At 38.8% G+C, this 45016-nt stretch carries 35 protein-coding genes (1 of these 35 running past the window's edge); 21 read left to right on the top strand and 14 right to left on the bottom strand.

The window, feature by feature from the left end:
• The first annotated feature begins 595 nt into the window (after positions 1-595).
• A complete protein-coding gene (locus ABJE44_RS03955; RefSeq protein ID WP_348110089.1) occupies positions 596-841 on the top strand; it encodes a hypothetical protein in 246 nt (81 codons plus the stop codon).
• Between the two features lie 159 nt (positions 842-1000).
• On the opposite strand, the gene ABJE44_RS03950 is transcribed toward ABJE44_RS03955, so the two are convergent.
• The 5 genes from ABJE44_RS03950 to ABJE44_RS03930 all read right to left on the bottom strand — a co-directional run bounded on the left by ABJE44_RS03950 (position 1001) and on the right by ABJE44_RS03930 (position 5384).
• On the bottom strand, positions 1001-2113 hold the full coding sequence (locus ABJE44_RS03950; protein ID WP_348110088.1) for a PQQ-dependent sugar dehydrogenase: 1113 nt from the start codon (positions 2111-2113) through the stop codon (positions 1001-1003).
• 210 nt (positions 2114-2323) lie between these two features.
• Entirely contained in the window at positions 2324-2953 is a 630-nt protein-coding gene (locus ABJE44_RS03945; protein WP_348110087.1) for an OmpA family protein, read from the bottom strand.
• A 256-nt stretch (positions 2954-3209) separates the two neighbouring features.
• Positions 3210-4148 carry a 2-dehydropantoate 2-reductase gene (locus tag ABJE44_RS03940; protein WP_348110086.1) on the bottom strand — a complete coding sequence of 313 codons (939 nt, stop codon included), beginning with the start codon at positions 4146-4148 and terminating at the stop codon, positions 3210-3212.
• Positions 4115-4816 (bottom strand): TIGR01621 family pseudouridine synthase, encoded by a 702-nt coding sequence (locus ABJE44_RS03935; protein WP_348110085.1) that lies wholly within the window; start codon positions 4814-4816, stop codon positions 4115-4117. The genes ABJE44_RS03940 and ABJE44_RS03935 overlap by 34 nt, the downstream gene beginning before the upstream one ends.
• 22 nt (positions 4817-4838) lie before the next feature.
• Positions 4839-5384 (bottom strand): Hpt domain-containing protein, encoded by a 546-nt coding sequence (locus tag ABJE44_RS03930; protein ID WP_348110084.1) that lies wholly within the window; start codon positions 5382-5384, stop codon positions 4839-4841.
• A gap of 365 nt (positions 5385-5749) precedes the next feature.
• Here ABJE44_RS03930 and gshA point away from each other — a divergent pair, with 365 nt between their 5' ends.
• The 4 genes from gshA to ABJE44_RS03910 all read left to right on the top strand — a co-directional run bounded on the left by gshA (position 5750) and on the right by ABJE44_RS03910 (position 10420).
• A complete protein-coding gene (gshA, locus tag ABJE44_RS03925) occupies positions 5750-7333 on the top strand; it encodes a glutamate--cysteine ligase (RefSeq protein WP_348110083.1) in 1584 nt (527 codons plus the stop codon).
• Between the two features lie 92 nt (positions 7334-7425).
• Complete coding sequence (locus ABJE44_RS03920) at positions 7426-8070, top strand: hypothetical protein (protein WP_348110082.1); 645 nt, start codon at positions 7426-7428, stop codon at positions 8068-8070.
• Between the two features lie 293 nt (positions 8071-8363).
• The gene (locus ABJE44_RS03915; RefSeq protein ID WP_348110081.1) at positions 8364-8906 is read left to right on the top strand and encodes a heme NO-binding domain-containing protein; all 543 of its coding nucleotides are present in this window, start codon (positions 8364-8366) and stop codon (positions 8904-8906) included.
• The gene (locus ABJE44_RS03910) at positions 8903-10420 is read left to right on the top strand and encodes an ATP-binding protein (protein WP_348110080.1); all 1518 of its coding nucleotides are present in this window, start codon (positions 8903-8905) and stop codon (positions 10418-10420) included. The genes ABJE44_RS03915 and ABJE44_RS03910 overlap by 4 nt, the downstream gene beginning before the upstream one ends.
• Here ABJE44_RS03910 and ABJE44_RS03905 read toward each other — a convergent pair.
• Genes ABJE44_RS03905 through ABJE44_RS03890 form a run of 4 tightly spaced genes read right to left on the bottom strand, consistent with a single transcriptional unit; the run spans position 10401 to position 14789 of the window.
• Positions 10401-11708, bottom strand: a complete 1308-nt coding sequence (locus tag ABJE44_RS03905) for a response regulator (protein ID WP_348110079.1) — start codon at positions 11706-11708, stop codon at positions 10401-10403. The two genes, ABJE44_RS03910 and ABJE44_RS03905, sit on opposite strands and share 20 nt — an antisense overlap.
• A complete protein-coding gene (locus tag ABJE44_RS03900) occupies positions 11698-13362 on the bottom strand; it encodes an ATP-binding protein (protein WP_348110078.1) in 1665 nt (554 codons plus the stop codon). The genes ABJE44_RS03905 and ABJE44_RS03900 overlap by 11 nt, the downstream gene beginning before the upstream one ends.
• An 11-nt stretch (positions 13363-13373) precedes the next feature.
• Positions 13374-14201, bottom strand: coding sequence for a phosphate/phosphite/phosphonate ABC transporter substrate-binding protein (locus tag ABJE44_RS03895; protein ID WP_348110077.1), 828 nt, complete (start codon positions 14199-14201; stop codon positions 13374-13376).
• Positions 14202-14225: 24 nt separating this feature from the next.
• Positions 14226-14789 carry a response regulator gene (locus ABJE44_RS03890; protein ID WP_348110076.1) on the bottom strand — a complete coding sequence of 188 codons (564 nt, stop codon included), beginning with the start codon at positions 14787-14789 and terminating at the stop codon, positions 14226-14228.
• 153 nt (positions 14790-14942) lie between these two features.
• On the opposite strand from ABJE44_RS03890, the gene ABJE44_RS03885 reads away from it, so the two are divergent.
• Together ABJE44_RS03885 and ABJE44_RS03880 are read left to right on the top strand one after the other, a co-directional pair.
• Positions 14943-15974, top strand: coding sequence for a hypothetical protein (locus ABJE44_RS03885; protein WP_348110075.1), 1032 nt, complete (start codon positions 14943-14945; stop codon positions 15972-15974).
• A 24-nt stretch (positions 15975-15998) separates the two neighbouring features.
• Positions 15999-17753: an EAL domain-containing protein gene (locus tag ABJE44_RS03880; protein ID WP_348110074.1), complete on the top strand. Its 1755-nt coding sequence runs from the start codon at positions 15999-16001 to the stop codon at positions 17751-17753.
• 20 nt (positions 17754-17773) lie between these two features.
• Here the strand turns inward: ABJE44_RS03880 and ABJE44_RS03875 are convergent, their stop codons facing one another.
• Both ABJE44_RS03875 and ABJE44_RS03870 read right to left on the bottom strand, forming a co-directional pair.
• Complete coding sequence (locus ABJE44_RS03875) at positions 17774-17935, bottom strand: DUF2986 domain-containing protein (protein ID WP_348110073.1); 162 nt, start codon at positions 17933-17935, stop codon at positions 17774-17776.
• 40 nt (positions 17936-17975) lie between these two features.
• A complete protein-coding gene (locus ABJE44_RS03870; protein WP_348110072.1) occupies positions 17976-18482 on the bottom strand; it encodes a DUF3087 domain-containing protein in 507 nt (168 codons plus the stop codon).
• 237 nt (positions 18483-18719) lie between these two features.
• Between ABJE44_RS03870 and ABJE44_RS03865 the strand changes: the two genes are divergently transcribed.
• A complete protein-coding gene (locus ABJE44_RS03865; RefSeq protein WP_348110071.1) occupies positions 18720-19616 on the top strand; it encodes a sterol desaturase family protein in 897 nt (298 codons plus the stop codon).
• On the opposite strand, the gene pelA is transcribed toward ABJE44_RS03865, so the two are convergent.
• Positions 19613-20749 (bottom strand): pectate lyase, encoded by a 1137-nt coding sequence (gene pelA / locus ABJE44_RS03860; RefSeq protein ID WP_348110070.1) that lies wholly within the window; start codon positions 20747-20749, stop codon positions 19613-19615. The genes ABJE44_RS03865 and pelA overlap by 4 nt on opposite strands.
• Before the next feature lie 434 nt (positions 20750-21183).
• On the opposite strand from pelA, the gene ABJE44_RS03855 reads away from it, so the two are divergent.
• From ABJE44_RS03855 to ABJE44_RS03810, 10 genes are all read left to right on the top strand, one after another.
• A complete protein-coding gene (locus ABJE44_RS03855) occupies positions 21184-23457 on the top strand; it encodes a CehA/McbA family metallohydrolase (RefSeq protein WP_348110069.1) in 2274 nt (757 codons plus the stop codon).
• Positions 23458-23794: 337 nt separating this feature from the next.
• Positions 23795-26161 carry a TonB-dependent receptor gene (locus tag ABJE44_RS03850; protein WP_348110068.1) on the top strand — a complete coding sequence of 789 codons (2367 nt, stop codon included), beginning with the start codon at positions 23795-23797 and terminating at the stop codon, positions 26159-26161.
• A 609-nt stretch (positions 26162-26770) separates the two neighbouring features.
• Positions 26771-26908 (top strand): hypothetical protein, encoded by a 138-nt coding sequence (locus ABJE44_RS03845; RefSeq protein WP_348110067.1) that lies wholly within the window; start codon positions 26771-26773, stop codon positions 26906-26908.
• Positions 26909-26973: 65 nt separating this feature from the next.
• A complete protein-coding gene (gene betI, locus ABJE44_RS03840) occupies positions 26974-27564 on the top strand; it encodes a transcriptional regulator BetI (RefSeq protein WP_348110066.1) in 591 nt (196 codons plus the stop codon).
• Position 27565: 1 nt separating this feature from the next.
• The gene (betB, locus tag ABJE44_RS03835; RefSeq protein ID WP_348110065.1) at positions 27566-29029 is read left to right on the top strand and encodes a betaine-aldehyde dehydrogenase; all 1464 of its coding nucleotides are present in this window, start codon (positions 27566-27568) and stop codon (positions 29027-29029) included.
• Positions 29029-30699, top strand: a complete 1671-nt coding sequence (gene betA / locus ABJE44_RS03830; RefSeq protein ID WP_348110064.1) for a choline dehydrogenase — start codon at positions 29029-29031, stop codon at positions 30697-30699. Before betB ends, betA begins: the two co-directional genes overlap by 1 nt.
• 137 nt (positions 30700-30836) lie before the next feature.
• Positions 30837-32054, top strand: a complete 1218-nt coding sequence (locus tag ABJE44_RS03825) for a BCCT family transporter (protein WP_348110063.1) — start codon at positions 30837-30839, stop codon at positions 32052-32054.
• 435 nt (positions 32055-32489) lie between these two features.
• Complete coding sequence (gene pnp / locus ABJE44_RS03820; protein ID WP_348110062.1) at positions 32490-34604, top strand: polyribonucleotide nucleotidyltransferase; 2115 nt, start codon at positions 32490-32492, stop codon at positions 34602-34604.
• A 346-nt stretch (positions 34605-34950) separates the two neighbouring features.
• Entirely contained in the window at positions 34951-35706 is a 756-nt protein-coding gene (locus tag ABJE44_RS03815; protein WP_348110092.1) for a hypothetical protein, read from the top strand.
• Positions 35707-35893: 187 nt separating this feature from the next.
• On the top strand, positions 35894-36682 hold the full coding sequence (locus ABJE44_RS03810) for an enoyl-CoA hydratase (RefSeq protein ID WP_348110061.1): 789 nt from the start codon (positions 35894-35896) through the stop codon (positions 36680-36682).
• Between the two features lie 99 nt (positions 36683-36781).
• Here ABJE44_RS03810 and ABJE44_RS03805 read toward each other — a convergent pair whose 3' ends face one another.
• Together ABJE44_RS03805 and gap are read right to left on the bottom strand one after the other, a co-directional pair.
• Complete coding sequence (locus ABJE44_RS03805; RefSeq protein WP_348110060.1) at positions 36782-37621, bottom strand: D-hexose-6-phosphate mutarotase; 840 nt, start codon at positions 37619-37621, stop codon at positions 36782-36784.
• Between the two features lie 96 nt (positions 37622-37717).
• A complete protein-coding gene (gene gap, locus ABJE44_RS03800; RefSeq protein WP_348110059.1) occupies positions 37718-38713 on the bottom strand; it encodes a type I glyceraldehyde-3-phosphate dehydrogenase in 996 nt (331 codons plus the stop codon).
• Positions 38714-38956: 243 nt separating this feature from the next.
• On the opposite strand from gap, the gene malQ reads away from it, so the two are divergent.
• The 3 genes in view from malQ to glgX are tightly spaced (at most 56 nt apart) and all read left to right on the top strand, a layout consistent with a single transcriptional unit that may run on beyond the window.
• Complete coding sequence (gene malQ / locus ABJE44_RS03795; protein WP_348110058.1) at positions 38957-41152, top strand: 4-alpha-glucanotransferase; 2196 nt, start codon at positions 38957-38959, stop codon at positions 41150-41152.
• A 56-nt stretch (positions 41153-41208) separates the two neighbouring features.
• The gene (glgB, locus tag ABJE44_RS03790) at positions 41209-43401 is read left to right on the top strand and encodes a 1,4-alpha-glucan branching protein GlgB (RefSeq protein ID WP_348110057.1); all 2193 of its coding nucleotides are present in this window, start codon (positions 41209-41211) and stop codon (positions 43399-43401) included.
• A gap of 3 nt (positions 43402-43404) precedes the next feature.
• On the top strand, positions 43405-45016 hold the 5' portion of the coding sequence (glgX, locus tag ABJE44_RS03785; RefSeq protein WP_348110056.1) for a glycogen debranching protein GlgX. It continues 461 nt past the right edge of the window; only the first 1612 of its 2073 coding nucleotides appear in the window; its start codon is at positions 43405-43407; the stop codon falls past the right edge of the window.

The following is a 45016-nucleotide window of genomic DNA, read 5'->3' as shown; positions in this document are numbered from 1 at the left end:
TTGATACATAATATCGAGAAACTGAAGAATTACGGCCAGTTAGCGGCATAAGCTAAAACCACACTACCTCAAATTGCCCCCTTTCATCCCGCTAAACTCAGGCCTCAATGGCGCCAAATACATCGAAAAGAAAATTATCCTCAAAACGCACCAATGAATTGAAAAATACAGATGTTCAAGGCAAAATAGTGAAAGATAAAAATTAAAAAGAGCAGTAGAAAGTGCAAAGTCAAAACAGTCTTTTTCTACAGGCTCGTTAGCATGCCAAAGCTTATTCTCAGTTGGTTATCTACAAGTGGTGTGCAAGGCGGTTAGCTTTTTAGTTCTTCACTGTCTATGAAAGTAGTTCACGTAACCAACAAGTTCTGGCAATATTAATCATCAACAACTGGCAAGTTTAAGGCAACGGATAATGCAATTACACAATTCAAACAAGGCAGTCACAGTTTGTTAGGTCATCAATCAAATCAAACAGCAGCACGCAATGCGGCAGCTAACAAAAAGCTCAATCAGAAAACCACTCGCTGGCCTTCGGCCAAAGCGCGTTGTGTTTTCTGTTTAGCTTAAGCGTTATGTGTTTTTTTAGTAGGACGAAATGAAGACAAAATTTTTAACTTGTTATGACTATGGTCAAGGTGGAATTTGGCGTTTTGTCTTCGCCGAAAGTAAAGAACAGTTATCTCAACTATATCCAGAATTACATATCGTAAACGAACAGCCGCCTTGGATGGAAAAAGATGATCTTGATCGAATGGAAAAGCTAAGTATCGATATCGAGGAAACAGGCGCTCAGTTCTTTAAAGCAATAATTTCAGAACGCAGGAGCCTCTCTGATGAGTAACGCACATAACAAACCAAGTCATCGGAAAACCACTCACTGGCTGCGCCAAAACGTTCGCGTTTTCCGCTGCTTGGGGCGTTAAATACACCACACTGTCGCTGCTGTGATTAAAATGGTTTTGAAAATACTGTAGGTCGATAGAACGACTTAGCATATTCTTTATGGGACGACTTGATAGATAATACCTTTACTAAAGCCTGCCACATAAAGCTCTCCTTGATTATCTAGAGCAAACGTTGAGATATTACCTTGATCGGATAACAACTTAGTGGAAGAGGTTAGGGCTGGGTACTTAGCAGCCCAGATGCTGCCAGATACAAAATCAGCATATATATAATGATTTTTGAGTTTTGTGTTTATATCGCCCTGGTATACATAGCCACCGGTTATTGATTGGCCTTCTGAGCGTCCGTATTCAAGTTTAGGTAAGATTAGTTGCTCGGTGTTACATTGAATTTTAGGCTTATAACAGTGGCTTGCTTCCATTGTATTCCATCCATAGTTTTGTCCTTTGTCTATTATAGAAATTTCTTCGTATTTATATTGACCTACGTCGGCAACAATTAAGACGTCTTTCGCAAAAGAATAGCGCCATGGATTTCTTAAGCCATAGGCCCAAATCTCAGGTTTAAAGTTTGAATCGTTAACAAAAGGATTGTCTTTAGGAATAGCATAGGGAACATCATTTGATGTGTTTATATCAATCCGTAACATACTACCTAATAAGGTTTGAGTATTTTGACCATGCCCTTGAGGGTCGCCAGCAGAGCCGCCGTCACCCATTCCGATATATAAGAAGCCATCTGGGCCAAACGCAATTTGGCCTCCGTTATGATTACTGTATGGTTGCTTTATTTCTAGAACGATTTTTTCGTTTAGTAACTGATAGCCTTGGCTAGTTTGGCTTAGTGAAAAGCGAGAAATTCTTGTTCTACGCTCTCCTTTTTTAGGGAAGTAATTAACAAATAAATAATTATTTTTATCATCACTCACTTTATTGGTGAGATCAGAATAATCTGGATGAAAAGCCAAACCCAATAACCCCATTTCAGAGCCACTTTTTACATTAAACTCATGCACCGTATAGTTTTTATTTTGTTGTAGGTGAATATATGTCAGCTTGCCTTTCTTACCTGCTATTAATAACTCGTTGTTTGAATAAGGTAAAAACTTTACATCTACAGGCTGTTCGAGATTAGTTACAATTTTTTTTAATTGGGTAGCTTGGCTCGTAAAGGAGATAATTAGTATAAAAAGCAGTGTTATTTTCATGGAAGAGGGATGAGTATTAAAAAGAGTAATTATAATCTTACTCTTTGAACTGTCTATTTCAAGGGGCTTTTGGGGGCTAATCACATTTGGTAATGTGTCGACTAGGACGTTTCTTTTTCCTTAGTCTCAGTAACGGTAGTGTGTGATCCATAGACATCCAGTCACTTTGTAATAGAGCTATGGATCACATATATGTGAGCTTATCTGGGGTTAACTTTGTAGTGGAATTACACGAAGTTCTACTCGTCTATTTTGTTGACGACCTTGAGCGGTATCATTACTTGCTAAAGGTTGACTCTCTCCCATGCCCAGTGTCTGTAAACGATTCGTCGCCACCCCCGTACCTTGTAAATAGTTAGCAACACTATTCGCTCTTTGTATAGATAACTGTGTATTGTAGTTGGCATCTCCTACTGAGTCTGTGTGGCCTTCGATGCTTAACTTGGTTTTCTCATAGCGATTAAGTACCTTTGCAACGTCTTCTAGCACAGGATAGAAGCTAGTTACAATGGCTGCACTGCCCGTGGAAAAGGTAATATTGCCGGGTATAGATAATCTAATGTTGTCACCTTCTCGGTACACTTCTACGCCACTGCCAGCGAGCTCTTCACGAAATGCTTCTTCTTGGTTATCCATGTAATTACCAATGGCACCACCTGCTAATGCTCCTAAGGCGGCTCCCCATACATAACGACTTTTATCATTATCGCCAGTGCCTTTACCGGCTAAAGCGCCAATTACTGCGCCTATACCCGCTCCTTTTTGACTATTATTAGCATTCGATGCACAACCCGAAATAATTAAACTCGATAGTGCCACTGCGATGATTGTCTTTTTCATGTTTACTCCTGAATAACATTTAATAAATTTACTTGTAAGAGATAGCACAAACTATTCCAGAAAAACCAATCTCAAGGGTATTAAATATTTGATTGAAATCAATTGGTTAGGTTTTAATAAGGTCAGGGTGGTTAAAGAGAGCAGCAGTATTTACACATTATGTGTAATCTTTACTAAAGGTGTGAAATTTCTTATTGGTGTGAGGGCTGGGCTAGTACCAGTTGGTAATGAGCATAGTTTTAAAAAAGTGGGGGTTCTAATACGTTTCTAACGCTTTAATTTTCGCAACAAGCCGCTGATTTTTTGGAGTTGTGATGTTTAGCTCTTGACTCTTTTTAACTACATAGCCGTTTATAAATTCTATTTCACTCTTACGTTTAAAGCTTATGTCCTGATGCATAGATGAGTAATTATTAGCGGTAGCCTTAATGACTTTCATTACCTTTTGCTGCAGCGCTTCACTGCTGGTAGTGTAACCAACTGCATTCATTACCAGAGCGACTTCAGAGCAAATAGCTTGGAAATCTTGCTGATATTTCTTGTCTGCTAACTCGCCATTTTTTATATCGTTGATGGCTGTGAGTGGGTTTATCACTGAGTTGATGGTGAGTTTGTTCCATAACGCTAGCCGAATATCTTGATGCCAAGTACTTGGCGGGAGTAACTTAGACACGGTTGATTCTATTAAGCTGGCATTGTCATCAGGTTTTGTAATCCAACCAAGGTGGGTTTCACCTAAGCCTGTTGCTTTTACACTTGTTTCAGTGGGCTTATATGCACCATAACTGGTGGTGCCAGCAATGATAGGGTTGATAGGGTAGAGTGCTTTTACTTGTTCAATTGTGCCCATGCCGTTATGCAATAAAACTAAGGTGTGTTTAGGTGTAATTATTTTTCTAAGTTGTTGTAGCGCACCGAGCACTTGGTACGCCTTTATAGGTAAAACTACTACGTCAAAGTCTGATGCGCTTTTTATATCCGAGGTATGCGGATTGATAAGCGTTTTGTCTCCGTTAATAGTTTCAATATCTAGGGTGATAGCTTTTGAGGTTTTTAACAGAAGTTGGTAATCAAGTTTTTGCTGGTGGCATGAATAAGCTATTAGGCTGCCTATTGCTCCTTTGCCTAAAATCGCTATTTTTAGTGTTGCGGTAATCACTATTAACTTAAGGCGTTCATTGCAGACTTTGGCCAATTCAATGACCAAGGTTGTTGGTGGGTTTCTATTATAATTTGGGTTTCGACCTGCGTGAAATTTTCACCTTCTGATGGTGGGCATATTATCGATATAGGTGCCCCCTGATACACAAATTGAATCCCATAAGCGTGTAGATAAGTTCTATCTGAAATCTGTCCACCATAGAGCTTATCTCCTAAAATAGGAGCTCCTAGGCTTTTTAATGCGACTCTTATTTGATGAGTTTTTCCGGTGAGAGGTTTAATTAAGTACAAGCGTAGACTAGGTGACACAGAAAAACTGAAAAATTGGGTGGCAGCTTGTTGAGTTATACTGTTGTCAAGGATCCACTTGCCATCTCTAACTTTTTTCATGCCGCCTTTTATTGTGCCTTGTTTCTTTTTAGGCTTTTTAGTGGCTAAAGCTAGGTAGTATTTCGCGATTTTTTTCTGCTCGAAAAGTGTTCCAAATATAGCCGCTGCTTTAGCCGTTTTTGCCAGCATCAGAATACCAGAGGTAACTTTATCTAAACGATGAACTAGCCATAGTTTTTCAATATTAAGTTGCTTACATATGATTGGCAAAATACCTTGTTGAGATATTTCGTTTTGAACCGCTAAATGGGGCGGTTTGTTTACCACGATAAAGTCAAAGTGGTCATATAAAAGTTGAATATTGGCGGGCACGGCGCACACTCTTTTCTATTTGTTATTGAAGCAGCTGCAATGCGCGACCGTAGTCAAAATCATCAATTGAATTTTTTAGTGCGTTTTTTACATCTGGCGCTAAATCTAGTTCTTCCATAAATTTTTGCATTTTGACGTCAGAAATAAATTCATTGCGTTTTAATGCGGTAATCAACACTTGTTTACTGTCAGATTCGATTGCAGGCTTTGAGTCTGAGTTGTTACTATTATTTGAAATGAAACCTGTAATTGTGGTTAACGTGGTACTTAATAGTTCCAAATATTCAACTATTAGTTGCTCTTCTAAGTTTACCGTTAATTTAGATTCAAATCCTTTTGAAGCATGGTGTAATGCCTCCATACCTAAATTGCCACTAATTCCTTTTAAAGTATGTATATCTCTTTGTAAGGTGTCAATGTCACCCTGCAGCATGAGTTCAGTAAACTTTTCATTAAAGTTAAGGTATTCCAGCACAAATTTATTTAGAATTTTAATGAGTAATGGGCAACTACCGTTGAATTGACGAAGTGCAAATTCACTATTGAAAATATGTGTATTAGCGTCCATTTGGTACTCTTTGTTTTTATTGGTAAGTAATCTTAGCAGTTTGGCACAGGAGATTAATAGGCAATTGATAATGATTTTTATCTAAAATATAACTTTCTTTTGATTATTATTGGTATGTTTAATAATTATTTATGTGAATATTATTGCATTAGTCTCTGGTTACTTTATCTGTCATCTGAGGGTAGACTAACAAAATAGTTGGAATCAAAACTCAAGAAACACGTTCTTTAGTAATTAAGAATAAGGTGTTAATTATTATCGCCTACGAACTTAAGGCCCAGATGGGCTTTCGATCGTGATAAGAACTTTATAATAGTTTAATAAACAGGTTATAGAGCCCATACATTTTTATATTGGATATTATTTTGCAAGTAAATGAAACATCTTTTTCTGCGCGTTTAGCAACTTTACAGAATCCGTCAATCATGAAGACTTTGACGGGTATAAAACATGGGGTAGAGCGAGAAACCTTGCGTATTAATCCTAATGGAGGCCTTGCACAAACGCCACACCAAGAATCCTTAGGTGCAGCTTTAACCCATGAGTTTATAACAACGGACTTTTCTGAGTCATTGTTAGAATTTATCACCCCCCCAGAAACGTCTATTGATAAAACAATTGGCCAATTAAAAGATGTTCACAAGTTTGTAATGACAAACATTGGCGAAGAGCGCTTATGGCCGATGAGCATGCCTTGTTTTATTGAGAACCAAGAAGCTATTCCTATTGCTAATTATGGAACGTCTAATGTTGGCAAAATGAAAAGTTTGTATCGGGTTGGATTAAAAAACCGCTATGGCAGTATGATGCAAGCTATATCAGGCGTGCACTTTAATTTCTCTTTGCCTGATGAGTTTTGGGAGAAATGGCTGGCTGATGACTCTACTATAAAAGCAGATAAAGACTCTATTTCTTCAGCTTACTTTGGGCTAATACGGAATTATCGACGATTTTGTTGGGTAATTCCCTATTTATATGGGGCTTCACCTGCTTTATGTCGTTCGTTTATCAAAGGTAAAGAAACGGGTTTACCATTCAAAACATTAGGTAAAGGTACTTACTATTTACCTTATGCTACCTCTCTTAGAATGAGTGACTTAGGTTATACCAATAGTGCTCAATCAGGGTTGAATATTTGCTACAACAAAGTAGATAGCTATATAGCTTCATTACGGGCAGCAATCAATCAGCCTTCTGAAAACTATGAGATGTTTGCGGGTAAAAAAGATGGAAAATACCAGCAACTTAATAGCAATGTATTACAAATTGAAAATGAGCTTTATTCTCCTATTAGGCCCAAGCAACCTACTCGTTCGTTGGAAAAGCCAACCGATGCATTGGATGAAAGAGGCGTCAGTTATATTGAAGTTAGAGCATTAGACGTTAATCCGTTTTCAGCCATAGGGATAGAGCGTAATCAATTTTATTTTTTAGATGTATTCTTACTTTATTGTCTAGTTAAGCCTAGTAGTTTCATGAACTCAGATGAATATCATGAAACCGAAGCAAACTTAAATGCGGTAGTTGAGCAAGGCCGTGACCCCAAACTAAGACTAACTAATGCTTCAGAGCCAGTTGAAATGAAAACTTGGGCATTGCAGCTATTTTCTGAAATGCTAGAAATCGCTAATATTTTAGACCAAGCAAATGATACTCAAGATTATTCCTTGGCATTAGCAGCTGAAAAACAAAAGATACTGGATCCAAGTTTAACGCCATCGGCTCGCATTCTAGACCATCTTGTAAATGAAAATATCGATAATGGAAACTTAGGTTTAAGCTTAGCAGAGTCTTTTAAAAGTGAGTTGATTAGCTCAGATTACGAGTTTATGAATGCCGAAGATTTGGCCACACATGCGGCATTGTCAATAGAAAAACAGCGAGCAATAGAACAGCAGGAACATGTGTCTTTTGATGATTTTCTAGTAAGTTATTTTTCTGATAAATAAATTTGGTGAAAAAAAAGCCTGACTAATGTCAGGCTTAAAGTCACTACTAGGGAAACACACAATAATAAAAACACGTTAATTAAGAGTAGACGATGATACAAAAGTTCACCAAGAAAATTTTATGGTTAAAAAACGGAATGAGCTTTTTTCTGATTGTTTTATTTTTGAATGGGTGTGCCAATACTCCTCCTAAAAATATAAGTAATATTTGTGATATCTTTTTTGAAAAGCGAGATTGGTATGATGTTGCTGCGGATATGAATAAAAAGTGGGGGGTTCCTATCCACGTGCCTATGTCTATGATGTATCAGGAAAGTTCATTTAAAGCCAAAGCCCGTCCACCCAAAGATTACATTTTTTTTGGCTTAATACCTTGGGGGAGAGTTAGCTCTGCTTATGGTTACTCTCAAGCTAAAACACCTACCTGGGCTGACTATAAACGGGAGACAAAAAACTCTTGGGCTGATAGAACTGACTTTGATGATGCTATGGATTTTATGGGGTGGTTCATTACAAAAACTCATAAAATGAATGGAATATCAAAATGGGATGCTGAATTGCAATATTTGAATTATCACGAAGGCTGGGGTGGTTATAAAAGGGGGAGTTACAATAGGAAACCTTGGTTAAAGAAAGTTGCTAAAACAGTGGAGGCTAGATCTTTGAGGTACGCCGCACAACTTAAAACCTGTGAAGAAGAGTTATCTAGAGGATGGTTTTGGGGGCTGTTTGATTAACTGAAGTTGGATATTGGGTGCCGCGCATTGCTCAAATTACATTTATAGATGTAAAGCTAAGAAAATATATAAATTGAGTGTTTTTCCTTAGTTAGCCCATACTGAAACAATAAATTAAGCTTAAAATTAAAGCTGTTTATGTAAATTATGACCTGTAAATATACCTATGTGTTGGTTTATATAACTTTGTAAAATATAAGTTAAGATAAAGTCGGGAGTGGTTCAGGTAATACTCTTAAACTTGTAACTGATTGTTAAGTGAATAATCTGTTCATGGCGATTTGGAGGCGAATATGAAAGGCATAGTTTTTGTAAAGTTTAACGAATTTATTGAGGAAGTGTGGGGTGATGAGTTTTGGGATGAATTATTAAGTGAAGCTAACCTTGCAAGTGAAGGTGTCTATACTACGGTTGCTACCTATGATGATGAAGAGCTTTTTACATTAGTTGGGCTAGTTGTTGTTAAAAAAGGCATAAGTGCCAAAGATGCACAGTTTGCTTTTGGTAAGTGGGTCTTTAAAGAATTATATAACCTTGCACCCCCTGGTGCACATGACTTTAAAGATGTGTTTGAATTTTTACATGCAGTTCAAGACTTTATACATGTAGAAGTGAAAAAATTGAATCCTGATGCTTTACTTCCGGAGTTTGAATTCTTATCTGAAACACCAAATATATTAACTTTTAAATACCTATCACCTCGTAAGCTTTGCTATTTCTGCGAAGGTATTATTCATGGCCTTGCAGAGCACACGGGGCAAGATATAAAGGTCTCCCAGCCTGAGTGTGAGCATGAAGCCGGAGAACAGTGTGTGATAGAGGTTGAAAAAGTTTGAGTTCTACTGATAAACCAGTTTTAGACCTTGATGAGTTAGAAAAAAGGGTTGCCGTGCTAGAGCGGAAGATTAGCCGAGAGAAAAAAGCGAGAAACATAGCGGAGAATAAGTTAGAACAGTACTCACTAGAAATTTATCAAACTAATGAGTCTTTAAAAGAGGCGTTAGCGTCATCTACGAAAAAACAAAAGGAGCTAGAATATTTAGGGCGTGCCTCTAGTTATGTGGGTTCAGAAATGAAACTCAACGAAATAATTGACAATGTTATAGAGCTTACAGGGCGTTTTTGTGAGGCAGATTTCGGGCTTTATCTGGTTATTAAAAAGGGAAACATCATACAGGAAGGCCTCAACAAGGTTTGCTGTCTGAATGGGGGATGGCAAGATGACGCTGTTTTAATAGAAGCTATTGGTAAGCTACTACCATTAGAAAATACAGAGTTATTAAACTCTTGGAACGTCTTAGATATTGACTGCTTTCCCAGCAATGCTGGACAAGCCCTTAAACAAGTTTGCTATACCAATTTTGCTCTCGCTGGAGGAAAAGTCGGTTGGTTGGCAATACTAAATAGTCATAGTGTTGTAGAGCCTGGTGTTCTATCTGTACTCAATACAGCTAGAGAACATTTGTTAAGTGGTATCAGCAGGCGGTTGACTGATTTGCGTATTTTAAAACGAAACTTGCAACTTCAAGAATCCTTAGAAAAGCTAGAGAAAGCTCGAAAGCAATTGATCCAGTCTGAAAAAATGGCTTCTCTAGGGCAGCTGGCTGCAGGGGTCGCCCATGAAATTAATAATCCTGTTGCTTTTATTCGCTCAAATATGGAGGTGCTTCAAGACTATTTAAAGGACTATAAGTTATTACATGAAGATTTGAAAAAGATTACATACAGCAGTAAAACTTTAAGTACTGAGGTGTTTAAAGAGGCGTTTGAAAAAATTGATATAGATTACATCGATGAAGACTCAGTCGAATTACTGCAATCAAATATTGAAGGTTTAATAAGAGTTAAGGATATAGTTGATAACCTTAAGAGCTTTTCCCATTCAGGTAGTGAGGAGTTAACACCTATATCTATTGCTGAGTGTGTTGAGGCCGCTTTAAAAGTAACCGGCAATGCTTTCAAGTACGAGCATCAAATTGATAATCAGGTAAGTGAGTTGAATCTTACTGTTCTTGGGAACCTAGGCCAATTACAACAAGTGTTTGTTAACTTATTTGTTAATGCCGCTTATGCCATGGAAGGAGGGGGGACATTGATTATTTCTCATTCCAGTTCAGAGGAAAAGGTTGTCATTCATATAACTGATACGGGCCAAGGTATGGACGAAGAAACAGTTAGTCAACTATTTACTCCGTTTTTTACCACGAAGCCCGTCGGTGTAGGAACCGGGTTGGGCTTGTCTGTTTCTTACGCTATTCTCGAAGCTCACGATGCACAAGTCTCAGTAGATTCTGAGGTTGGGGTTGGGACTACTTTTAACTTGTCATTTCCTACAATAACTCAGCTGTAGCGGTTTGACTATCTTCAACTATTAAAGATAAAGGCTCGGTTTGACTTTTTTCGAATTGTACCAACTTGGTTATGGTTTTTTCAGTAAAAACGTGACCTTTAGGTAAGACTAAAATATGAGCATCATTAAATATATTACTTTTTAATGTCATACCAACTTTTAGTGCATGTGAAGGGATAGGCTTTTCGATAAACTCATCAGAGGCAATGTTAGGGGTATTTAATAAGACTTCTAAAATTTTGGGGTCATATCGAGTACCTAAAAACTTCTTCATACTTAGCCTAACTTCCGTCTCTTCCATTTTTTCTGGTGTGATACGACCCATAGAGTATCGCCAATAATCTCTTGCCACAGATAGTATCTTTGCCCCAATTGGAATTTGAGTGTCAACCAGTTGGTTGGGGCCACTGCCATTAAAATACTCAAATTGACAAGTAATGATATCTGATACTTCTTGCAGGTGAGTGGCTGGGCTTAGAATTAACTGGGCTATCTTTGTCTGATCAATATATTCTTTTTTCTGGTTGAAATTAAGTTCGTCAAAAGGTTTACTGTAGATGGCTGTATCTAAACCAAGCAAGCCAATTTCACACAGCAAGGCTGCAAACGTTACGTTTTCGATCTCTTCTTTCGATAGCTTAAGGTGCTCTGCTAAATTTTTAGCCAATAAACTAACACTATTAGCAAAACTTCCACTTAGGTTAGGGTTGATGCTAATTAAATTGTATAGCACTTTCTGGGTGGCTTCGTTGTTATGCTCAATACGTTTCAAGGCTAGTTGTATTTGCTTCGTCCTTAATTGAATCTTACCTTCTAAATTTTGATTCTGCTCTTTGAGTTTCGCATTTTGTAGCTTAATAAGTTTCTCTAATTTAGCATTTTCGTTTTTAAGCCTAACGTTAGACAAACCTTCATCTATGGCTTGAATTATTTCTTGGTTTTCCCATGGTTTTTGGAGGTATCGATGTATTTTTCCTTTATTAACGGCCTCTATTGTGGACTCCATATCAGAGTAACCTGTTAACAGAATGCGGTAAGTCTCTGGATACCTAGTGGCGACTTTTTCGAGTAAAGCTGCGCCGGACATTTCTGGCATTTTCATGTCAGATATAATTAATTGGACTTTGTGTTTTTCCATTAATTCTAAAGCTATTGAGCCACTTTCTGCTAATAAGAGTTGAAAGTTTTGCTTGTATAGCAAGCGTTTCATCGACTTAAGAATATTTAACTCATCATCCACACATAGCACAGTCATAGGCGGTGTTTCTATTGCTTTATCATTGCTCATTGGATGTCTCCATCAGTTGTTTATTTTTGTCATCTGTTGGCAGTATGATGTTAAAACAACTGCCCTTATTGAGTTCACTATCAACAGTTAACTCGCCTGCATGGTCTTGTATTATTCCGTAAGAAATTGAAAGTCCTAAACCAGTCCCTACGCCCTCTTTTTTAGTTGTAAAAAAAGGATCGAATAGTTTGTCTATGTGTTTGGGCTCAATACCTGAGCCATTGTCCGCAATAGACACTATTACATGATTATTTTTATAAAGTGAGGTGATTGTTATCTTGCCATTCTCATGAATTGCTTGCCCCGCATTAATCAATAAGTTTGTAAGGACTTGTATGATTTTCCCCACGTTAATGAAGACTTTCGGAACAGGGTTTAATTGTTTTTCAATAGTGCAATGGTATTTGAGTTGACCGCTTACCATGTTTAGGGTCGTAGTTAAGCATGTATTTATATCAAACCACTGTTTTTCATCTGAGCCAGCCCGTGAAAACTGCTTTAAATCCTTAACTATACTTTTAACTCTTGCTAGCCCTTGAATTGACTCATCTATAAGATCCTGAGTATCTTGGTTTATATAAGCGAGCTCCGCATCTTGCACAGACGTTAGCAGTTTATTTATTTGTAATACATGTGTTTCAGAGATTGAGTTAGGTGAAAGAGTCAATAATTGCTCACTTATAAGTCGGTATGTTTCAGTATAGTCTTTAAGCGTATTTAAATTGCTGGTAACAAACGCAATAGGGTTGTTGATTTCGTGTGCAACGCCTGCGGCGAGTAATCCAACTGATGCCATTTTTTCAGCTTGAATAAGTTGCTGTTGCGCTTCGTGAAGCTCTTGGTTGGACTTTTCTAACTGATTGTTGCGTTCATAAAGTAATGATGTTCGCTCAATCACTTTTCCTTCTAACGTACGATTGAGTGTTTCTAGTTCATTTTGATATTTTTCTTTACGTTTATGTTCATTTTCTAAACTTGTCACGAGTTTATTGAAAGCCTCTGCAACTTCACTCAATTCATCATTGCCGGTTACCTCTATCTTAGAGTGTGAATATTCACCACCAGTAACATTTTTAGAGATGCTTCTTGCGGCTTGCCTCAAACCTTGCAACTTTTTGGTTAGGTATGTTCCTAACACGAAAGAAAACAGTGTAACTAAAAACATTTCAATTAAGGCAATGCCACTGGTCCATTTTTGAATTTTTTGAATTGACTGTTCTATGCTACTGATATCAATACCTAGTTGTACTTGACCGTATATATGTTCTGCTTCGCTAATTAAAGTGTAGCTATCAAATATTCCATCAGAGACTAAATCTAACTCTTCGTCTGCACTAAATGTAGAGGATAGTAGTTTTGCTCTCCCAGCTTGTGCCAGTATTTGGTTATCACTATTTATTACCCTCACGTAACCAATATCAGGATTTTTGATTAGTTCGTTGCAGTATACCTCGAGTGAAGCTAGATCATAAGATAACACTGCGTCTTTTGCTGTGGTTGCAAATAGGGTGGTGATAGTAGACGCTCGCTTTACTAGCCCATCGTTCAATGTCGTACGCATAAAATCAACGGCTGTTAATACCAGAAGTAGTAATAAACTTGCTTCAATAACGGCAATACCTAAGATTGTTTTGTTACGTAATGACAGTTGCATTATCAGTCCATTTATTTCGGTACACTTGTACCCATAAGTGTTTCAAGATTTAGGGATCTTACATCGTCCCAGTCATTATTTGTTGCGGTATCAATACCCTTAAAATTAATAGACTTTAGTAACTCTTTACCTTGTATATTGTTGTTTAACTCCAATAGTGCACTGAGTATTTTTTGCTTCGATGTGTCGCTAACTTTTGGGTTAACGGCAATTGCATGAGGGGTATAACCTTGGGTTTCCCAAATAGTGACTAGTTGCGATTTTACGCCTTCAGACATATTGTTTAAGGTGCGCTTTATTCCCCCTCCTGCTGGGAAAAAGCCTTTTGATACGTTGAGATAGACCGAGTCATGGGAAGAGACATAGCTAGGCTTGAATGAAATTCCATGCCTTTTTAATTCGGCTATGGGTAAAATGCTTGCTGCAAATGCTGCCGGAGCAGGAAAAGCTAAACGAGTTCCATCCAAATCTTCAATGGTATTTATATTGCTACCAACTTTAGCAACGATCACACCTTTAATTGTTTTTCCTTGTTGTTTCGCGATGGCCAAATATCCTGATTGTTTATTAAATACTACATAGTGATAGGGATTCATGTAGGCAATATCATAAGCACCTTCTGCTAGCCTTTGCTCGAAAGTTGGAATGTCTCGTGCTGTACTAAACTTTACGTTAATGCCACTCGTTTCACTAATTCGTTGTAAAATGGGTGTCCATAAAGTAGCGAGTCGTTTTGCAGATTGCTGAGGTACAATACCAAATGTCAATGTCTCTCCATGAGCTATGGTGACAAGGGGGCTGCTAACTAATAAGCTAAAAAGTAGTAAAGTTTTCAACATATTGGTACCTCTTTTAAGAAATAGTTATTGGGTGAGTTGGTTTACAATACTTATTAAGTGTTCTTTATCAAAAGGCTTAGATATTGCTGCATTGGCGCCGAGTGTTATGGCTTTATCTAGGCTGTCTTGATTAAGTGCAGAAATCACCAATATTTTTAAATGGCTAAACTCTTCTTGTTTTCTTAAGTGCTGTAGTAATTCAAAACCATTTAGGCCTGGCATACTTAAATCTAAAGTCATTAACGCGGGTTGTCGCTGCATTAATTTACTACCCGCTAAAAAGCCATTAACTGCGGTATCACATTCAAACCCAGCATTTTTCAAAACACGTTTAATGGCGCTCGCCATATTTTCATCATCGTCAACAACTAAAATCGTTTTATTATCTGGTAAGAAGTCTTCAGGTATAGGCATGTTATTCTCTTTGAGAAATATCAAGAAGTCTTCAACTGTTACTCGGTTATTACCTCTACCTGGTAGTTTGTAACCTTTTAAACTCCCTTTATCTATCCATCGAATGACTGTTCGCAAATTGACGTCGCAATATTGCGCTATGTCACCTGTTGTTAGTGATTTAGCTTTGGTCATGAATACTACTCCTAAATTTCATTTGATAATTGTAACATACCGTATAATTGAGACATATATGACTAAAGTATAATATACGACATTTGTGACAATTGCTATATTTGCGTCATATTTTAAAACTCCTTCAATGCAATGGTTAAGATGGTTAGTGAAATGAAGAAACTTTATCTGTTGATTACTTTAAGTTTTTTGTGTGTACAAAACACAAAAGCCATTGAGCTATCGACCAATGTATTGTTGCGGTATGAAAATGAAACGGGTCAAACAAATTTAGCACCAAGAAAAAGGGTGCGAATGATTGCTTCTGTAGGTGCGAACTACAAACTAAATGATAATGTTGTATTTATGAGTCAGATAAGAACTGGCTTAAAAAATAATCAGAACGTTCCTGCTATAACCTTACATCAAATTACGAATAACCCCAGTGGCGACAAAGATATATATGTGTCGCGAGCATTTACCAAGTTTACTTTTGATAAAGTATCTGTCTTTGCAGGGAAAATTCCCTGGAAGTCCAAACAAGTAACTGATTTATTTTGGGATAGGCACTTAAACCCAATAGGGGTGCACCTTGATTATGACTTTGCAGAAAACCAGCGCTTAACCTTTGCCACTTTTAAACCTTTAGATGGCGCATCAAGTACTGTAGGCCATATGTCACTGATTCAATATTCGAGGCAATTATCTACTTACCTAGGAAAAGTTACTTTATCGCCATGGCTAGTTGATTACAAAGGCGAGGCTGGCGCTAGTTATGCTACCAAAGATACGCAATTTAATAATCAGTTTATCCGCTTTTCTGGCGCTATGAAGTTCACTGATTTTCAAATCGGAGCCGACTTGGGGTGGTCAACGAAGCGTGTACCAAATTCTGCATATGAGCAATTTTCTAAGCAAAGGTTTAGCTATGTATTCAAGCTTAGTAAAGGCGCATTACAGCATGTAGGTAGTTATTTAACGGAACTCAAATATTTACATGTTGAGCGCTTTTCGGTGGTGACTGAATTTACACAAAACGCATCTAGTCGATTCGCTACAAGCAACTATAAAGGATGGGATTTGCGGATTCGACATAGACTGACAAATAACCTTTGGATTGGTTCTCGGCTTTCGAAAACCAAGCGTTTAATTGGATCGCCAGAGCAGAGTGTGCGATTCAGAATAGAAACAAAACTTTCATTTTAGTATTCATTTTTTGGAGCATTTTTGATGTTAAATATGTCACAACAACCAGCCATATATAACCCTGTGTTACAAGACCGTAGCCTACTTGTTGTAGATGATGAAGAAAATATATTAAAGGCAATACAGCGTAGCTTTAAACATACCAAATACCGAGTTTATACTGCTAGTAGTGCTGAAGAAGCGCTAAAAATGCTGAAATTACATGACGTACAAGTTGTTCTTTCTGACTTTAGAATGCCTGAAGTTAATGGTGGAGCTTTAGTGAAAGATGTTCAGCTACAACACCCAGATATTGTTTCCATGATTTTAACTGGACAAGCAGACTTCCACGCTGCTGTCGATGTTCTGAACTCAGGAGCGGCCTACAAATTTTTGTCTAAGCCATGGAACAACAAAGAGTTGATTGAAGAAGTTGACCAAGCTTTTGATGAATATCAACAGCGTTTTATAGCTAAGTCAAAAGAACATATAACTCAGCAATATGTAAAGCCTGAACGTGTACTGTTTGACCGAGCAGCTGAACACTTATTGCTTCAGAATGAAAAGTTTGCTGTAGCTTCTATTCTTGTATCGGACTTGTCTTTACTTGATTGTTATTGGCAGCAGCATGAACCAAACACCTCCATCCTTAGTTCAGTTGAGAGTATCATTAGCACCTATTTATCACCAAGCTGTGAAGTGTTTGAGGTGGATGTTGATCAACTGCTTGTAATCATTCCCGAAAGTGAATGTAATGCTAATTTACATGATAGTTTAGTTGTCTTAGGTGAGGCTTTGTCTTTAACATGTGGAGTTGACAAATTACATCCTAAGCTTGCTAGTCAGCTAGCCTATGCTGAATCTCCGTTTGAGGGCTCTAATATTGCTCAGTTAGTGCATTCAATTAGAAACATATCTAACAGTGATTACGTTGAGCATTTGACTAAAGGTCAAAATTCAGATGTCATCAGGTTAGATGCCGCGCACTTGGCCCAAAAGAAACGTAAGCAAACTATTCAAAACAGTATTCAACAGGCTATTAATTCCAATCAATTTTGCTTGTATTTCCAACCTAAAGTGAATTTAAGTAATGGAATCGTTGAGCGAGCTGAGGTGCTTATGCGCTGGGAGCATTCATCTTTAGGTTGGGTGTCACCTGAGGAGTTTATAAGTCTTAGTGAGTTAGATGGGCAAATTGAAAAAATAGGTACTTGGCTATTTAAAAAGAGTATTGCAGATTTAGTAACCTTGCGTAAACAATATGGTGATAAGGTAAGTCTGGCAATAAATGTTTCGCCTAGACAGCTACAAACTAGCCAAATAGTAGAGGAGTTTACTTATTTGCTTCAAGAAACAGGCCTTTCCCCCGAGTGTATTGAACTTGAGATCACTGAAGGCTGTGTAATTGATGACCTTGAACAGACAGGAAAAATTCTTTGGGAACTAAAGGATTTAGGTTTACGAATTGCTATAGATGATTTTGGATCTGGTTATGCATCATTCGCTTATTTATCTAAGTTACCAGTGGATGTACTTAAGTTGGACAAAGTTTTAATCGATGATTTAGAAACAAATAACGATATGACAGATATGCTAAAAAGCATAATAGACTTATGTGGACGTATGCGAATAGAAGTCGTGGCTGAAGGAGTAGAAAACGAGAGACAAGTTAATATGCTTAAGGAACTTGGATGCCATTACATTCAAGGTTATGTCTATAGTCGTCCTATTACTAGAGAGAATTTTGAAAAAATACTAATAAATCAGCCTTTTATATACCCAAAAGATGCTCACCAATAGGCTAGTAAAAGGCACTTGTTTTAGGCGTCTGATATTGGTTGAACGGGGTCTATAGTTTCTGCTATTAACTCGGCACGGTCTGCTTTACTTATGTATTTAGATTTGTTCTTAGGGGCGAGTTTTGCCTTGGCTTTTTTGGCTCTTGCTTTGAGAATTTGATTGCCTTTTTTACGACGATTCATAGATACCTTCCTTTTTCATTGTTAATAATTTATAAACAGCCTAAAACTGTTTTAAGATAACATCACTGTAGTTACTGATATCTAGGTTGATTTGGTACTGCTTGGCCAATTTATCCAGTTCTGCTTGAGCTAATGCGAGCTCTTCCATAACAATGGTGTTGTCGTCTAATTCCCATAATAAACGTGAGCCTGCATAACTATATTGCATGGCAAGTAACGCATCTATATTACCTTCAGACGCTGCCGACTTTAGCTTTAACATCTTTCTGTTTATTTTATTGAGTGCTTGTTTAAGCTCCCAAACATACACAACTTCAATCATGAAATTATGCTTACGATATCGATTGAGTAACCAAGCAATGATGACACCGCTGATTAATACCCCAAGTAGATTCCAGTGAAAATGACTACCACTAGCATCTGGAAATAATGCAATAAGTAGCTGAGAGATACCTAGGCTACCAATAATTAATCCAGCTGCACATCCTGCTATGACGATATTCAAGTGCTTGCGATAACGTGTCTTGTTGATTTTTATGAGCTGCATTCTAGGCCTGTCTATATCGGAGTTTTACTCAGTCTTAGGGAGTATTGATATTGTAAACTGAAAAATTATTCGCATGTATTGTACTTTGTTTACTTGTTTAAGGCAGCCTTGAAGGTTAAACCTTTTGATATAGAATATGATTTTGTTAGAAAGGGTATTAAGTTTAGAGTGGTCTTGTTGCTAACCCTATCTGTTAAATCATATCAGTATTGGCGCTAACATAGAGGAGGGGCATTTATGAAAGTTTTTAATAAACATGATTTTTTATGGTCGCTCCCACAACCATTATTTGTCTTTTGTTGCCTTGTTTTAACCGCAAGTAGTTATACTTATGGTTGGATCAATCCAAATTTATTAGTGTCGGTTTTCATTTTAATTCCGGTTCCTACGTTACTCATATTAGAAAGGTTGATACCAAAACGTAAAGAGTGGTTGCTTAATTGGAAAGACTTAGCCACAGATACTTTTTGGTTGTTTGGAACCTACCTTATTTGGCTTCCTTTGTTTGCAACTTATTATGATGCACCTATTCATATGATATTCAGAGAGTTAGGTGATTGGGTTAGTTTCCCTATTAAGTTACAAGCTTATTCGGTTATCGGAACCTTAGTGATGGCCCTAATTGGTACTTTAGCTATAGAGTTTATTGGGTATTGGTTGCATCGCTTGCAGCATAGATATATGTTTTTGTGGCGAATGCATGGTACACATCATCATGTAACAAAAATGAGCGCAGCCCGTACAGACCGTACGCATCCTTTAGAGTTTATTGCTCTGAATTTAGGCGCAGTGACAGTGTTGGCTTTTATGGACGCTAGCCCTAATGTCATTGCGGTGATTTTGGTCTTTAGAATGATATCGACTCATATTAACCATGCTAATTTACCTTTAACTTCTGGCATTTTTGGTTGGGTTTTTACTACACCTGAATTCCATAGAGTTCATCATTCTCTTGAGTATGCGGAAAGTAACTGCAATTACGGCTGTACTATCATTCTATGGGATAGAATATTTGGTACTTTTGCTAAAAATGAACACATTACAGAGGTAGGAAATGGTACTGGCAAAAGCTTGTCTTTGTGGAAGCAGTTAGCCTTGCCATTTCATTCTAGTGAGGGTATTAAAAAGCTTTAGGGTTGAGTAGCTCTGAGTATAGGTTTAGCCCAATTTCCTGCCCAGCCATAGCCTTTACGTCTTTCTTCCTCAATCTTTGATAGTTGATAACGCTTGATACCGTCCCGGCCGGTAAAAAATGGTTTATCAGAATCTAACTCGTAAAATCTATACCAAAGAACTTTATTTTGTGCTGAAACTATATCTCCATTTAAAAGTTTAAGATTTTTAATTTGGTTTTTCTTATACCATTGGACCGCTGAATCAATGGATTCTTTTACTTTAGTGTTTTTTTCTGGCCAATTCATTAAATATGATAAAACCCCAACAGACTCTCTGGTTGTTTTGGCAGCTAATTCAAAAGAGCGAGCTGCTTTAGGTTGATATGTCAAAGGATCAAATTGAGCTGGCCAAATCGTTCGTAGTCCTTGAGAGGTTATTTGTGCGTTTAGCAGATGGTTAACGCCTAACTTTAGACGACTTAGTACATCTTTTGAATTGACTCCTTTGACTATATCTGTGTCAAATGGAGGGTGTTTAGCAATAATATCTGAAAGTAAAACCATGTTCCTTATCATTGCTCCATCGTTTAATGTTGTATAGTTAGTGTAATTTCTAGGGTTATCCTCAGGATAGTAAGCCGGCCAAACCTGAGGCCAGCCGCCATTCATATTTTGGGCTTTTAAAATAAATTTAATACCTTTTTGGAAAGATTTGTTTATGACTTGCTTATGCTTTTTATTGCCAATATTTCTATATACTTCAGCTATAAAGCGCAACTCTGAGACGGTTGCACCATCATCAAAATTGGCTATGTCCTCCCCGTCTTTTCTCCACTCAGAGCGAGGTTGAGAACCATCCCATAACTTTTCGTAAGGTTCTATTTCATGAAGTCCAAAGCCTCCATTTTCAATTTGCCAACTTATTATATTTAATGCTTGTTGACTTGAGTTTGTATCTAATTTTGATAAAGCCGTGAGTGAGCGGAGTTTTTTCAATAATATGGCGACATCGGGATTTTTGGATGGATAATGTTGGGCAAACTGTTTTACTGATAGTGTCGAAAAATCATCCGTTTTAGGTTGGTTATTATCGTTAACACAACTAACCAAAATAATACTAATTGTTATAAATACCAGTTTAAAAATGTACATTAATGTTAGTCCGTAGGATTTGGTTATTGGTCGTATGTACCTTCGTATAATTTACTATCAATACTTAATGGGAATGCTCGAAGATCGAGTTCGATATAATTTAAGCCTACCACATCAAATATTTTAACTGCACGTGAAACTTTGCAATCAATTCTACTTTTGAACCGAGAGCTGCCACCAGTAGAATTACAGCTTATTATCTTTATACCCAGAACACTTTGACCTTTTACTGCTTGTTAACCTTGAATAGTCAGCTTCATTATCTTATTCTTTATTTTAATTGAACGTTCAATTAATAAAAGATGGAAGTTGTAAGTAAAATTACTCTTGGTTAGCCCTTAATAGACCTAGGTAATGTGGTTGATTACAAACAACTATCTATTGATAGCACTGTTAAAAAAGCAGGCTACACTGTCTGCATAAGGTAAATAGTAATGATAAGACCGATCCGCAGACTCCCTTTCTTGAGTGCAATTTTGTTCGCTTGTGTATTAGTTATTTCGGTACAAAGCCATGCAGCCGTCAGTATTATTCTCGGCAAGACTATCATCCCAGGGGGCAATGCTACTTCTGAGAAAGATTTAACCATCAGAAATGACAAACTGGCATTTTCTATCGCTCTAGGATCTGCGCCCCCTTGGGGGGTCGCTCGAGGCTGTATTGTGGATATTGCTAACGTTCAAAATGATGGTTCTTTAAGTCATGATCGTGTTGCATTCGCAGACTTCATACCGAACAACTGGTCAAGCTGGCCAAATACTTATCAAAAACTCGATATCATTAAAGATACTAAAAACGAGGCTGTCGTTAAGATTACTCGGGATTTCGGTGAGGTGATCATTAGTACTGTTTATAGCCTCACAGATGGCTCTGATCTTATTCATGTTAAAACTACAATGACTAATGAAGGAGAAGCATTAGTTGACTTGTTGTCCGGTTATGCATTGTGGCCCGATGGTGGTTTTAAGTTTGCTGTACCCGGTTATGCTGGGAAAACAGAGGCGTTACTGAGCAATCGGTTGGCGGATCGTTTTGTTGGATATGGCCCTGATTGGGCGGTTGCTTTGCATGCACCTTATATGACAGAACTGAGATATCAATCAAGGGATCTCTATACAAAACATAGCCTGAAAAAATCACAGTCAATGTCATTTGAAGGAGACTATCAAGTTCTTGCTAGTGGCGACCTTGCCTCCGTGGTTAGGGCAGAAATTGAGCGTAAAGATCTGCTTTTCGGAACATTAATAGGCGAGGTGAAAACACAGCTAGGTAAGTCTGTAGATGATCCTGCATTGGTAGTGCTTAAAGATGGCGTGCCTTACATTTGGGCATTGGGTAAGCATGGCGAGTATAAGCTTGATTTACCTGTTGGGGATTATCAAGTATACGCCACCAGTAAAGGTTATTCAGACAGTGAAAAGCAAGCTATAAGTATTAAAAATGGTGTCTCACAAAACCTTTTATTTAACGACCTTTTAGCTCCTGGTGAAGTAAGTATACAGGTGACAGACTCGAATAAAAAATTGCCATTAGACGCTAAAATTCAAATTGAAAAAGGTACTAAACCCTTGATTGAGTTTTTTGGTGCAAAAACGTTTTTTACTGAGTTAAGTCGCGTTGGGCAGGCAACATTCACTTTAGCCCCCGGCGATTATCAGCTTAAAGTATCTGCCGGAGGCAACTTTTTAGCAAAACCTGCATTACTTGATGTTAGCGTTGTTGCAAATAAAACAAGTCAATTGGTCAGCGCAATACCTGTTACTACCTATCCAACACTATATGGCTGGTATGCCGGTGATTTACATCATCATTCAGATGTTCTAGAAGGTTCTACATCACCAGAATACTTGGTGCGCTCGCAACTGGCTGCGGGTTTAAATGTTACTTTCGTTAGTGATCATGATTCAACTAAGAATCATGCTGTAATTAAAGCGCTATCGGATAAACGTGGAATACCCTTTATACCATCAATAGAGTTCTCTCCATCGTGGGGGCATTTTAATGCTTTTCCCATTGATATTGGTGCACAAATGTCGGTAGATCCTGGGGTCGATGATATCCATAACATCATCAAAGATGCACGACTTATGGGGGCAACTGTTGTCGCCTCTAACCATCCCTACATTCCTTATGGTTATTTGAGTAGTCTAGAGAAACATACCGCAGTGGGTGGTTTTAATCCTGCCGTTGATCTATTTGAAATAAATGCAGTAGTAGACTATCGAGTAATAGTTGAGAAAGCTCGTCAGCTATGGTCTGAAGGCCTTCCTTATTACTATACTGCTGGTTCTGATACCCATGATGTGTGGAATCAAACCAGCGGCCTAAACCGTCTTTTTGTATACACTGGAAGTAAACCAACCCCTAAAGCTTTTGCTCAAGCTATGAAAAATGGTCACTCATATGTATCGTTTGGACCAATAATATATCCGCAAAATGTAATGTTTGGCGACACTGTCAAACAGGCTAAACATCAGCCACAATCCATCAATTTTGAACTGCTATCAGTCAATGGGCTAAAGTCGGTGCAGTTAATTGGCAATGATGGAGTGATCATTGAGAAGTCATTGGCTGGCGACAAGGTATCGGTGGTGTTTGAACTCCCGTTAAAATCAGGATGGGTTAGTTTAGTTGTAGAAGATAACAAAGGGTACAAGGCATTCTCGAACCCTATATGGTTGAAGTTGGTTGACAGTTCACAATTTTAAGAAGCCCTAGGCCTAGATTGTTTTGAAGTGCAAAAAGCCGCGTGTAGAAATGCCTCCTGAAGAAACAAAAATGGCCATACATTTCTTTTTAGACAGGTGTGTAATACTACTATCATTGAATAAACACCCTAGTTAGTTATTAGTTTAAGATATTGATTTATAAGTAATAAATTGATTTTTTGAGTGCGATTTTATTTTTTAATTGAACGGTCAATTAGCAATGTTTGACATTAATTGAACGATCAATTAATGTAAAATTGGAAATCGAGTTAGACTCATGTATTGAGGATTAGTACCAACACACATAAATAAACGCATACTCTAAACAGGAATTTCTATGAACACTAATGTGCCCGTGAAGCAAAGTTTAATAGCACTCTCCGTGCTTTCTGCAATATCTATTACCTCGTTGCCAACAATGGCTCAAGAGGAACAAGAGCCACAAGCCAAGACTGAAGAAAACCAAGAACCATTGGAATCTATTGTGGTAACTGGCCGCAGTGTTTCCTATGCAAATAGTGCATCTTCTACTGAAATGAAAAAACAGCAAACTCCGATGACAAGTGCTTTGGCATTGATTGATAACCTGCCTGGCGTATTGGTTACTGAGGGTGACCCCTTTGGTTCCGATGAATGGTCAACAAGTATATCAATCCGCGGTTTTGAGTTGAATTTAGCATCTCAGCAAATTGGTATGACTGTGGACGGTATATCTAATGGTAATTCAAATTACGGTGGTGGAACTAAAGCTAGCCGCTATATTGATACCGAAAATTTACGTGGGACAGTAGTATCTCAAGGTACCGCTGATATAGGCAGTCGCTCAAATGAAGCTCTAGGAGGTACGCTAGATTTTACTACTATACTTCCAGCATTAGATGAGGAACTGACAGTCAGTACCACTCTGGGTGAGTACAATGCCAAAAAAGTATATGTTCGCTATGATACCGGTGAAATCGCTCAAGACACTTTTGCTTGGTTTTCGATATCAAGTCAGCAAAACGACGACTATATGGGGGGATCAATAACGAACTCAAGGGATCATGCTGAAGGTAAAATCATCAGTACCATTGGTGAAGTTAATCTAACTGGTTATATTAGTTATGATGATGCCCAAGAGTATACTTATCAACGCGTCTATGGTTTAGCACAATATGAGCAGAACCCAGATTGGGACGGTTTAACTGAAGTGTGGACTGGCATACCTTATCAGGATCAAGTATGGCGTGAAGGCTGGGTTACTGAGCGTGAAAACCTATTTACTTATCTAAAAGCAGATTTTACTGTAGGCGATGTAGACTTTAGTTCCAATGTCTATTACCACGAGAACGAGGGTGTAGGTAAATGGATCCCTTATTATATGGTGGATGTTATTGATGACGGAGCTGGTAATGCAAATTCAGAGCTCGATGCTTCTAGCACCATATATGGCGGTGAAGCCCTAGGTCTAATTTATTTTGTTGACCGTGCAGGCCAGTCACTTTCACCAATTGATGGTTGTGTCAGTTCTATCGGCTTTCCTTATGGTGGAGCAGGAGCAGCACTTGATCCAGGTTGTTACGAGCAAGGCGCCATGCCTGTCAGTTCTAATCGTCACACGCATTACAACAAGAAACGCTATGGTGTAAACGGTGACTTTACATGGCACACCACTATCGCTGGTATGGAAAATATTGTCCGCGGTGGTTTCTGGTATGAAGATTATCAGCGTGACGAATACCGTGACTGGCACAAAACCATTGACGCTGCATCTAGCCCCAGAGCCGAGAACAATCCTTACTGGGTCCAGTATGACCGAGAATTCCCGGTCGAGACCTTGATGTACTACGTTGAAGATGAAATAGATGCTGGTTTTGCCAAGTTCCGTCTAGGTGTAAAGAAGTTTAACGTTGAGGTAATTAAAGAAGATCAATTTACCCCTGCTAATAACTTGAAAGTATCCTCAGACTCTGACGCCTTGTTATCTGCTGGTTTTGTTGCTCCTTTGCCATTGCGTGGTCTAGAAGTGTTTGGTGGTTATGCAGAAAACTTTGCCGCTATTAAAGATGCAGTGCTAGAGCGTGACGATGCTGATTTAAGTTTAGTTGAACCAGAAACTGCGGATAATATTGACTTTGGTTTACGTTATTCAAGCCCTGGTTTTAACGCCAGTGTAACTTACTATAATATCAAATTTGAAAACCGTATAACCTTTGTGAGTAATGAAGATGTTGATGGCATTGATTTCTTAGAGGCTGCTGCAGGAGGATACATTAACGACGGTGGTATTGAGTCTGACGGAATCGAAGCTTCTATTGATTACGATTTCAATGATAATTTTGGTCTTTACGTTTCTTACACAAGAAACAATGCTACCTATACGGACGAAGCGTTCCGCGGTAATACTGTGTTGGGCAGTGCTGACGACATGGCCGTGATTAGTTTTGATTACAGTAAAGGTGACGTATACGCTGGCTTTAGCACTAAGTACGTAGGTGAGCGCTATTTAGACCAAGCAAATACCCAAAAAACTGACTCTTACATAGTTAGTGATCTTTATATTGGGAAAACAGCATATGATATTGGTGGGGTTATCGATAGTATTGAATTTAGCTTCACTGTGAACAATGTCTTTGATGAGGATTACCTTGGTTCTATCGCGCCAAGTGCAGGTTGGATTGGTGCACCACGTATTGCTGCGCTCAACGCTAAATTCGTCATGTAACAATAACTTAATAGGTCACATGTAATAATATTGTGTGTGACCTATTTTATGTTTGGCAAAAAAAAGCAATCGTTCATGCTGAAATTACTAATCATTTGTACACTATTGTTTAGCGCTGTATTTTGCGCTAAAGCTCCAATTCACGTTTTGCTTGGGGTTAATTTCTATGATGACGCCCAAGAAATGTAAGTGTTTGGAGAGAAATCTCAAAAATAGGACGTGAAGCCGAGTTTTAAGAAACTAAAAGAGCTCGCAGAATTAATCGTGACTAGAGTGGTTCATAGTTTTGGAATTAACGACACGTGTAAGGAATACCCCATAAAAGACTCCTCTAGAAAGCTTATGTTATATTTCCGGCAAGAGCCTGAAAACGCAGGTCGTGAACAGCTCGGATAAAGGTTCTAGGTTGTAGTATGAAATTACTAGCTGACTATACTTGTTAAGGTTCTTGCGCAAACTTCTCTGCTGGTAGCCAGCGCTTGTTCAAGCTTATCAAGCAGTATCAAGTGAATGCTGCAGTGCTTATACTCTTTTGGGGGAAGTTAGTTATCATTATCAGGACCTTAATTATCCACTATGGGAAATCACTTCTTCACGGCTAACATAAAAATGGAAAAACCTCAGACCAATAAAAATCATATTGGTCAGTTTACAAACAACGTAAATTATGGGGCGCTAGATGTGAATTGGCAAAGTAAGATCCACTTATCACCCAATGCATTTATGGTGAAGTGGGTGGCGTTTTAAACGAACATAGGTTTAAGTTGTCTTTACTTGAACCCAATTAGAAATACTAACTGTGTAGGAAATTTATGCCGAAAATAGGAATCGAACCAATGCGTCGTCAGCAGTTGATCGACGCGACTATTGAAGTTATTGCAGATGTCGGTCTGCGTGGCGCCACTATTACCCTTATATCCCGTCGCGCTGGAATGTCATCGGGCATTATCAGTCACTATTTTGGCAGCAAACAGGCTCTTATTGAAGCAACTGTCCGTTATCTATTAACTGGTTTGAAGAACGAGTTGATTACACGAGTTACCCCCTCTACGACACCAGAGCAACGGTTAATGCTGATTGTTGAAGCGAATTTTGCACGGTTACAGCAATTAAGTCATACCACGAAAACCTGGCTAAGTTTTTGGTCACGATCAATGCACGACGTTGAATTGCATCGCTTGCAGAACGTAAATAACAAACGACTGTTAAGTAATTTAGTCTGTTCATTTAAAAAATTAATGGCTGTCGATGACGCCAAGCTTGCTGCTGAGCTATGCGCGGCTATGATCGACGGATTATGGTTGCGGGCTGTGTTAAGTAAATCTGATAAAGATCAATTTGCACACAGTGAGCATCTTGCTAAAAACTATGTGACTACTCTAATCAAACAGTATGGAGCTTAAATTGACGATACCTGTTTACCAAAATTTTATTGATGGACGATTTCTAGGCAATCAAACTGGCGAAACCTTTGCGGTTAAAAACCCTGCCACTGATGAGGTGATTTATCATGTCGAAGTCGCTGATGAATATATTCAAAATGCAGCCATTAAAAGTGCTGAAAAAGGCTTTGCTCATTGGTCGACATTGACCCCTATTGAACGTAGTCGTATTTTATTAAAAGCTGTGAATTTACTCCGTACACGCAATGATGAATTGGCAAAAATTGAGGTGCTAGATACAGGTAAACCCTTGCAAGAAGCTGATTGTGTAGATGTGCAAACCGGTGCCGATGTGATTGAATACTATGCTGGGCTTGCTCCCTCACAAGTGGGGCAACAGCAAATGGTTGCGGAAGATTTTTATTATACCCGCAAAGAACCCTTAGGTATTTGTGCCGGTATAGGAGCTTGGAACTACCCATTACAAATTGCCTGCTGGAAGTCAGGCCCTGCATTAGCTGCGGGAAATGCTTTTATCTTTAAGCCTTCAGAAGAAACGCCTTTGGGCGCAATTAAATTAGCAGAAATTTTTATCGAAGCAGGCGTGCCAGCCGGCGTATTTAATGTTGTACAGGGCGCAGCTGAAGTAGGTCAGTGGTTAACCCACAGCCCTGACATTGCAAAAGTATCATTTACCGGTGAGGTAGGTACAGGTAAAAAAGTAGTTGCCAGTGCCGCAAGCTCCCTTAAAGAAGTCACGATGGAACTTGGTGGTAAGTCACCACTATTAGTATTTGCTGATGCCGACCTATCACAAGCCGTTAGTGCTGCCATGTTGGGGAATTTTTACACACAAGGTGAAGTTTGCACTAATTGCACTCGAATTTATGTACACAGAAGTGTCTATCAGCAATTCATTGAAGAGCTTAAAACCCGCACAGAACAAAATATTATCGCTGGTAATCCCTTAGATCCTAAAGTGAATTTTGGTGCGTTAATTTCAAAAAAACATCAAGACTTAGTCATGAGCTATATCGATAAAGGCATAGCGCAAGGCGCGACACTGTTAACTGGTGGTAAAACCCTGAGCCCAGAATCTGCACCTAATGGATATTTTGTGGCTCCAACTGTGTTTATCGACTGCCGCGATGACATGACTATAGTCAAAGAAGAAATTTTTGGCCCTGTTATGAGTGTTCTAGTGTTTGATGACGAAGACGATGTAATTCGACGTGCTAACGACACCCACCTGGGCTTGGCGGCTGGGGTGTTTAGTCAGGATATTAAACTGGCTCACCGTGTTATCCATAAATTACATGCAGGTATTTGTTGGATCAACAGTTATGGTAATTCACCTGCAGAAATGCCAGTAGGCGGTTATAAACAGTCTGGTATAGGCCGTGAAAATGGTATTGAAACCTTGGATCACTACACGCAAACCAAGTCAATTTACGTAGGCATGGGCAATATAGAGAGCCCGTTTTGATGACTGTAGAAACGTATGATTACATTGTAGTTGGTGCTGGCTCTGCTGGTTGTGTATTGGCAAATCGACTAACTGCAGATAGCAGCAATAGTGTTTTATTACTAGAAACGGGAGGAAGTGATAAAAGTATTTTTATTAAAATGCCAACAGCCTTATCTATTCCGATGAATTCTCCTAAATACGCTTGGCAGTTTCATACACAAGCTGAGCCCTATTTGGATAATCGCAAAATGCATTGCCCAAGGGGCAAAGTGTTAGGTGGTTCTTCGTCGATAAACGGCATGGTATACGTCCGTGGTCATGCTAAAGATTTTGATCAGTGGCAGCAACATGGTGCCGAGGGATGGGATTATCAGTCTTGTTTACCCTATTTTCAGAAAGCGGAATCCTATTATCTAGGTAAAGACAGTTATCATGGTAGTGACGGCCCTTTAGGGGTGAATAATGGTAATGAAATGGCTAATCCACTTTATAAAGCCTTTATTAAAGCAGGTCAGCAAGCAGGCTATGCCAGCACGAATGATTACAATGCGGCGCAGCAAGAGGGCTTTGGCCCTATGTATATGACAGTAAAAGATGGCGTACGCAGCTCGGCAAGTCGCGAGTATCTTGATCCTATTAAGTCCCGTAGTAATTTAACCATAGTCACTGGTGCTTTAGCTGAAAAAGTAGTGTTAGAAGGTAAACAAGCGGTTGCTGTTGAATACAGTGTTAATGGCAGGAAAATAACTGCTAAGGCGAATAAAGAAATAGTGTTAAGCGCAGGCCCGATAGGCTCTCCACACTTATTACAGCTTTCAGGCATTGGTAGTAGGGATACGCTGAAAGCCGTCGGTATTGATGTGAAACATCATCTACCTGGTGTTGGGCAAAATTTGCAAGATCACTTAGAGTTCTACTTTCAGTATAAGTGTAAGCAACCGATCACCTTGAATGGCAAACTCGGTTTAATTTCTAAAGGCTTAATTGGTACTCGTTGGTTATTAAACCGTACTGGTCTGGGTGCGACTAATCACTTTGAGTCCTGTGCTTTCATTCGCTCAAAAACTGAGGTTGAATGGCCTGATATTCAGTATCATTTTCTGCCAGCAGCGATGCGTTATGACGGTAGAAGTGCTTTTGCTGGTCATGGTTTTCAAGTTCATGTGGGGCATAATAAGCCCAAAAGTCGTGGCTCAGTAACAATTCAATCTGCCGACCCAAGTGTAGCACCTAAAATTCTATTTAATTACTTACAACATCAAGATGATATTGAAGGATTTAGAGCCTGCGTGCGTTTAACCCGTGAAATTATCGAGCAAAGTGCGTTTGATGAATATCGTGATGATGAAATTCAGCCAGGTAAAGAAATACAAACTGATGAGCAAATTGATGCATTTGTGCGTCAGTCAGTTGAAAGTGCATATCACCCATCATGTTCTTGCAAAATGGGGGAGGACGATATGGCTGTGGTTAATTCTCACACCCAAGTCAGGGGGCTAAAGGGTCTTCGAGTGGTAGATTCGTCTATATTTCCTACCATACCCAACGGTAATTTAAACGCACCAACTATTATGGTGGCAGAAAAAGCGGCAGATCTTATTTTAGGGAAGTCAACGCTGCCTCAATCAAAAGTGGAGGTTGTCATTGCAAATGATTGGCAATCTGAACAACGTATTTCGAAGATTTAACCAGGCCACCTATAGCACTTGGAAACTGTGAGGTTGGCCGCAGTGTAGCCCATAAACTGTTTATAGGCTGTTGATACGATATAACAAGCATGGGGAAAAAGCGTGGCGTTTTATTATTTTTTAAAGGGTAGAGGATTATGACCTTATGGCTTAATGCTGGCATTATTTTCACCCTAATTGCGATAGTGGTTATTTTATTCAAGTGGGGAAATATTAGCTGTGTAGGGGTCACTCCTGTGAGAACTTTTACTTTTATCGCTATTTTATTTACTTCAGGCCTAGATGTTGGCTTGATTATGTTTCCTCTTACTGAGTTTGCTGGTTATGCCGACTTAAAAAGCAGTCCAGAATATGGTTTTGCTAACCCTCTGGCCATTGAGTTTGCGTATTGGGGGTTTTTGATTTGGGGATTTTACTTTGTAACCTGCTTCTACTTTTGCGTAATAGAACCTAGGGTAAAATTTTTTGATATTCTATGGGTGAAATTAATCAATAATGTGGTCATTATTGGCACCTGTGCCTTTACAGCCTTCCTTTTACTCTCCAATTTACCTTGGTATTTACCTATCGTTGGCAATGGCGAGTCCATTGTTCCGAGCTTTTATTTAATTGTACTTGCTGTCATTTTTTTTGCAGTGTATTCGAGTACTGACATTAAATACGTGCGCTTTCTAAGTATCTCTACTACTTGGTTATTTATCACATTAATTGGCTTTATGTGGTTTGGTGCCTTTATGGGGAGCGATAGTCAGTTATCGGCATTCACCGATAATTTAGCGTTGATAGGGAACTACTTTGGCAATATCAATGACTTTGTTTTGCCGTTAAACGCCTACCATGAGTTTTATTTATTTTGGTGGTTCGCATGGAGCATTATGATTGGCCAGTTTACTTCACGTTTCGTGGGGGGCTTAAAAACCTATCAATTATTGGGTGCTATGTTAATTTTCCCCTCCATTCCTATTGCAGTTTGGTTTAGTGTACTTTACCAATACCACGAAGCTGGTATTTCCACAGAAGGCTTGAAAAACTTTGCTATGGCTGTTGTTGGTATAGTGTTTGTAATTAACTCACTCGACTCACTGATCCGTTTATATACAGATAACTTAAATATGACTGTGAAACGTTTTGGAAAATTTAATTATATTGTGGTTAATATTGTGCTACTTGGATTGTTAACCTTGTTGTTTAAACTTGAATTTATAGAAATTCAATGGGTAGGCGCATTAGTGATTGGGTTGTTCTTTGCCTGCGCTATATTTATTGCTTACAGAAAATATAAAACAGTACGTAACATAGGTAGTTCTCCTGAAGGCAACAAAGTTGACTACACGAAAATCGAAAGAGCTAATTAAAATATTATGTTATTAAATAGGCGCGACGACTGTAATAAGCACTTTGGGTCAAATGTAAATTAACTCTGACAGCCCCTGTCAGCTGAGAAACACCGCTCATTGAAAAATGGGCGGTAGTAAACCGCGCAAATATTTTTTCTCCCATAAAACGATACCACTTTACTAGCATTATGCTTTCAAAACTGATGTCTCTTAACGGGACTAGTGGTTTTTGAAAAGGGATTTATTCCAACAATTAACTGCCATAATTGCTATTTAAGAATACAACCCAACTCTCAAAAGACCTGCCCACCCAAATCACTTAAAATTCCCCGTGATTTGTGTATTTTTAAGGGATTTGGGTATACAATGTGCGCCGCATTTAAAAGCGATATATAAAGAAAGCAAAATGTATTGCCCTCAGTAGGGCAGTTTATAATTATTTAAAGGAAAAAAATGACTCCTATTACTAAATCTTTTCAGTATGGTCAGCATACTGTTACTCTTGAAACTGGCGTAATTGCTCGCCAAGCTACAGCTGCCGTATTAGCAAGTATGGATGACACATCTGTATTGGTATCGGTTGTTGGTAAAAAAGATACTAAACCTGGGCAGGATTTCTTCCCGCTTACTGTTAACTACCAAGAGCGTACATACGCTGCTGGTAAAATCCCTGGCGGATTTTTTAAACGTGAAGGTCGTCCATCTGAATATGAAACGCTTACATCACGCTTGATTGACCGCCCAATTCGTCCTTTATTCCCAGACGGGTTTATGAACGAAGTTCAAATTATTGTCACTGTGGTTTCTGCAAACCCAGAAATCCCAACAGACATTATCTCTCTTATTGGTACTTCTGCTGCTTTAGCTGTTTCTGGTATGCCATTTAATGGGCCAGTTGGCGCAGCGCGAGTTGGCTATAAAGATGAGCAATACATTTTAAATACACGTACTTCTGAGTTAGAAGACAGCCAACTTGATTTAGTGGTTGCTGGTACTGAAGGTGCGGTATTAATGGTTGAGTCTGAAGCTGACATTCTTTCTGAAGAAGTGATGCTTGGAGCTGTTATGTATGGCCATGAGCAAATGCAAACAGTTGTAAATGCTGTGAATGAATTCGCAGCTGAAGTGAATACTCCTAAGTGGGATTGGCAACCAGAAGCTGAAAATACTGAGCTTAAAGATAAAATCAAAGCATTGGCTGAAGCTGGAATTACTGAAGCTTACCAAATCTCTGACAAGATGGAGCGTAAAGACGCCATCACTGCTTTGACTAACAAAACAGTTGAAGAGTTAGTTGCTGCTGATGAAAATCAAGATGCTAAAGAAGTATCTGAATTAGTACATGAATTAGAAAGTGACGTTGTTCGTTCACGTATTCTTGCTGGTCAGCCTCGTATCGATGGCCGTGATCCTGCGATGATCCGTGCGCTTGATGTGGCTACTGGTTTGTTACCTCGTACTCACGGTTCTGCTTTGTTCACTCGTGGTGAAACTCAAGCAATCGTTGCTGCTACTCTAGGTACAGAGCGTGATGCACAAATGATTGATGGCTTAAACGGTAAAGTAGATAGCCGTTTCATGCTGCATTATAACTTCCCTCCATACTGCGTGGGTGAAACTGGTTTTGTTGGGTCTCCTAAGCGTCGTGAAATTGGTCACGGTCGTCTAGCTAAGCGTGGTATTCAAGCGGTCATGCCGTCTGAAAAAGACTTCCCTTATGTTGTACGTGTTGTATCTGAAATCACTGAATCAAATGGTTCGTCTTCAATGGCTTCTGTTTGTGGTACATCTCTTGCGCTTATGGATGCTGGTGTTCCAATTAAAGCGTCTGTAGCAGGTATTGCTATGGGTCTTGTGAAAAATGACGAAAACTTCGTTGTTCTATCTGACATTCTAGGTGACGAAGATCACTTAGGTGACATGGACTTTAAAGTAGCCGGTACTACAGGTGGTATTACTGCTCTACAAATGGATATCAAAATTGAAGGTATCACTAAAGAAATCATGCAGGTAGCTCTTAAGCAAGCTAAAGAAGCTCGTTTGCATATTCTAGGCGTAATGGACCAAGCTATTTCTGGCCACCGCGAAGAAATGTCTGAATTCGCTCCGCGCATTTATACGTTGAAAGTAGATAAAGATAAAATTCGTGACGTAATTGGTAAAGGTGGTGCGATGATCCGTGCTATCACTGAAGAGTCTGATTGTAATATCGAAATTGAAGATGATGGAACAGTTAAGATTTTTGCAACTGAACGTGCTAAAGCTGAAATTGCAATTTCTAAGATTGAGCAAGTTACCGCTGAAGTTGAAGCCGGTAAGACATACTCTGGTAAAGTCACTCGTATCGTTGATTTTGGTGCCTTTGTAGAAATTTTACCAGGTAAAGAAGGCCTAGTTCATATTTCACAAATTGCTCATGAACGTGTTAATAAAGTATCTGACCATCTTGAAGAAGGTCAAATATTAGACGTTAAAGTGGTTGAAATTGACCGTCAAAATCGTGTTCGTTTAAGCATTAAAGATTTACTAGAAAAGCCAGTTGCTCCAGAAGCATCAGGTAACGAATAAGCAATTAGTTTTTAACTAATTTTAAAAGGAGCCGTAAGGCTCCTTTTTTGTATCTGCAATTAACGGATTGTCCCACCTGCTATTAATATCTAAATCGATAAAATAAAGTTACTTTTTAAAAAGGTTAGCTAGTAGCCATGAGTAATTCTCTAAGTTGTAAATAAAAAACCGAGATAAATTTATTGCTCGTTACACTCTTTAAGGTATTTCAAGCAACACCACAATATCCATGTAGATACTTTGGTCAGATTCAAAATGTGAGAAAGTAAATGCTTAATTAATTCTCAGTAATAGAGGGTTAAGTGCCACCTATTAATTCATGCAAAAGGAATATTCAGTGAAAACAATGTTAAAAACGACACTTAATTTGGGACTAATTTGTTTACCATTTATGTTACTTACACAGCAGAGTATTGCTCAAGATGATGTTCAGGACATATCAGCTGATGGTGGTGGCTTGGCTGTCATTGCAAAAGTCGGTACTTTGGGGCCAGGCCTAGAGTTAGATTATAGTTTCAATGAAAGTTGGAATATTCGTCTTCAAGCTAACGGCTATACCTATTCAGATACATTCGAAGAAGATGATATTGATTACAATGGTGAAATCGAACTATCTACCTATGGTGCATTGGTTGATTGGCGCCCATTCGATGGTGTTTTCCATATTACCGGTGGTGCATACATTAATGGCAATGAGCTACGAGGGGATGCTATTAGTTCTGGCAGCGAAATTTTTGAAATTGGAGATTTGGAATACCGCGGGAGTAGCACTGACCCACTGACTCTTGATACCGCTATCGTTTTAGGGGACGAAACAGCGGGGTACTTGGGGTTTGGCTGGGGGCAAAGTTATGAAGATGGCTTTATGTTTTCATTAGAAATAGGGGTGCTATTTTCTGGAGAGCCAGATGTTCAACTTGACGTTGCCGGTACCGCAGAAGTAGTAGGTTACCCAGGATATCAATTCGATGTAAATGGTACATCACCTGAAGCCATTGAGTTTCAAGCTAACGTTGCCGATGAAATTGTTAATTTAGAAGAAGATATTTCTGATTTCGAAATATACCCTGTTATAGCTTTAGGGATTGGTTACCGCTTTTAATAAATCAAAAGTGAGTATTTTAGGGCTGATTCTTTTATTACGTAGAAGGCCTGTCAGCCTTCAGTCTCCTACCCATAATACTCCCATCATTGTTATTTATACTTTTATATCTATGGATTTGTTTTGATTTGCTCTGGTGGGGATGTTGATAATAACCTTATTCATTTATCCTTTTTAACGGTTATCCATGCCTAAAATCAATGCCAACTCTCCTAACGTTATTCTATTCGATGTACAAGAAGGTGTGGCTGTAGTCTCCATTAATCGACCTGATGAGCTGAATACATTTACTACTGAAGTTATCAATGGCCTAACTAAGGCCTTTTCTTTAATTGCCAATGATGATGCTATAAAAGTCGCGGTGTTAACGGGAACCGGCCGAGCCTTTAGTGCTGGGTTAGATTTGAAAATGCTCAGTGCTGAAAGCGATGTGTTTCAACAGCATAATCAAGGGCAGCACACGGCATTCATTAAAGCCATTTCAGAATGCCCCAAGCCCGTTATAGGTGCTATAAATGGTGCGGCTGTGGCCGGTGGACTGGAGTTAGCATTATGTTGTGATTTTTTATATGCCTCAGATAAAGCGAGCTTTGCTGATACTCATGCCTTTGTTGGAGTAATACCAGGTTGGGGGTTATCACAAAAATTTCCTAGGTTGGTTGGGATTAATCGTGCTCGAGAATTAAGTTTTACTGGAAGGTTCTTTAGTGCTATTGAAGCCAAAGAGTGGGGCTTGATTAACGAAATTTACCCTAGAGATGAGTTGATGAATACGGTCTTAGATTTAGCATTAAAAATAACGGAAGCAGATATGCCTGCCTTAATGAAAATAAAGGCCTTGATGAATCAAGGTTGGAATATGAATTTAAAAAATGCTCTTGAGTATGAAACTCAAATATCTGTCCCATACAGTAAAGCCATAGACATGACTCAGATGGAACAAAGGTTAGAGATGTTGAAAAGTCGCACACGATAAGTCTTGTTTTTACAAATATAGAGTTTTTTTCTTAGATATAATCCCAAAGAGCAGCGTCAGTTACCATGCAACTCTTTGGGTGATAGGTGCCATAGCTCGCTATGCAATAATTTGTTGTAAGGTGTGAGTCTCTTTTGGTGCCACCATTTGTCCTTGGGTTATGGTGCTTTCTACACACAACATAGTGACATAGCTGTCATCTGCCATGTCTCCCATGCTTATAGATTTTTCCTGCCAAGGATTCCATACCACTATGCTATCGTGACCAGAAGATATCACGTCAGTTTTAAGCTGTTTGTCGATAATGGTTAATTTTTCTGGTTTATCAAAGTGTACTCTGTCAGTTTCTTCAGTAAATTGATAAGGCTGTGGAGTCTCGAAGCTCTTATAATTGCGAGTTTTATCTTCATAAGTACCTTTTAAGCCTAAAAGCTTACATTGCCTGATATCTTCAATTGTAAAGTAGCTATGTAGGGCGCAATTATAACTTAGAGGTTTCTCACCTAAATTAGTTGTCTTGAGTTGAATACTTAGCTGCTCGCCAATTTTAACTACTAAAGTGAGTTGTGCGTATGCATCGAATCCTTCTCCATTACTGGTTATAGGTTGTAACTCAATTGTGGTTCCTGATTCAGAATCTTCAGTAGCAATGACTTTCCAACTCTGTTGGCGAACATAACCATGGCTAGGTACGGTTTTATCTGAAGGGTGTTCACCAAACCATGGCCAGCAAATAGGTACACCTCCGCGGATGGCTTTTTGGCCATTGAATATCGCTTCTTTACTTACCCATAAACGCTCACGGTTATCTTTTTTAGGGCAGAAGCTTAATATATGCCCGCCAAACAATGCTATTTCAGCAGTAGCGAATGAATTGTCTATTTGCAGAGCTTGAATGTCGTCACGATTAATTAGTGATATTGAGTTTGCTAGTAACATAGAGGATCTCTGTTTATGGAAGTTAAGGATCATAAAAAAGGCGGTAAAGAACTATTTCTTTACCGCCTTTATAATACAAAATTCAACAATAGTAGATTACTTACTAATATGTGCCACTAAATCTAATACTTTATTTGAGTAGCCAATTTCGTTGTCGTACCAAGATACTAACTTCACGAATGTATCTGTTAATGCAATACCAGCTGTCGCATCAAAAACAGATGTGCGTACGTCACCAATGAAGTCTTGAGATACAACGGCATCTTCTGTGTAACCCATAACGCCTTTCATTTCGCCTTCAGACGCAGCTTTCATTGCGGCACAAATTTCTTCGTAGCTGGCTGGTTTAGCTAGGTTAACTGTTAAATCTACAACTGATACATCAGCTGTTGGTACGCGAAAAGCCATACCTGTAAGTTTACCGTTTAACTCAGGAATAACTTTACCTACAGCTTTTGCTGCACCTGTAGAAGAGGGGATAATGTTTTGAGAAGCACCACGACCACCACGCCAGTCTTTTGAAGAAGGACTATCTACCGTTTTTTGTGTTGCGGTTGTGGCATGAACCGTTGTCATTAAGCCGTCTACTATACCAAAGCTGTCATTTAGTACTTTAGCGAGTGGAGCTAAACAGTTGGTGGTACAAGATGCGTTTGATACTACGTCTTGCCCTGCATAGGAGTCTTGGTTAACACCCATTACAAACATAGGAGTCGCATCTTTAGAGGGAGCTGACATCACAACTTTTTTAGCGCCAGCTTCAATGTGTTTACGTGCAGTTTCATCGGTTAAGAACAAACCAGTAGACTCAACCACTACATCAGCGCTAATTGCATCCCATGCTAAATCAGCAGGATTGCGTTCAGCAGTTACACGAATAGTTTTTCCATTAACAATAAGTTGACCTTCTTTAACGTCAACGGTGCCGTTGAATTTGCCATGGGTAGAATCATACTTAAGCATATAAGCCATGTATTCTGCATCTAACAAATCATTAATACCTACTACTTCAATATCACTGCGTTCACAGGCGGCGCGAAATACGAATCGACCGATACGGCCAAAGCCATTGATACCTACTTTTATTGTCATGTCTAAAATCCTCTGCGAGTTAATTTAACTGCTTGCCTAAAAAAGCGGTTAATGAAGGGTGTAATAAACCCTACTGAAATATTATTACAAAATTATGGACTAAATAAGCATGTAAGGCAAAATATTCCCGCTAAAATGTTATTTAATTACATTATTTGTAACATAAAAATATTTGGTATTATTTGTGTACTATTACTAAGGGTAGCTCCTTTTTTAGACAATCTTTATAGGAATTAAAATTTAATGACGGCTTCATTGATTGAATATTTAGTTGAGTACCGAGGAATAGAGTCAAATTATAATGACGCGTGGGGCAAACCGACTACAATTGCCGATGCCACCAAAGAAAAATTGTTAAAAGTGATGGGGTATGATGTAGACGACTCAATCGCTCTACAGCAACAAGCTGAAGATGAAGCCAACCAATCTTGGTTATCGCCCTTAGGCCCAGTTCAAGTGATACGTAGTGGCAATGATTTTCATATAGCTGTTAGGTTACCTATTGAGTTGGTTGATGATGAGTATGAGGCAGTGGTTACGACTGAGCATGGCGCCACTTTGGGTTGTCGTTTTATTCCTATTGACGGACAACTTACAAATGTTGTTCATATTGAAGATATTGAATTTCAAGAATATGTGGTGAAAATAGACGTGTCTTTACCACTAGGTTATCACTCTCTATCTTTGCAAGCTGACAAGGATGAATTGGCTCGTATGAGCATTATAGTGGCGCCTCAGTCTTGTTATAAACCTCAGGCGATACTAGATGGTCAAAAAGTCTGGGGGCTGAGCGTTCAGTTATATTGTCTACGTAGTGAAAACAACTGGGGGATTGGTGATTTTAGTGATTTAGCCTTTCTCCTTGAAAGTGCCGCTAAACAAGGAGCTCAATTTGTAGGCTTGAACCCAATTCACGCATTATATCCTGCCCAACCAGACGTTTGCAGCCCATATGGGCCATCATCTCGCCGCTGGCTAAATTTTATCTATATTGATGTGACCACTATTGAAGGTTATGAGCAAAAAGTAGTACAAGACATAGTAAATACCCCTGAGTTTTTAGTGAAATTGAGCAAGTCTCGGGATGCTGAACTAGTCGATTATGAAACGGTAACAGGGTTGAAATTGATGGCCCTAGAAGCTGTATTTGAATATCAAAACACTCAATATCTTTCTAGAAACACTAAGACAAACAAAGCCTTCAAAACTTTTATTACTGGTGGTGGCGATAGTTTACTAACTATAGCTGTCTATGATGCCTTGCAAGAAAGCCTGGCAGCAAAAGGTAAGCCTTCATGGGGATGGCCGGTATTTCCTGAAGAGTTTTCTGATTTTGATAGGCCAGCGGTAAAAGCCTTTATTAAAAAACATAAAAAACGAATTAAGTTTTTTATGTGGCTGCAATGGCAGGCTGCTATGCAATTAGAGCAGGCAAACCAAGTTGCTATTAATAATAATATGAGTATCGGTTTATACCGTGACTTAGCCGTGGGAGTGAGTGAGGGGAGTGCAGAAATTTGGGGAAATAAAGACTTATATTGTGTGAATGCAAGTGTTGGCGCTCCTCCCGATGAATTAGGGCCTTTAGGGCAAACATGGGGACTACCGCCTATGGATCCTGAAAAACTTTATCAACAACAATATCAACCAATTATCGATTTATTTCGGGCTAACATGCATGCCACGGGAGCACTTCGTATTGATCATGTTATGGCATTATTACGTTTATGGTGGGTTTCAAAGGGGGATAATGCTACTGAAGGCGGATACGTGTATTATCCCGTGGATGACTTATTAGGCATTTTAGCTTTAGAAAGTCATAGAAATCAAAGTATGGTGATAGGTGAAGATTTAGGGACAGTGCCGCCAGAAATTAGAGAGAAATTGGCTGAGAATGGCGTGTATTCATATCGTGTATTCTTTTTCGAACAAGCTAAAGATGGTGGGTTTTATTCTCCTGCACATTATCCTGAACAATCTATGGCCACCCTAACAACCCATGATATGCCGACTTTAAAGGGGTATTGGAATTGTTACGACTTAGAGTTAGGTAAAGAGCTGGGGTTATATCCTAACTCAGCAGTATTAAATGAACTGTATAATAGTCGCCATAGGAATAAACAAGCTATTTTAAACACTTTGCATGGACATCATTCTGTTACTGAGGAAGTAGGGAATGATGTGAATTCTGTTGGTATGAGTAGAGCTTTAAATTTTGGTATGCAATTACATATGGCTGGTGGCTCAAGTGAGTTATTAAGTTTGCAACTTGAAGACTGGTTAGAAATGGACAAACCGGTGAATATTCCGGGGACATCTGATGAATATCCTAATTGGCGACGAAAATTGACTCAAGACCTGCAATGTATCTATAGTGATGAGGCATTAAATAGATTAGCCCTAGATTTAACAGAAATAAGAAAAAGAGTCTCAATTTGATTTAAATTTATCTGTGGTTTGACCCTAACGTTAAACCACACAACCAAGGCGAAAATATGCAGTTAGAAACCATACTGTCTCAAGCTAAATGTACCTTTCCTTTTTCTCACCTAGGTGCCGACTTTCAAAATTCGAATTCAAACTTTCTTATCACTACATGGCAGCCTCATGCAGAAAAGGTCGTTGCCATTGATTTAGGCACTGGCAAGGCTATAGGTGAACTTAAACAGACCCCTGATAGTTACTTATTTACTGGAGCATTTAAACTTGCTGAGTCCCCTAAAGCTTATGCGTTTTTGATCAGTAATGGCGAAGTTGATTATCAGGTTATCGATCCTTACCAGTTCAAAGAGCAAGCCTTTCATGCTGTGCATTATGTCGATCATTTACCAGAAAACATATATAACCAATTAGGGGCTCAATTAGTAGATTTAGATGTTGGGTTACCGACAACTATTCAAGCAACTCGATTTGCAGTGTTTGCTCCTAATGCGTCTGCAGTATCTTTAATTGGTGATTTTAATTATTGGGATGGCTCATGCCTGCCTATGCAAAAAACTGATTTTGGTTATTGGGTGCTTGTTGTCCCAGGTATTGCTGCTGGCGCTAAATATAAATATCAAATTAAAGATGCGCTTGGTAATGAACTACCTCACAAAGCAGATCCTGTTGGCTTTATGGCTGAGCAATATCCTTCACATGCCTCTGTCGTGTTCGATCATAAAAAATACAAATGGAAAGATGAAAAGTGGAAGAAGCGAGCTCATAAAGATAAATATCAACAGGCTATGAGTATTTATGAATTGCACCTTGGGTCTTGGAAAAGACCGGGCTCAGACTCTGAAAAACAGTTTTTAACTTACCGTGATTTGTCGACAGATTTAATCCCTTATATTAAGGATATGGGATATACCCACATAGAGCTTTTACCTGTATCTGAGTTTCCATTTGATGGTTCTTGGGGATATCAACCAGTAGGGCTGTTTTCTCCAACCAGCCGTTTTGGTGGGCCTGATGATTTCAAGTATTTTGTCGATCAATGTCACCAAAATGGAATTGGGGTAATAATCGACTGGGTTCCTGCTCATTTTCCTGAAGACGGTCATGGCCTTGCACGCTTTGATGGCACTCACGTTTATGAATATGAGGACCCTCGCAAAGGTTGGCACCCAGATTGGAACTCATGTATTTATGATTTTGGAAAAGAAACAGTACGACAATTTTTAGTAGCCAATGCTTTGTTTTGGATGGATAAATATCATATTGATGGCCTAAGAGTTGATGCTGTAGCGTCCATGTTGTACTTAGATTATTCTCGAGAGGATGGTGAATGGATACCCAATATAGATGGGGGGAACCATAATTATGAAGCAATAAGCTTATTACAGTGGATGAATAAAGCCGTATACGAAAAGTTTCCAGAGGGCATGACAATAGCAGAGGAGTCTACGTCTTTTCCAAAAGTATCTAGACCTGTTTTTGAAGGGGGCTTAGGGTTTGGTTTTAAATGGAATATGGGGTGGATGAATGATTCATTGCACTACATTTCAAAGGATCCCGCCTACAGACGCTATCACCATAATGAAATTACTTTTAGTATGGTATATGCCTTTGACGAAAGTTTTATTTTGCCTATTTCCCATGATGAAGTTGTACATGGAAAAGGTTCGTTACTTCGGAAAATGCCCGGAGATGAATGGCAACAAGCTGCCAATTTACGTGCTTACGCAGGTTTTATGTATGCACATCCCGGTAAAAAATTAAACTTCATGGGGAATGAAATAGGCCAAGCTGAAGAGTGGAACCATGACAGTTCAGTTAATTGGCATTTACTCGAGTTCGATAAGCACAAAGGGATCCAATCTTTATATCGTGATTTAAATAAACTATATGCCAAATATCCTGCACTACATGAATTGGATCATAACCATAAAGGATTTGAGTGGATTGAACATGGTAATGCAGACCAGAGTGTTCTTTCTGTGTTAAGAAAGTCTAATGATGCTAAACAGAAAATTTATTTTATCGTTAATTTCACCCCGGTACCCTATGAAAAGTTTAGGCTAGGGGTTCAAGATAAAGGTGAATACCAGCTACTCTTAAATTCAGATGACAACAAATACTGGGGCAGTGGTTATAAAGTTAACGAAAAATGTAAAAGTGACCTTGAAGCTTGGAACGGTCAACCTCACTCTATTTCTTTAAGCCTACCTCCATTGGCTAGTTTATTTATCTTATTTAAAGGTTAAATCATGTCTAACTATCAGATTTTGGCTGGTGCCCCTCATCCATTAGGAGCGACATTAAGTGGCTCTGGATGTAACTTTGCCGTGCATTGCCCAAACGCTGATGCAGTGGAACTGTGTTTATTTGACAGTATCACTGAAAAGCAAGTTGCTGCTATTAGTCTGCCCGCTAAAACGGGTAAAATTTGGCACGGTTTTATTGATGGTTTACAAGCAGGGCAACTTTACGGGTACCGTTTACAAGGTGACAACAATGCAAGTGTTGGTTTAGTCTTCGATAGTCAGAAATTATTAATTGACCCCTATGCTAAAGTCCTAAATAGAGCACTAGTTTGGGATGCTAAAAAGTACCAAGGAGACAGCCAAGAAATGGTCTCTAAGGCTGTGGTTACTGAAGCTTCTGGTAATTTAGATGCGCCCAGCAAGCCAAATGTTCCTCTTGATCAAACTATATTATATGAAGCCCACGTCAAAGGTTTAACACAGCTTCACCCTGATGTACCCGATAAATATAAAGGTAAATTTTTAGGCGTTTGTCAGCCAGCTATTATTGAACATTTAAAGTCTTTAGGAGTAACTGCTGTTCAGTTGATGCCAGTCTTTGCATTTATGCCAGAACCTTTTATTACCAATAAAGGTTTGACGAATTATTGGGGATATAACCCAGTTAATTACTTTTGCCCTGATCCTAGATACGTTATTAACGATGCCATTGGTGAGTTTAAAACCATGGTTCATACTCTGCACCAAGCAGGAATTGAAGTGATACTTGATGTGGTGTTCAATCATACTGCTGAAGGTGGGATTGAAGGGCCTACCCTATCGTTTAAAGGGTTTGATAATATTTCATGCTACTTATTTGAGCGTAATGATTATGGCGCTATTGATTACCAAAAATATGTAAATAATTCTGGTTGTGGCAATAGCGTCAATACTGCATTTCCGTATGTATTAAAAATGGTAATGGACTCTTTACGTTATTGGTTTTCTGACATGGGAGTGGATGGTTTTCGGTTTGATTTAGCCGCAAGCTTGGGGCGTGACCCTTATGAATTTTCAAGTTTAGCTGGATTTTTTAGAACAATAAGACAAGACCCAACTCTGATTGGGTGTAAGTTAATTGCTGAACCATGGGATATTGGTTACGGTGGATATAGATTAGGTCAATTTCCTTCTAATTGGCTAGAGTGCAATGATAAATATCGAGACACAGTAAGAGCATTTTGGAGAGGAGATAAAGGTCACACAAGTGATTTTGCTACCAGATTGTTTGGATCCAGAGATGTCTTCCCAAAAGAGAACCGCTCAATATTAACCTCGGTTAATAACGTTACCTACCATGACGGTTTTACATTGCAAGATTTGGTGAGTTATGCAGAAAGGCATAATGAAGCTAATTTAGAGCAAAATCGGGATGGGCATGGTCATAATTTATCTGCTAACTATGGTGTTGAAGGCCCTACGTCAGACAGTCAAGTCATACAATTAAGAGAGCGCCAAAAACGTAACTTATTTGCAACTTTAATGCTGTCTCAAGGCACACCTCATGTGTTGGGGGGGGACGAATTGAGCCGCACCCAAAATGGTAACAATAATGCTTATTGTCAAGATAATGAAA

Source organism: Paraglaciecola sp. (assembly GCF_039942875.1).
Classification (GTDB): domain Bacteria; phylum Pseudomonadota; class Gammaproteobacteria; order Enterobacterales; family Alteromonadaceae; genus Paraglaciecola.
Note: the sequence above shows the minus strand (reverse complement) of the source record. Positions and strands in the feature narration are given on the sequence as shown.

What these genes read in the sequence shown, in the direction of transcription:
- ABJE44_RS03955 (WP_348110089.1), top strand. Translation starts at nt 596, where the DNA reads ATGAAGACAAAATTTTTAACTTGTTATGACTATGGTCAAGGTGGAATT.
- ABJE44_RS03950 (WP_348110088.1), bottom strand. Translation starts at nt 2,113, where the DNA reads ATGAAAATAACACTGCTTTTTATACTAATTATCTCCTTTACGAGCCAA.
- ABJE44_RS03945 (WP_348110087.1), bottom strand. Translation starts at nt 2,953, where the DNA reads ATGAAAAAGACAATCATCGCAGTGGCACTATCGAGTTTAATTATTTCG.
- ABJE44_RS03930 (WP_348110084.1), bottom strand. Translation starts at nt 5,384, where the DNA reads ATGGACGCTAATACACATATTTTCAATAGTGAATTTGCACTTCGTCAA.
- ABJE44_RS03920 (WP_348110082.1), top strand. Translation starts at nt 7,426, where the DNA reads ATGATACAAAAGTTCACCAAGAAAATTTTATGGTTAAAAAACGGAATG.
- ABJE44_RS03915 (WP_348110081.1), top strand. Translation starts at nt 8,364, where the DNA reads ATGAAAGGCATAGTTTTTGTAAAGTTTAACGAATTTATTGAGGAAGTG.
- ABJE44_RS03905 (WP_348110079.1), bottom strand. Translation starts at nt 11,708, where the DNA reads ATGAGCAATGATAAAGCAATAGAAACACCGCCTATGACTGTGCTATGT.
- ABJE44_RS03900 (WP_348110078.1), bottom strand. Translation starts at nt 13,362, where the DNA reads ATGCAACTGTCATTACGTAACAAAACAATCTTAGGTATTGCCGTTATT.
- ABJE44_RS03895 (WP_348110077.1), bottom strand. Translation starts at nt 14,201, where the DNA reads ATGTTGAAAACTTTACTACTTTTTAGCTTATTAGTTAGCAGCCCCCTT.
- ABJE44_RS03890 (WP_348110076.1), bottom strand. Translation starts at nt 14,789, where the DNA reads ATGACCAAAGCTAAATCACTAACAACAGGTGACATAGCGCAATATTGC.
- ABJE44_RS03885 (WP_348110075.1), top strand. Translation starts at nt 14,943, where the DNA reads ATGAAGAAACTTTATCTGTTGATTACTTTAAGTTTTTTGTGTGTACAA.
- ABJE44_RS03880 (WP_348110074.1), top strand. Translation starts at nt 15,999, where the DNA reads ATGTTAAATATGTCACAACAACCAGCCATATATAACCCTGTGTTACAA.
- ABJE44_RS03875 (WP_348110073.1), bottom strand. Translation starts at nt 17,935, where the DNA reads ATGAATCGTCGTAAAAAAGGCAATCAAATTCTCAAAGCAAGAGCCAAA.
- ABJE44_RS03870 (WP_348110072.1), bottom strand. Translation starts at nt 18,482, where the DNA reads ATGCAGCTCATAAAAATCAACAAGACACGTTATCGCAAGCACTTGAAT.
- ABJE44_RS03865 (WP_348110071.1), top strand. Translation starts at nt 18,720, where the DNA reads ATGAAAGTTTTTAATAAACATGATTTTTTATGGTCGCTCCCACAACCA.
- pelA (WP_348110070.1), bottom strand. Translation starts at nt 20,749, where the DNA reads ATGTACATTTTTAAACTGGTATTTATAACAATTAGTATTATTTTGGTT.
- ABJE44_RS03855 (WP_348110069.1), top strand. Translation starts at nt 21,184, where the DNA reads ATGATAAGACCGATCCGCAGACTCCCTTTCTTGAGTGCAATTTTGTTC.
- ABJE44_RS03850 (WP_348110068.1), top strand. Translation starts at nt 23,795, where the DNA reads ATGAACACTAATGTGCCCGTGAAGCAAAGTTTAATAGCACTCTCCGTG.
- ABJE44_RS03845 (WP_348110067.1), top strand. Translation starts at nt 26,771, where the DNA reads ATGGAAAAACCTCAGACCAATAAAAATCATATTGGTCAGTTTACAAAC.
- betI (WP_348110066.1), top strand. Translation starts at nt 26,974, where the DNA reads ATGCCGAAAATAGGAATCGAACCAATGCGTCGTCAGCAGTTGATCGAC.
- betA (WP_348110064.1), top strand. Translation starts at nt 29,029, where the DNA reads ATGACTGTAGAAACGTATGATTACATTGTAGTTGGTGCTGGCTCTGCT.
- ABJE44_RS03825 (WP_348110063.1), top strand. Translation starts at nt 30,837, where the DNA reads ATGACCTTATGGCTTAATGCTGGCATTATTTTCACCCTAATTGCGATA.
- pnp (WP_348110062.1), top strand. Translation starts at nt 32,490, where the DNA reads ATGACTCCTATTACTAAATCTTTTCAGTATGGTCAGCATACTGTTACT.
- ABJE44_RS03815 (WP_348110092.1), top strand. Translation starts at nt 34,951, where the DNA reads ATGTTAAAAACGACACTTAATTTGGGACTAATTTGTTTACCATTTATG.
- ABJE44_RS03810 (WP_348110061.1), top strand. Translation starts at nt 35,894, where the DNA reads ATGCCTAAAATCAATGCCAACTCTCCTAACGTTATTCTATTCGATGTA.
- ABJE44_RS03805 (WP_348110060.1), bottom strand. Translation starts at nt 37,621, where the DNA reads ATGTTACTAGCAAACTCAATATCACTAATTAATCGTGACGACATTCAA.
- gap (WP_348110059.1), bottom strand. Translation starts at nt 38,713, where the DNA reads ATGACAATAAAAGTAGGTATCAATGGCTTTGGCCGTATCGGTCGATTC.
- malQ (WP_348110058.1), top strand. Translation starts at nt 38,957, where the DNA reads ATGACGGCTTCATTGATTGAATATTTAGTTGAGTACCGAGGAATAGAG.
- glgB (WP_348110057.1), top strand. Translation starts at nt 41,209, where the DNA reads ATGCAGTTAGAAACCATACTGTCTCAAGCTAAATGTACCTTTCCTTTT.